The 48,057-nt window shown below is 68.5% G+C and carries 42 protein-coding genes and 3 pseudogenes; 17 read left to right on the forward strand and 28 right to left on the reverse strand.

Annotated elements, in window-relative coordinates:
- Positions 1–386: 386 nt before the first annotated feature.
- Positions 387–725, forward strand: coding sequence for a hypothetical protein (locus ACFYML_RS33990; protein ID WP_387424540.1), 339 nt, complete (start codon positions 387–389; stop codon positions 723–725).
- Positions 726–844: 119 nt separating this feature from the next.
- On the opposite strand, the gene ACFYML_RS33995 is transcribed toward ACFYML_RS33990, so the two are convergent.
- The 10 genes and pseudogenes from ACFYML_RS33995 to ACFYML_RS34040 form a co-directional block, all read right to left on the reverse strand.
- Positions 845–1,108, reverse strand: a complete 264-nt coding sequence (locus tag ACFYML_RS33995) for a hypothetical protein (RefSeq protein WP_387424541.1) — start codon at positions 1,106–1,108, stop codon at positions 845–847.
- Entirely contained in the window at positions 1,012–1,566 is a 555-nt protein-coding gene (locus tag ACFYML_RS34000) for a lantibiotic dehydratase (protein ID WP_387424578.1), read from the reverse strand. Before ACFYML_RS34000 ends, ACFYML_RS33995 begins: the two co-directional genes overlap by 97 nt.
- A gap of 179 nt (positions 1,567–1,745) precedes the next feature.
- Positions 1,746–1,910: an FxLD family lanthipeptide gene (locus ACFYML_RS34005; RefSeq protein WP_387424542.1), complete on the reverse strand. Its 165-nt coding sequence runs from the start codon at positions 1,908–1,910 to the stop codon at positions 1,746–1,748.
- 78 nt (positions 1,911–1,988) lie between these two features.
- Entirely contained in the window at positions 1,989–2,378 is a 390-nt protein-coding gene (locus ACFYML_RS34010; RefSeq protein WP_387424543.1) for a hypothetical protein, read from the reverse strand.
- A 172-nt stretch (positions 2,379–2,550) separates the two neighbouring features.
- A pseudogene (gene fxlM / locus ACFYML_RS34015) lies at positions 2,551–3,195 on the reverse strand (methyltransferase, FxLD system); the annotation flags it as partial.
- 309 nt (positions 3,196–3,504) lie between these two features.
- Complete coding sequence (locus ACFYML_RS34020) at positions 3,505–4,362, reverse strand: hypothetical protein (protein WP_387424544.1); 858 nt, start codon at positions 4,360–4,362, stop codon at positions 3,505–3,507.
- Positions 4,363–4,702: 340 nt separating this feature from the next.
- The gene (locus ACFYML_RS34025; protein WP_387424545.1) at positions 4,703–5,341 is read right to left on the reverse strand and encodes a GNAT family N-acetyltransferase; all 639 of its coding nucleotides are present in this window, start codon (positions 5,339–5,341) and stop codon (positions 4,703–4,705) included.
- 34 nt (positions 5,342–5,375) lie between these two features.
- Entirely contained in the window at positions 5,376–6,050 is a 675-nt protein-coding gene (locus ACFYML_RS34030; protein ID WP_387424546.1) for a GPP34 family phosphoprotein, read from the reverse strand.
- 10 nt (positions 6,051–6,060) lie between these two features.
- Positions 6,061–7,065 carry an acetamidase/formamidase family protein gene (locus tag ACFYML_RS34035; RefSeq protein ID WP_387424579.1) on the reverse strand — a complete coding sequence of 335 codons (1,005 nt, stop codon included), beginning with the start codon at positions 7,063–7,065 and terminating at the stop codon, positions 6,061–6,063.
- Positions 7,066–7,070: 5 nt separating this feature from the next.
- Positions 7,071–8,477: an APC family permease gene (locus tag ACFYML_RS34040; protein ID WP_387424547.1), complete on the reverse strand. Its 1,407-nt coding sequence runs from the start codon at positions 8,475–8,477 to the stop codon at positions 7,071–7,073.
- A gap of 388 nt (positions 8,478–8,865) precedes the next feature.
- Here ACFYML_RS34040 and ACFYML_RS34045 point away from each other — a divergent pair, with 388 nt between their 5' ends.
- A complete protein-coding gene (locus ACFYML_RS34045; RefSeq protein WP_387424548.1) occupies positions 8,866–10,668 on the forward strand; it encodes a S9 family peptidase in 1,803 nt (600 codons plus the stop codon).
- On the opposite strand, the gene ACFYML_RS34050 is transcribed toward ACFYML_RS34045, so the two are convergent.
- Entirely contained in the window at positions 10,648–12,033 is a 1,386-nt protein-coding gene (locus tag ACFYML_RS34050) for a helix-turn-helix domain-containing protein (RefSeq protein WP_387424549.1), read from the reverse strand. The two genes, ACFYML_RS34045 and ACFYML_RS34050, sit on opposite strands and share 21 nt — an antisense overlap.
- A 289-nt stretch (positions 12,034–12,322) precedes the next feature.
- Between ACFYML_RS34050 and ACFYML_RS34055 the strand changes: the two genes are divergently transcribed.
- Both ACFYML_RS34055 and ACFYML_RS34060 read left to right on the forward strand, forming a co-directional pair.
- Positions 12,323–12,811 carry a hypothetical protein gene (locus ACFYML_RS34055; RefSeq protein WP_387424550.1) on the forward strand — a complete coding sequence of 163 codons (489 nt, stop codon included), beginning with the start codon at positions 12,323–12,325 and terminating at the stop codon, positions 12,809–12,811.
- Positions 12,812–12,826: 15 nt separating this feature from the next.
- Positions 12,827–13,621 (forward strand): phosphotransferase family protein, encoded by a 795-nt coding sequence (locus ACFYML_RS34060; RefSeq protein ID WP_387424551.1) that lies wholly within the window; start codon positions 12,827–12,829, stop codon positions 13,619–13,621.
- 591 nt (positions 13,622–14,212) lie between these two features.
- Here ACFYML_RS34060 and ACFYML_RS34065 read toward each other — a convergent pair.
- Positions 14,213–14,893 (reverse strand): DUF998 domain-containing protein, encoded by a 681-nt coding sequence (locus ACFYML_RS34065; protein ID WP_387424552.1) that lies wholly within the window; start codon positions 14,891–14,893, stop codon positions 14,213–14,215.
- Between the two features lie 200 nt (positions 14,894–15,093).
- Between ACFYML_RS34065 and ACFYML_RS34070 the strand changes: the two genes are divergently transcribed.
- Entirely contained in the window at positions 15,094–15,636 is a 543-nt protein-coding gene (locus ACFYML_RS34070) for a GNAT family N-acetyltransferase (protein ID WP_387424553.1), read from the forward strand.
- A 116-nt stretch (positions 15,637–15,752) separates the two neighbouring features.
- Here ACFYML_RS34070 and ACFYML_RS34075 read toward each other — a convergent pair whose 3' ends face one another.
- The 3 genes from ACFYML_RS34075 to ACFYML_RS34085 form a co-directional block, all read right to left on the reverse strand.
- A complete protein-coding gene (locus ACFYML_RS34075; protein WP_387424554.1) occupies positions 15,753–16,379 on the reverse strand; it encodes a GrpB family protein in 627 nt (208 codons plus the stop codon).
- A gap of 297 nt (positions 16,380–16,676) precedes the next feature.
- Positions 16,677–17,045 (reverse strand): hypothetical protein, encoded by a 369-nt coding sequence (locus tag ACFYML_RS34080; protein ID WP_387424555.1) that lies wholly within the window; start codon positions 17,043–17,045, stop codon positions 16,677–16,679.
- Positions 17,046–17,799: 754 nt separating this feature from the next.
- On the reverse strand, positions 17,800–20,157 hold the full coding sequence (locus ACFYML_RS34085; RefSeq protein WP_387424556.1) for an SGNH/GDSL hydrolase family protein: 2,358 nt from the start codon (positions 20,155–20,157) through the stop codon (positions 17,800–17,802).
- Between the two features lie 525 nt (positions 20,158–20,682).
- Here ACFYML_RS34085 and ACFYML_RS34090 point away from each other — a divergent pair.
- Entirely contained in the window at positions 20,683–22,545 is a 1,863-nt protein-coding gene (locus ACFYML_RS34090) for an exo-alpha-sialidase (protein ID WP_387424557.1), read from the forward strand.
- Between the two features lie 384 nt (positions 22,546–22,929).
- The gene (locus ACFYML_RS34095; RefSeq protein WP_387424558.1) at positions 22,930–23,631 is read left to right on the forward strand and encodes a FadR/GntR family transcriptional regulator; all 702 of its coding nucleotides are present in this window, start codon (positions 22,930–22,932) and stop codon (positions 23,629–23,631) included.
- 196 nt (positions 23,632–23,827) lie between these two features.
- On the opposite strand, the gene ACFYML_RS34100 is transcribed toward ACFYML_RS34095, so the two are convergent.
- Both ACFYML_RS34100 and ACFYML_RS34105 read right to left on the reverse strand, forming a co-directional pair.
- The gene (locus tag ACFYML_RS34100; protein WP_387424559.1) at positions 23,828–24,043 is read right to left on the reverse strand and encodes a helix-turn-helix domain-containing protein; all 216 of its coding nucleotides are present in this window, start codon (positions 24,041–24,043) and stop codon (positions 23,828–23,830) included.
- Positions 24,024–24,824: a FadR/GntR family transcriptional regulator gene (locus tag ACFYML_RS34105; protein ID WP_387424560.1), complete on the reverse strand. Its 801-nt coding sequence runs from the start codon at positions 24,822–24,824 to the stop codon at positions 24,024–24,026. The genes ACFYML_RS34100 and ACFYML_RS34105 overlap by 20 nt, the downstream gene beginning before the upstream one ends.
- Positions 24,825–24,967: 143 nt before the next feature.
- Between ACFYML_RS34105 and ACFYML_RS34110 the strand changes: the two genes are divergently transcribed.
- From ACFYML_RS34110 to ACFYML_RS34135, 6 genes are all read left to right on the forward strand, one after another.
- The gene (locus tag ACFYML_RS34110) at positions 24,968–26,587 is read left to right on the forward strand and encodes an ABC transporter substrate-binding protein (RefSeq protein WP_387424561.1); all 1,620 of its coding nucleotides are present in this window, start codon (positions 24,968–24,970) and stop codon (positions 26,585–26,587) included.
- Positions 26,588–26,665: 78 nt separating this feature from the next.
- Positions 26,666–27,625, forward strand: coding sequence for an ABC transporter permease (locus tag ACFYML_RS34115; RefSeq protein WP_387424562.1), 960 nt, complete (start codon positions 26,666–26,668; stop codon positions 27,623–27,625).
- The gene (locus tag ACFYML_RS34120) at positions 27,625–29,616 is read left to right on the forward strand and encodes a dipeptide/oligopeptide/nickel ABC transporter permease/ATP-binding protein (protein ID WP_387424563.1); all 1,992 of its coding nucleotides are present in this window, start codon (positions 27,625–27,627) and stop codon (positions 29,614–29,616) included. The genes ACFYML_RS34115 and ACFYML_RS34120 overlap by 1 nt, the downstream gene beginning before the upstream one ends.
- The gene (locus ACFYML_RS34125) at positions 29,613–30,650 is read left to right on the forward strand and encodes an oligopeptide/dipeptide ABC transporter ATP-binding protein (protein WP_387424564.1); all 1,038 of its coding nucleotides are present in this window, start codon (positions 29,613–29,615) and stop codon (positions 30,648–30,650) included. Before ACFYML_RS34120 ends, ACFYML_RS34125 begins: the two co-directional genes overlap by 4 nt.
- The gene (locus ACFYML_RS34130; protein ID WP_387424565.1) at positions 30,647–31,567 is read left to right on the forward strand and encodes a dihydrodipicolinate synthase family protein; all 921 of its coding nucleotides are present in this window, start codon (positions 30,647–30,649) and stop codon (positions 31,565–31,567) included. Before ACFYML_RS34125 ends, ACFYML_RS34130 begins: the two co-directional genes overlap by 4 nt.
- A gap of 59 nt (positions 31,568–31,626) precedes the next feature.
- Positions 31,627–32,568 (forward strand): dihydrodipicolinate synthase family protein, encoded by a 942-nt coding sequence (locus tag ACFYML_RS34135; protein WP_387424566.1) that lies wholly within the window; start codon positions 31,627–31,629, stop codon positions 32,566–32,568.
- Between the two features lie 2 nt (positions 32,569–32,570).
- On the opposite strand, the gene ACFYML_RS34140 is transcribed toward ACFYML_RS34135, so the two are convergent.
- Entirely contained in the window at positions 32,571–33,557 is a 987-nt protein-coding gene (locus ACFYML_RS34140; protein WP_387424567.1) for an acetylxylan esterase, read from the reverse strand.
- A gap of 134 nt (positions 33,558–33,691) precedes the next feature.
- Entirely contained in the window at positions 33,692–35,623 is a 1,932-nt protein-coding gene (locus ACFYML_RS34145) for an exo-alpha-sialidase (protein ID WP_387424568.1), read from the reverse strand.
- A gap of 261 nt (positions 35,624–35,884) precedes the next feature.
- Here ACFYML_RS34145 and ACFYML_RS34150 point away from each other — a divergent pair, with 261 nt between their 5' ends.
- On the forward strand, positions 35,885–37,876 hold the full coding sequence (locus ACFYML_RS34150; protein WP_387424569.1) for a beta-galactosidase: 1,992 nt from the start codon (positions 35,885–35,887) through the stop codon (positions 37,874–37,876).
- Positions 37,873–38,640: an SDR family NAD(P)-dependent oxidoreductase gene (locus ACFYML_RS34155; RefSeq protein WP_387424570.1), complete on the forward strand. Its 768-nt coding sequence runs from the start codon at positions 37,873–37,875 to the stop codon at positions 38,638–38,640. The genes ACFYML_RS34150 and ACFYML_RS34155 overlap by 4 nt, the downstream gene beginning before the upstream one ends.
- Before the next feature lie 93 nt (positions 38,641–38,733).
- Here ACFYML_RS34155 and ACFYML_RS34160 read toward each other — a convergent pair whose 3' ends face one another.
- A complete protein-coding gene (locus tag ACFYML_RS34160) occupies positions 38,734–39,969 on the reverse strand; it encodes an exo-alpha-sialidase (RefSeq protein ID WP_387424571.1) in 1,236 nt (411 codons plus the stop codon).
- Positions 39,970–40,453: 484 nt separating this feature from the next.
- Here ACFYML_RS34160 and ACFYML_RS34165 point away from each other — a divergent pair.
- Positions 40,454–41,188: pseudogene (locus ACFYML_RS34165) on the forward strand (IS110 family transposase); the annotation flags it as partial.
- Here the strand turns inward: ACFYML_RS34165 and amcB are convergent.
- From amcB to amcA, 3 genes and pseudogenes are all read right to left on the reverse strand, one after another.
- Positions 41,187–42,152 (reverse strand): annotated as a pseudogene (amcB, locus tag ACFYML_RS34170) (cyclophane-forming radical SAM peptide maturase AmcB); the annotation flags it as partial. The pseudogenes ACFYML_RS34165 and amcB overlap by 2 nt on opposite strands.
- Positions 42,149–42,496, reverse strand: a complete 348-nt coding sequence (locus ACFYML_RS34175) for a hypothetical protein (protein WP_387424572.1) — start codon at positions 42,494–42,496, stop codon at positions 42,149–42,151. The pseudogene amcB and the gene ACFYML_RS34175, both read right to left, overlap by 4 nt.
- Positions 42,493–42,657, reverse strand: coding sequence for a multiple cyclophane-containing RiPP AmcA (amcA, locus tag ACFYML_RS34180; RefSeq protein WP_387424573.1), 165 nt, complete (start codon positions 42,655–42,657; stop codon positions 42,493–42,495). The genes ACFYML_RS34175 and amcA overlap by 4 nt, the downstream gene beginning before the upstream one ends.
- A 370-nt stretch (positions 42,658–43,027) precedes the next feature.
- Between amcA and ACFYML_RS34185 the strand changes: the two genes are divergently transcribed.
- A complete protein-coding gene (locus ACFYML_RS34185; protein WP_387424574.1) occupies positions 43,028–44,254 on the forward strand; it encodes a helix-turn-helix domain-containing protein in 1,227 nt (408 codons plus the stop codon).
- A 7-nt stretch (positions 44,255–44,261) separates the two neighbouring features.
- On the opposite strand, the gene ACFYML_RS34190 is transcribed toward ACFYML_RS34185, so the two are convergent.
- The 5 genes from ACFYML_RS34190 to ACFYML_RS34210 form a co-directional block, all read right to left on the reverse strand.
- Complete coding sequence (locus ACFYML_RS34190; RefSeq protein WP_387424580.1) at positions 44,262–44,939, reverse strand: YdcF family protein; 678 nt, start codon at positions 44,937–44,939, stop codon at positions 44,262–44,264.
- Between the two features lie 19 nt (positions 44,940–44,958).
- Entirely contained in the window at positions 44,959–45,165 is a 207-nt protein-coding gene (locus ACFYML_RS34195) for a hypothetical protein (protein WP_387424581.1), read from the reverse strand.
- 376 nt (positions 45,166–45,541) lie between these two features.
- Positions 45,542–45,685, reverse strand: coding sequence for a hypothetical protein (locus ACFYML_RS34200; RefSeq protein WP_387424575.1), 144 nt, complete (start codon positions 45,683–45,685; stop codon positions 45,542–45,544).
- 264 nt (positions 45,686–45,949) lie between these two features.
- A complete protein-coding gene (locus tag ACFYML_RS34205) occupies positions 45,950–47,245 on the reverse strand; it encodes a hypothetical protein (RefSeq protein WP_387424576.1) in 1,296 nt (431 codons plus the stop codon).
- A complete protein-coding gene (locus tag ACFYML_RS34210; RefSeq protein WP_387424577.1) occupies positions 47,242–47,937 on the reverse strand; it encodes a GGDEF domain-containing protein in 696 nt (231 codons plus the stop codon). Before ACFYML_RS34210 ends, ACFYML_RS34205 begins: the two co-directional genes overlap by 4 nt.
- Positions 47,938–48,057: the final 120 nt, after the last annotated feature.

Genomic DNA, 48,057 nt, shown 5'->3' on the forward strand with positions numbered 1-48,057 from the left:
ATCCGAATTCGACACTCAGATGATCACCGATGAGCTGCGAGCCCTTCACGCTCGGGCCGGCTCCAGCAGCGAACCCCGCTCAACTTCGAAGAGCCATCAATCAACCTTGGTATCGGCACATCGGGACGCGCCTCGAGTTCCTTCTGGCCATGTATAGCATCACACGAATGCGGCCGTGCAGTGGACTTTTCGAGCAGATCGCTGGCGGAGTGATTCAGAAGCTCCAGTACGTGGGCACGAGGAATCTGGTTCTGCTTCTTCAGGCTCTTCGATCCGACAAGGTGCCCCAGGAGTGGAGGCCAGCGCGGACCACCTTCGAGGTAGAACTTCTGGAACAGCTATCGCGAGCCGAGGATGTAGCGGACTGGGGACTTCTGAGGTCCGCGATGGACATCATTCCGGTCACTGCTCATTTCGTTGCTGATATGACCGATAATTTTGAGGCCTTCGCATCCGAGTTGATCGATGAACTGGTGTCCCAACTCGAAGGTGATCCGCACGGGGATGAAGAAGGCATCTATGAAGATTTAAGCTCCGTGGCCGATAGGTGGCGGTGCGTCCTCGACACATCCGAGATTGAGGAACTGCTGGAGAGACAGCGGGAGCAAGAGGAGGCGGAGGCAGACTCTGATTTCCCCCGGCCAGTGCTGTGGAGCGCACTGAAGCAGACAGAAGGGGGCAGTTCGACCGCTGCTGATCCTGGGAGGCTGTTCGACCTTCTTTAGAGCGGGCGGAAGCAGGGTCGGCATAGGCGCCGGCTGCGGCGGCGGGGTCGGCAGTGGAGTGGGCACGAGCGCCTCGACGAGCTGCTCGTCGTGCCAGCGAGGAGAGGGCCGCCGACGGCTCACGGCCGCCCCCGCCAGTGCGGCCGCGCCAGCATCAGCGCAGGCGGGCTTGTCCCCCGAGGTTCGTCATGAGTACGGATGCCACCGGTGGTGATCCGATGCGCCGCCGTTACGGGTCGATCGACCCATCGGATCGGCTCAGCAGCCAGCGTCAGAGCCGCGCGGATCATGTCGTTGGCCTTGATGCGCAGATGCGTGGGCGCGCCGCGGGGGTCGCTCGTGGCAGCGCGGTACTCCAGCACCACCTTCTCCGCCCGCTCCACCAGCAGTTGTTCGCGCGCACCGTCACATGCGAGCGCAGCCGCACATCGGATTCCAGTCCATCCAGGACGGCGGCCAACCAGGGTGCCTGGAGGCGAGCCGAAGACCGATGCGCGGTGCCCCAGCGGATGCGTCCGGTGAGGCTCGCGGTGGCGGGGGCAACGCCGGCGAACAACCCGTACGGTGTGGCACGGGTCGTGGCGCGCAGCAGGTAGCGCATGACCGCGAGCACCACCCGGCGGGCGTCGGCTTGCGACAGGCCGCCGCTGATGGCGGCGGTGGCCCGCTCGGCGAGGTCCGGTGACGCGTGGGCCAAGGCTGCCACGAACCCCGGAATCGTCAACGTCTCGGCAAGCCACAGCCGCCAACTGGCCGCCGTGTCGCTGCTGGTCAGGTCAGGCCATGCGCCAAGCTGGCCGGGGCGAAGCAGGGCCGCCCGGAGCATCAAGGCGTCGTTCACGCTGCGGCACACACCAACCTCCCCACGGGCGTGATCATCTGTCTGCGGGTGAGGAGTGCCCGACCTCGAGCCATTTTCCCGAGGTGGGCACTCCTGACCCGATGTCGATGGCCCGCTCTGTGACCTGCCCACTTGGACCGCGCTGGCCATCAGAGCGGGCCACCAGCGGATGCGGTTGGTCAGCAGCTGGTGCAGGCCGACGCGCAGGTGCTGCCGCAGTTGTCCTCGGTCATCTTGATGACGTGCTCGACGGTGCCACCGGCCTCGATGAACTCGATGTCCAGGTCGAAGTCGTCGAGGGTGCCGCCCTCGATGTCGGGCTGGACCGTGGCGAGCTGGACCATGACAACCTCCCTGATTGGGGTGATAGGGGTTCCCCGGCACTCCCCCACCGTGGTCGCTGAGGTGAGCGCCGAAGTCTTCTACGGCCAGGCGACGGCGAGGACGCCGTGCCGCTTGGTGGTGTGCCACCCGGTCAGGTCGCTGGTGTCGGCGGTGTTTGGGTGGTAGGTGATGTGGGCGGCACCGCGCCGGTAGTAGCAGTCTGCCCATTTGCGGATCATGGCGAGCAGCTCGGCGGCGACCTGCTCGGCTGCCGGCCCGTGGGCGATGACACCGGTCTCGTAGCCGCTGACGGTCTGCGGATTCTCCCGCTTGATGCGATAGGCGAAGCTGCCGCCGCGCACGAAGGCCGGGGTGCCGTTGCGTACTGTGGGGTTGACCACGCCCTGGTCGATCGCGGCCTGCGCGGCGTGCAGCATCGGCAGTTCCAGCCCGCTGGTCAGCAGGTACAGTTCCAGCTCGTCGGGCATGTCGAACGGGTCCCCGTCCAGCTCTGCACCGGTTTGGTGTTGAGCGCCTTGCGCAGCGCCGGCACGTCGAAGGTGACAGTGCTGTTCTGGTCGAGGCGCAGTCCGACGTCGGGGTGACCGGGATCAGCTGTTCGCTGGCGGCGCCGTTGCCCTGCATCGGCACGGACGAGCCGAGCCGGTAGTTGCTGGCCTTCAGCACCGACATGCCGGGGGCGCGGTCGAAGGCGATGAGCCGGGTGATCCCGGCGAAGCGCAGCGGCACGACGATCCGGCCGTCCGGGGTGAGCTGATCTAGCCAGGCGGGCGGGATGTCCCACGCCCCGACCGTGACGATGATCCGTTTATACGGCGCGTGCTGCGCGACGCCGTGCTCGGCGTCGGCGAGCACGACGTTGACCTGCTCGTACCCGGCCCGGCGCAGGCCCGCGCGGGCGCGGTCAACGATGTCGGCATCGATGTCCACGGTCGTCACCGAGCCGGTCGGCCCGACCACTTCGGCGATCAGGGCGGCGTTGTATCCGCCTGATCCGATCTCCAGCACGTTCATGCCCGGCCGTACGTCGGCCTGTTCGAGCTGGATGGCCTGAATGTGCGAGGCCGAGACCACGCTGGTCTGACGCCCACTAGCGTCGATCTTGGGAACCAAGGTGGTGTTCGTCTGATACACCTTTTCCAGCGGCTCGCCGGGCGCGAAGTCATGGCGGGGCACAGTGTGCATGGCCGCGGCCACGCTGTCGGTGGTGATCAGACCCTCGTCACGCAGTGTGGCCACCATCGCCTGACGGAGGGTGGCGGCGGCGTCAACTCGCAGTGTCATCGCAGTCCTTGTGGTGGGAATTCGTCGGCTGTACAAGCCCTACTTCACCCATGGGGCGTCGTGTTGGTTTGAATTGATGCGGTATTCGCTCGGCGCAATGGAGTCCCGCGTTGTGCGGCGGCGCCGACATCACTCTCCTTTCGGGTGGGATAGCGGGTTGTTGTCACCTGGTCCGGCGAGCAGGGTTGAGAGCGAAGCTCAGCTGGTCATGGGCCAGGAGATGGTGACGATGCCGTGACGCTGAGGGCACCGGTCTTGCTTGCGTGTGCGGACACGGTCGGGATCTCCTGGAATTGGCGGGGCGGGTAGTCAGGCGTCTTGGTGCTTGTGCCCCTTGGCGGCGCAGTCCTGCCATATGTGTGTCAGGTGTTGTGTCATGCGGGCCGTGGCGGGATGGCCGGGGTGTTCGCGCCGGTGGGTGGCGATGGTGTCGGCGAGCAGGGCGCGCGCCGCCTGGCAGTGGCCGAGGGCGTGTAGGACGAGAGCGGTGGTGGCGTGGGTGGCGAGGGTTCGATGGGCGTGCGGCCCGGCGGTAGCGGCGAAGTGTTCGCCGAGTTGCCGATAGAGGTGGTAGGCGCGTTGGTGGTGTCCGGCGTGCCGATGCACGACGGCCTGGAGGTGGAGGGCGTGAACGCTCCGCGGGTGGCCGGGCCCGTGGAGGTGGATCGTGCTGTGGTGGGCGTAGGTGGCCCAGGCGATGGCGTCGGCGGGGTGGCCGAGGCGGAGTTGCAGTTCGGCCAGAAGGTTGGCGGCTTCGGCGTGTAGGGGGTCGGCGGACGCGGTGGCGGGGTCGACGCCGGTGAGGCTGTCGTGCAGGAGCTGCCGGGCGCGCAGCGGCTCGGTGTGGGCCAGATCGCGGGCAGCGGCGATCCGCTGTCCACGTTCGGCCTCGAACCGGCCGGGTCCGGTAACAGGGGTGGCTCGCCAGGTGAGGGCGATATCGCCGGGAGTGGCGCCGACGGTGATGCGGGCGAGGACCCGGTGGGCGTGGGCGGCGGCCAGCTGCGGGGGTGTCGGCGCCGTGGTCGAGGGGATGACCCGAGCCGCGTGTCGCAGGATGGTCCGACCGACCGTGTGGGCGATGGCCGCGGCATCGACCGGCCGCGGCCGGCAGTCCTGCTGGCACTGGTAGCCCTGTCCAGAGTCGTGCAGTTGCGCGTAGGCCATCGGTTGGTAGCAGAACCTGCAGTGCAGCAGTCCCGACGGCAGGTAGATATCTCGCGAGTCGGCGGCCGGCCTGCTCGGCTGGAGTGGGACTGGGGCGGTGGCTTTGGTCACCCACTTTTGGACCAGGCGTGGGTCGAGGCCCATTTGACGGGCGACCGTGGTGACGGCGCCGTATGCCTTGATAGCGCGGGCATCCGCGACACGCTGGACGACGGCGTCGATGAGTTCCGGAGGGTATCTACGAGGGAAGGCCATGATCCGCGGTATCGGTTGGGGACGAGTGTGGTCAGCCGCCGTTGGTGTCACCGGCTTGGTCCGTTTGGTGACGAGGGCGGTGGGGCTACGCATGAAAGCCCTGCCAGCGGTTGTCGACCGGGCGGCTGGTGTTGATCGGCAGGCTGCTGCTGCGGTGAGCGTTGCGACGTACCGGACGCAAGGTCGGGCCGTTGGGCAGGGTGATCGGTGGTCGCGGTGTGTAGCCGTAGCGCGCGAACAGGTGCTCCCTTTCTGCAAGGACGGCAGCCCAGGACGGTAGGCCAATGCTGTCGAGTCGGCTGCGGTGATGGGTAAGCAGCGCTGTGCCGTAACCGGTCTTCTGAGCATCAGGACGCACGGCGAGGAACGCGAGGTGGTAATGCGGTTCGGTGGGCTGTTTCGTGGACAGCAGGCTGTCCAGCAGGTCGAACCGGTCGGCGTGGCTCCCGGCGGCGTCGGTGAGGCGGATACGGTAGTTGGCTGGTGGTGGGATGGGCCGGTAGCGGTGGAAGCCGACGGTGGCGGCGGTGAGATCGTCGGTGAGGTGGATGTCGCCGAAGAACATCGCGTGCTCCACCCAGATCCCAACCACGTCGGTCAGCACCTGGTGCCGCTGTTGCGGGTCGGGCACCAGCCACGCGGCGAGCGGGCTGGAGTGCAGGGCGTCGGCGATCAGCGCGGCGACCAGGTCCTTGTCTGTCCAGCGGGCGGCGCGGATACGCACGGCAGTCTCCTTCGGATGGGTACCTCGGGTTGGGTCATCGGTAGGTGGCAGTGGCGAGGTCGCCGACCGCGGCGTCGACGGCGGCGGTGATGTCCCGCACCGACCGATGGTGCTGCGCGGCGATTGCCTTCAGCCGTTCTGTGAGGGTGGCCGTGTCGCCGTCGAGGTAGAGGTGGCTGGTCAGGCCGAGGGTGGCGACCAGGCCGGCGAGGGCGGCGGTGTGGTTGTCGGGTTGCTCGCGGCCTTGCGCGAGGTACCGCAGGCGGGACCGGGCGACGATCGCCCACTTGCTGTCAGTCGCCGTGTAGATATCGGTGCGGGCGAGGCCGCCAAGGCGCCGGCGTGTGCTGTGGCGGAGGATCCCCGCGGCGACGAGACCTGCGCGGGTGCGCTCGTACAGGTCGTCGGCGAAGTCACGCAGAAACGCCTTCACCGGCGGGGCGGTGCGCCCGCAGCGGATGGCGGCGATGGCGGTGTCGGCGATCAGGTCGCCGACCGGTCGGTCGGTGTGCAGGCGCAGCCACCGCTCGCCGGCCGGACGGTCGTCGTTTGGGTCGAGGGCGATCCGTCCGACGAGGAAGATGTCGATCAGGACGGCGCCGGCGAGCCCGAGCGCCAATGCTTGCCGGTGGATGTGCGGCTGGCCGGTGTCGTCGTTGTGGCCGAGCAGGAACAGCTCATCCCGCAGCGGCAGTCGAGGAACGGTCATGGCGCCGCCCCTAACCCAGCCCTGGGACGAGCTGCCGCAGCCGGCTGTGCACCCCGCCGTAGGCGGGCTCCGGCGATGGCAGTAGCGCCTTGTCGACCGCGGCGAGGACCGTGTAGTTCGGGTCGCACACGTTGCCGATCGGCGCCCGCCCGGCCTGGGAGACAAGCTGGTACGCGTCGAGCGTCTCCAGCCCGGTCAGGGCCTGCACCCAGCCGACCATGTCGTGCTGCGCGATGCGGTAAGCATCCTCAAGTGGGCGGGCGCACCCGATCGACATGATCGACGTGTCGGTTTCCAGACGTGGCCACATAGTCGGCACGACCTTGATGACCTCGATGGCGAGGATTGTGGTGGTGGCGATCTCGACACCGACGCCGCAGGCTTCGCCGTCGCCTTGGCGGGCGTGGCCGTCTCCGAGGGCGAGCATCGCCCCGTGCACCTTGACGCCGAGGTAGAGGGTGGTGCCGGCGCGCAGTTGTGGGGTGTCGAGGTTCCCGCCGTGGGTGTCCGGGACGATGGTGGAGCGGGCTTCGAACCCGCCGGGGGCGACCCCGATGGTGCCGATCATCGCCTCCAGCGGGAGGTCGACCGTGTGGTCGGTTTCGGTGGCCTGGAACCGCACCGTGCCGGCCTGCCGGTCGACGCCATACACCCATACCCGCTCCTCAAGCGGCGGCTGGAGGCTGGCGGTCTGGGAGGTCGAGGTGAGGGCACCGAAGTGCGGGAACGTCGATGACACAGCCCAGTCCCGGGCCGGGGTGATCGAGATGAGGTGGATGGCGAGGGTGTCGCCGGGCTCGGCGTCCTCGACGAAGAACGGCCCTGACACGGGGTTGAGGTAGGGCATGCGGCACACCTGCGACGGCAGATCCGCCGGCCCGCGCACGAGCCCGCCGAAGCAGTCCTCGGTGAACACCTCAAGTACGTCGCCGGAGCGCAGGTGTGCGACCGGCATCCGGCCGCCGAAGGTGTAAGCGAGCTCGTCTCGCGCCGGACGGTAGGTGACCTTGTCCATGGCGGTCACACCCGCTCCACGTCACGCTGCTGCGGAGCGGCGGGCGCCAGGCCGGAGAGCACCGGGCGGCGTCCCGACAGGTACAGGCCGGCGAGCACGATCACGCCGAGGGCGAGCCAGGCCAGGCCGAGGCGCTGGGCGGCGATGTTCGCGTTCACCACCACGTAGGCGAGGATCACGAACCCGACCACGGGCATCACCAGATGCGCCCACCAGTTCCCGCTACGCCTGCGGATGAGGTGATGTACGACCACGGAGACGTGCAGGACCAGGAAGGCGACCATCGCCCCGAAGTTGATCAACGACGACAACAGGGTGATCCCGTCCGAGCGGGTTGCCATGTACAGGCCGAGGGCGAGGGACACGGCGCCGGTGAGCAGGGTGGCGTTGATCGGCGCGCTGCGGCGGATCGACACCTTCGCCAGGAACGCGGGCAGCTGCCGGTCCCGCGCCATCGCGTACAACAGCCGGGACGTGGCGACCTGAGCGACCATCGAGTTCGGCAACCCCCACGCGATCGCGGTGGCCACCGCACACAGGGTCGCCAGCCAGCCCCCGCCGGCCATCTGGGCGGCGTCGTAGAACGCGGTGCCGTTCGGGTCACCGTCGATCAGCAACGCCCCGGGGTTGGGGACGAGCATCGCGGCCAGCCACGTCTGCGCGACGAACAACACCCCCGCCAGCACCAGGACCGCGGCCATAGCTCGGCCGATCTGCCGAGCCCCACCTTTGGCCTCCTCAGCCAACATCGAGATGCCGTCGAAGCCCAGAAAGCTAAGCACGGCGATCGACACCGCGCCCGCGACCAGGGACCAGGTGAACGTGTCCGGGTTGTAGAACGCCTCCCAACTGAACCGGCCCTTCCCCGAGCTGAGGGCCCAGCCAGCGGCGGCGATGAAGATTGCTAGGACGATCAGCTCGCCGACCAGCATGACCCGGGTGACCACCGCGGTCATGCGGATCCCGACCGAGTTGACGACGGTGTTGACCGCGACAAACCCGAGCAGCCACGCCCACACCGGCACCGCAGGCACGGTCGCGTGCATCGCCACCGACGCCACCAAATACAGCAACCCGGGTACGAGGACATAGTCGAGGAGGATCACCCAGCCGGCGAGAAACCCGACCGGTGGGCTGATGCCGCGGCCGGCGTAGTTGTAGACGCTGCCCGACATGGGAAACGCCTTCACCATCTGCGCGTACGAGAACGCGGTGAACACCAACGCCACCACGCCGATCGCATAGGCCAGGGCGACCATCCCGCCAGAGCCGGCGTACACGCTGCCGAAGATCGCCATCGGCGCGATCGGCACCATGTACACCAGCCCGTAGGCGATCAGGTCCTGGAACCGCAACTGCCGGGCCAGTTCCTGTCGGTAGCCGTAGCGGGCCAAGTCGTCTTGCATTTGCATCGCACCCTCCCAATGGGCTCGCGTTTTTCGCCGCAGACACATCTATTGCTGCGCCACCCCTGAATGGCCTTACGATCCGAAGATTGGCTCGAACTGACGGCCTGGTCGATACCGGAAATGCGGACAAAGGCTGTTGTCCGCATCGACTTTGTCGCTGACGTCGTGGCCGGCCGATCGACGGTCTGAGGTAGGACGGCCAGCAGCAGCGGCAGGAGGCTTCGGGCGTAGAGTCGGCCGTGTCCGAGGAGTACTCGCGCCGGCCCGGAGAAGCGAAACGTTCCCGGCGCGGTATCCGGTGCCTCGGGCTGCTTGACGAGGAGCGTGCCCCTTGGGCTACGGCCAGAGTTGCTCGGGAGGATCCCGTGAGGTTGACGGAAGCTTCGCCGCTGTGTCGGTGGAGGATGCTGTCCGCGCCTCTGTGAGCTATGACCAGCTTCGTGCCGGTGATGGCGCCCTGTATTGGTTGGAGGCTCGGCCCGAAGCTGGCGGGCGCGCAACCGTGACGAGGTGGCGGCCCGGCGAGGGTAGGCATGACATCAGTCCCGACGGTTTTGATGTCACCAGCAGAGTTCACGCGTACGGTGGTGGATCTTTCGCAGTCGCCGAGGGAATCCTCTGGTGCGTCGGCAGCGGTGGCCTTTACCGGATCCGTCGCCACGGCGATCCGCTCGAGTTAATCGACAAAGGACTCTTCGGAGACCTGACGGTCGGCGACGGCGAATTGTTGGCGGTGCGTGAGTCGGAGCAGGGAGACGAACTCGTCTCGGTGTCGTTGACAGGTGCTCCGCAGCTGCGGGCCCTTACCGCATCTCGCGGATTCCTTGGCGCACCTCGGCCGGGTCCCGCGGTGTTGGCGTGGACTGCTTGGGGCGAGCGCGACATGCCCTGGGACGCGTGTGAAGTGTGGGTGGCCTCGTATGCGTCTGGTGGTCGCATCGGGAACCCGAGGAAGATCGCCGGTGGCCCGGATGAGTCGGCGGTGGAGCCGCGGTGGGGGCCCGACGGGGCGTTGTACTTCATGTCGGACCGCAGCGGTTGGTGGAACCTCTATCGGTGGGACGGCTACACGGTCGAGGCGGTAGCACCGATCGCGGGTGAGTGTGCCGCGGAGCCGTGGGAGTTGGGTTACGCGTCGTACGACTTCCTTGCCGACGGCCGGATCGCCGTGGTGGTGCAGGAGGGGCCGCGGCAACGCCTCATCGTTATCGACCGTGATGGCGCCATCCGCGCAGTCGACCTTCCCTACACGTCGATCAAGCCCTACCTGGCCGCGCAGGGGATGACGGTGGGGTTGATCGGGTCGTCACCGACCGCGGCCCCGCAGGTCGCGCTGGCGCATCTGGCAGGTGGCGATCCGCGGGTGGAGGTCCTTGCCACGTCCGAGCACGCCGAGATCTCCGGGGCTCAGGTGTCTACGCCGAGGGAATTGCGGGTCCGCGTATCGGGCGGACGTGAGGTGCTGGCCCTGGTGTATCCGCCGACGGGCTCGACGGCAGACTGGCGTTCACCCGTGATCATTCGGGCTCATCCTGGGCCCACTGCCTCTTGCCTGCTGCGTCTGGACTGGCAGGCGCAGTTTTTCACCAGTCGCGGGTTCGCCGTGGTGGACGTCGACTATCTGGGCAGCACTGGTTATGGCCGGACCTTCCGAGAATCGCTGTACGGCCGGTGGGGTCTGGACGACGTTGATGACTGCGCGGCGGTGGCGGACCACCTGCTGGCGACGGGGCGGGCGATGCCGGGGCAGGTCTTCATCCGGGGCGCCAGTGCTGGCGGATACACGGCGCTACAAGCGGTGGCGAGGGATGGTCCGTTCGCTGCCGCCACCGCTGTATCTGCGATCGTGGATCCGGACAGATGGGCGGAGACTGTGCCTCGGTTCCAGCGGGCGCACGCGATGCGGCTGCGGGGTGGCGCCGGCCGGGTCTGTGCTGCCACTGTTCAGCGGCCTGTGCTGTTCATTCATGGCACCGCGGATGAGGTGGCCGTGGCCGAGGATGTGCGGGAACTCGCCGACCAGTTGCAGGCTCTCGATACGACGCACGAGTTGCTGCTACTTAGCGATGTCGGTCACTACGTAGCGACGTCCAGTCGGGCGGGTGCGGCGCTCGAGGCGGAATTGGCTCATTACCGCTCGGTGATGGCGGCCGCGACGACTGGTCGAGGGTATTCACACGGCCGCGAGTGGTAGCTGCTGGCGCACGTAATCGCCGAACTCGCGAACCTCCGGTTCGCATCGGTAGGGCTCAAGGTCGGCTTGTACCTCGACGATGCGCTGCAAGCAGCGGTGCGATGTCGTCTGCGCGGCATGATCCACCGCCGCCCGGGCGGTGGCGCACGCCTCGTCGATTCGGCCGGCAGCAGCCAGCGATGAAGCCAGGAGCGCGGTGTCGATGGCCAGTCGCCGGACGTGTGTGGGGCTCAGCGCGGTGAGGGCGTCGCCCAGGTGCCGTTGGGTCTGCTGCGGTAAGCCCAGGTCGTGGAAGCAGTGGGCGATCTCGTCGGCAAGATATGCCGGAGTGAAATACCGGATCCACGGCGGCTCGTCCTCGGGCGTGCTGCGGGCCAGTCGTCTCTCTGCAATATCGAGGTGGGTCAGACAATCGCCTTCGCGCCCAAGGCGGGCCTGCGTCCGCGCCACCACGGCGTGCAGCGCGGCTCCCACGGCTGGCGTCGCCTGAGTCTCACTTCCTCGCACCGCCGTGAGCGCCATCCGCAGCGCCGGCTCGGGGTGACCGCAGTGAAGCGCGAGGTGCCCGATGTTCACAGCGAGCAGGTAGCTGCCGTACAGGCGGTCGTCGGCGGCCTGCGTCAGCCGTAAAGCGCGTAGGTAGCGACGCTGCGCGACACCGTGGGCACCGGTGTCGACCGCCTGATAACCGCACAGTTCGAAGAAGCCCGCCGCCAGGGTGTAGAGGCGCCGACCAACCGCCTCCGAGGCCGGGCGGTTTGCCAGCAGCCGATTCAGTTCCCCTTCGACGTACCGCTGTACTTGACCATGGACTCGCCCGGCACCGTGGGTGTGGTCCAACTGCCGGAACATCGCCAGAGCGTATTCAGCGGAGAAAACGTCCTCTTCGCAAACCTGATCGGACGAACCAGGTCGTCCGGCCATGGACAGGCCGGGTCCCGCCGAAGCGTTCAGCCAGTCCAGGGCGGCGCGATCGAGGACGCCTGGCTGGAACGGAACCCGGACGACCATGTCGGCCAGCCCTGACATCTCCACCGAGTGGGCCGGCAGCAGGCTGCTGACGCCGATGGAGCCGTTCGGCGGAGCCGTCAGCTTGCCCGCGCTGGCCCGCTTCTTATCGAGAAGCGGCAGCAGGCGCGTCAAGGCGCCTCCGGCCGCCAACGCCGTGTCGCAGGCCTCGACGAACTCTCGGGAGGGAAACCGGTCAGCTGTCTCGACCCGACGCACCAGGTCGGCGCTGTACCGAATCATGGCGCCCAATCGCGCCTGCGAGAGGTTGGCGCGCTCCCGCAGCCGACGGAGCTCGGCACCAAAGTAGTGCCGCTCGGATAGGGACGGCTGAAGCGCTCGCGGGGTCTGAGCCATGACACCGCCTTTTCAGGCTGCTCGCCTAGCGGCATTGAGCAGCGTGGACATCGGGGCACTTAGGGTCACTCAGTGTTCAGCCCGACGCAAGCAAGAACGACGAAATGGCGTGGCTGCAGGACGAACACCTAGCGCCGCATGCGGACAGCCGCTTCGTCCGCATGCCCGGCGTTCACACGGGCGACCGAAAGGGTGAGTTTGTGAACAGCAGGGCGCAGGCCACTCGTCGATCCGCCCCGGTTCATGACAACCCTGGAGCTCGCTGAGCACACAGGCTGAAGGAGGAGTCTTGAGTATCACCGCAGACAGGTCGGTCACGACGACCGCCGCAGACCCCCGCACCCTCGTGTCGGCCGAGGTGTTCGACAAGATCGCTCGCTACGTCGCTGCCAGGCAGGAGGTGACCCAGACCTACGCCGAGCGCGCGGTGGGGCAGTTCCTCGTCTTCCTGAAGGCGTACGCCGACCAGTTGGACAAGCCGGACTTCGGGATGCTTCTGCCGACCGGCGAGTCCTACCGAGTCGTGCCGACCCGCCCGGTCGACGCCGTATGGCACGCCGCCCTCCAGATCACTGAGGCCTACACCGCCGCCTGCAAAGAGATCGCCGGCCACTACGTACACCACCGACCGATCCTGACCAACGCCATGCAGGACGGCACCGCCATCACCTACACGCTCGCGGCGTTGCACGACACCGGCTACCGGATCGACATGGAATTCTGGGGCGGTGAGGCCGAGTCCTGCTGCCCGCCGAACCCGCCTCAGCCCGGCAAGTAGCAGAGAAGAGAACCGATGCGAAGTGACTGGACCGCTCTGCCTGAGAGTGTCACGGCAGGAATCGCCGAACGGATCGGCGGAGCCTTCGACGTAACCCCGGCTTCCAGTGGCAACCACGCGGAGATCGCCTCGACGGTCACCGGGCCAGCCGGACGGGTCTTCGTCAAGGCGGCCTCTGGAGGGTTGAGCGTCCGGTCACTGTCCTACGAGCTGGCGGCAACCCGGGCCATCGACCGGCACCCGCCCGCAGTCCTGTGGCACTTCGAGTCCGATGGCTGGCTCGTGGTGGGGACCGAGCATCTCGCCGGTCCCCACCCCGACCTGTCACCCGGCAGTGCGGATCTCGATCTGCTAGCAGTCACATTGAAGGAACTCCAGGAGACTCCCGCGTCCGCTCAGCCATGGTTCACCCCGGCAGCCCGGCTCGGGTTCGCACACCCGGCGATGGACGGCGAGACACTAATCCATTCCGACCTCAATCCGGCCAACTTGATCGTGACGAAGCACGGCCTACGGATCGTCGACTGGGCGTGGGCAACCAAGGCGGCTCCGTGGGTCGAACTCGCGTTGCTCGTCCAATGGTTGATTGGCGCCGGCCACAGCGCCGAACAGGCAGAAGAGTGGCTGGCGCAGTTCCCCGCATGGACCGCGACTGCCCGTGAGGTATTGGACGACTTCGCGTCGAGGAACGCATCGAAGTGGTCGGCCAAGTCCAGGCAGAGCACCGACCGCTGGGTACACGACCTCGCGATGTGGACCGGTGAGTGGGCATCCGGCCAGGCGGCTCCCGCTGCCACGGCCGCTCCTTGATCCCCAGGATCGCGGCAATTCCGCTCCCGGCGTTCGTCCGGATCCTCGGCCGTCCGTGCGCATCCCTCCTCGTGTGTGACCTCAGCCCGTCGTCCGTCGTCCGTCGCCGGCCTTGGCCGGCCTCCGGCGGTTGGGCACGTTGCTGTCGCCGTTGCCGTCGAGCGCCACAGGTGGCAACAGGTTGTCCTCAACGAGCAGGTGGTGGCGGGGGAACCGCTGTGCAGGCGGCGATAGGAGCGCCGGGCTCCTGATGGTCGATCTCATACTGGCATTCGCTACATGGCTCCGGCGGCTCGTCTTCGCGCCAGTCATGCCCGCATTCGGGGCAGTCGCCGTACCAGCGCGGTCTCCGTCGCACGGTTCACATTGTCGACCAGCGCTCGGCATCGAGGTTTACCCCCGTCGGGGGAGGCTTGCCACGACTGCCCGGCAAGGGGCAATGGATATCATCCTGTGCGCTCACCTACCGGTGTTCGTGCCGTTCCTCCCTGCTGCCACTCAGCGAGTAGCAATGCATTCGCTGACTTGTGCTGGCTCTGCTGCTCGCCTCCCTCCAATCCGGGAGGTATTACCCCTTTCGGACGAGTGTTGTCAGCCGGCTGGCGGTAGCAACCGAAACGCCAGCGCGGTGGTCCAGGCGAAGGCGAGGCTGACCGCGACGGCGAGTCGGATGCTCAGCCCATCCTGGCCGGGCCAGGCGACAAGCACGAGGGCGCCAATGCCGGTGGCCGCGCTGTAGGTGGCCCAGCCGAGTTGCCGCGCCACGACGGCCCGGCGGACGATCACGAAGCAGGCCAGCACCAGTGAGGCGAAGGCCAGCGGCGGCGCGACGGCGTGCACTATGCCGTGCCAGCTCATCGGGTCTGCGTTCCCCTTCGGGGTGCCGGGTGGGAAGCCGAGTGCCGGGTCCGGCCGGAACGCCCCGCCCACGATCAAGCCTAGCCCGAAGACGCCCATCAGCGGCGGTGCCCAGGCGCCTGCGGGTCCGGGGTGTAGCACCCGCCGCAGCCCGATGGCATACGCGGCGCTGAGCAAGCCGGCGACGATGAACGCGGACATCTGGATCCAGCCCAGGGTGCCGAGGGTGAGCAGGCTGATCGGGTGCCGGCGGAGGTCGAAGCCGTCGCGGGTGAGGGCCTGCGCGGCGACCGCCACGACGAAGACCGGCCCGGCCACAGCGCCGCAGATCAGTAGTGCCCGGCTGGTCCGCGAGGGCGGCGAGGCCAGCGGTTCTGTGCTGGCCGGCGGCGTGGTGGACTCTCTCGTCATCATCGTGCCCCCTGGGTCAGCCGGCCAGCGCCTTGCCCTGCTTGACACTCGCGTCCCACCTGATGCCCGACATGATCCTCAAGGCGTGTCGCGGAGGCCCTCACCGTCCGCGACAGGGACGCGCGCATCGCTGCATGGTCGGACGCGATGGCGGCTGGAAACGTGGTTGCTGCTCCATGACCACGTAAATAGGTTCGTCGTTCATGGATCCGGTGCAACACCACGAAACCACAACCCAGCTTGTGCTCGAGGACGACCGCATCGGCCTGCGCCCTCTGGCCGTTAGCGACGCTGACGCGCACCTGGCAGGCTGCGACGAGGCCATCATCGAGCGGCTCGGCGGCGGCGAACCATCATCACGAAGCCAGATTGAGGCGTGGCTCGAGACGAACGCGCGCGCGTGGGCATCCGGCGGTGATGTCGTCGATCTGGGAATCGAAGATCTCGGCACCGGCCTCCTCTGCGGATGTGTTGGCGTCCAGCGCGGCCTGGACTACCTCAGCACAGGGCAGGTCAACCTGACCTACGCGCTGTACCCGCAGTGGAGAGGGCATGGCTACGCGACCCGTGCAGTTCGGCTCGCCATGCAGGCCGCCCAGGCGCGACGACCCGTCGTCGAGTTCGTCATTCGAGCCGCCCCGGACAACCTGAAGTCGATCGCTGTCGCTGAACGAGCCGGCTTCGAGCGATCTGGCCAGACCAACGACGCCCACGGCGAGCTCATCTGGCTGACTCACCAGGCATAGCCCCCTGGTCATGGAAAGCAGCCTGGCGGCCTCGATTCGAGGCCAACCTCGGCGATCGGTGACGTCCGCACATCGGCATGAGCGGGTCCACACCTCCCAGTTCGATTGCGTTCGCATCACCATGGCCTCAGATCAGCCCCGCCCACCTCGCCGGTTGCAGCGAAGATGCGCGCAAAGATGTCATCGATGACGTCGTTCTTCGCGAGGCTGTAGTCGCCCGGATGATCCGCGGTCTCCCGCGCAAGGCGGCGCTTGGTCGAGGCATACAGCTCCCGGTCTTCGGGATGCGAGCGCAGCCAGTCGCGAAAGAGCCGATGCCGTATCGGTTCGGGCGCGCCCTGCTGCCAGACGTGAAGATGGACGTCCTCCGCGGAGCTGACGAGCATCCGGTGCCCGTACCACCACGGCTCTCGCAGAACGAGCCGGTATCCGAGCCTTTCCAGGGCGGGGATGTAGCGGGACTCATCCGCAGTGTCCGCGATGCTGAGATCGATATCGATGATGGGCTTGGCTGCCAGGCCCGGAACTGATGTGGATCCGACATGTTCGACATCGATGATCAGGCCGTCCAGAACGTCGCGGAGCGGGGAGCTCGCAGCAGCGAATCGGTCCACCCAAGCCGGGTCGTAGTCGTCGACGACAATGGACTCCCACCTCCTTGGCGGTTTGCCTACCAGAGCGGTAGCCATCTGCTCGGGGGTGCCGTGGAAGCGCTGCGTGATTTCCGGCGGATACTCGGGCAACTCAACCTCCGTAAGAAGCAAAGTCGATCAGACTACGACATCGGAGACCCACCTGTCCATCCGCTCATCGGCAGTTCAGGGTGCCCGCTCGACTTAGAGGCCCGCTACCGACCGTGGCCGCTCGCGATCAATCAGCAGGCACCGACGGCGGCATGAGCATGCGCACAGTCCTCTATCGTCCGTGGGCGTCCGGCGTCAGCCGCCTCGATGGTCACCCAGTTCGTCGGCCGGCAGCCGGCTGCCGCGTCCCACCAGAGCTTTACACCCACGGTGGGCTGCTGCTGCGACCGGCGCAGATCATCGTCGGAAGCTGACCGGGTCGGCGAGGTACCGATCGAGGTCCGGATCCTCGTGCTCCTCCTCGAATTGGTCCGCGATCACCCACCGGTCACCGAGTTCAGCGCGCAGCTGGTCGAGCGCCCGTCGAACGGCCGCGTTGAAGGCCCGGCATTCCGGCTCGCGCCAAGGCCCTGGGTCAGGCGGATAGTCCCAGTTCAGTGATGCGTCGTACCACTCGACCAACTGGGTCAGCTCATCCCGAAGGGCCGCGCTGATCGGCAGCGCCTCCACGCGCACCGGATACCCCCAGGCCTCCTGGTCCTGTCGGCCGGTTGGCCACAGGGCACCCCCAGACCCCGCGTCGAAGAAGAAACGGGCGTGCGGCATGGGCAAGAGCCTGACACACGCCACCCCGGCCACCGCCGTTTGTTGTCGCCTCGAGGATCGCTGTGTCTCATCCATCCTTGGCCAGCAGTGCCAACGTCTCAGCCACCATCTCCGACTCGACCTGGTCCCGTCCCGCGGGCCAGTTGTCCCACTCGGAGACCAGGCCGGTCAGACCGGTTGAGCCACTCCGGAACCATGGCCGGAAGCGACCGGACGGCGGGCACCTGCCTCAGGTGACAGCGAGCAACACGGCTTGCCCGCTCACCGCCGCCAGCCGATCGGCACGGTCAGGTGCACCTGATCGCCACAGGCCAAGTCGGCAACATAACGCGATCCAGGGCCCTGCCATGCAGATGCACCAAAATGTCCACCGGTGTCGGTGGATGGTGTAGTTGCCGGGGATGACTTGCTGACGCAGCGGGCGCTCAAGGGCTCCCAAAATCGTCCTAGCCCGCCCCGCGCCGATCCCTGCAGTTGCAGCCCCCGCGCTCCGACCGTCCGGTCGTTGACCTGACCGGCGAACGAATCGAACGCCGGCCCATCCTCGGCGGGCTGATCACTGAGTATGAACGAGCCGAATAGAAGCCCAGCTCAGGACAAGTGGCAGGATTTTGGAACCCGACAACACCACGTCCTCCCCGACGCGGGCGGTAGCCCTCTCGCGACGGCCGTGACGGGCGGCAGTCGCCACGACGCCATCGCCGTCGGCGGGTGGCTGCGTGCCGACCGGGGTGGGGCGGCACGCAGCCGCCGCTCAGCGAAGTGCGCCGAGGTCGATGGCTTCAGCCATCGCGCGATAGCCCACGTCCGACGGGTGCAGGTGGTCGCCCGAGTCGTACGACGGGTTGATCCGTTGCGGGTCGGCCGGGTCACGCACCACCGCGTCGAAGTCGACGACGGCGTCGAAGTCGCCACTCGTGCGGATGAACTCGTTCACGGCCTGCCGCACGTTGTCCCGCTCCTCTGTGTAGGAGCGCCATCCCTTGATGGGCGTGATGGTTCCGACGACGATCCGCAGGCCCTGTGCGTGTGCCTGGGCGGCGATCTGCCGCAGGGCGAGCTTCAGGGTCTCCGGGTTGGGGTGTTCGAGGTTGAGGATGTCGTTGACGCCCTCGAGCACGATGACTGTGCGCGCCCCGGACGTGGTCAGCATGTCCCGGGACAGGCGGGCGAACGCGTTCGGGCCACCGATCCCGGTTCCGGTGCTGCTGTCGAGGATCCGGTTGCCGCTGATGCCGCTGTTGACCACGCCGAGCTTGGTCGGTCCCGACTCGGCGGCGAGCCGGTCGGCGAGGATGTCGGGCCACCGCAGGTTCGCACTGATGGTCGACCTGTCCCCGTCGGTGATCGAGTCGCCGAAGGTCACCACCGTGCCGTGCGCGGTAGTGGACCGGACGTCCACGGCTGTCGCGTAGTACCACGCCGTCGTCGGCTGGGTGAACGCGGTGCCCTGCTCGTCCGCCGCGTGGTCGCCGTCCGCGCTGATGTACGACGTCTGGTACGAGCGCGGGTGCTCGGTCACCGGGCCGGATGGAGCCGGGGTGTAGACGGTCACCAGCAGGTCCCCGTCTGCCGGCACGGCAAGGGATACCGGGTCGCTGAGCACTTCGCCGCCGGCCGGGATGGTCACCGACGGCGCGCCGCCGAAGGTCAGCTCGCGCATCGTGCCGGCGACCGCGTCCGGCGCGTCGGGCCGGGCCGCCACCGCCAGCGTCGCTCGCCCCATCAGGACCGGTGCTGTGCCGAGCGCGTTGGACAGGCGTACGCGAGCCGCGTGGCCACCCACGCTGGTGTGCACCACGTTGCGGATCGAGTGGTTCGGCATGCCCTGGTCGGCACCGGGCGTCGTGCGCGCCATGGCCGTCTGCCAGGTGCCGACCCAGTGGCCGGGCGGGCGGCGGTCGAGCTTCTCCAGGTCAACGACCGCCGCCATCGCCTGGTAACCGGCGTCCTTCGGGTGTAGGTGGTCGCCGGAGTCGTACTCCGCCCGTAGCCGGGTCGGCGCCGCCGGGTCCCGCAGCGCGATGTCGAAGTCGGCCACCGCGTCGAACGCGCCGCCGTCGCGGATGAATTTGTTGACCGCCTGCCGCACGCCTTCCAATTCCTCGGTGTAGTTGCTCGACCCGCCGAATGGGGTGAGCGTGCCACCGGTGACCCGCAGCCCCTTAGCCTGGGCCTGAGCCGCTATCTGGCCCAGCGCCGCGATGATTTGCGACGGCTCGTGGTGCTGCGGCTGGCCGCCGATGTCGTTGATTCCCAACATGACGATCACGGAGCGCGCGCCGGTCGCGGTCAGCACGTCCCGGTCCAGCCTGGACAGCGCGTTGGGGTTCCAGGTGTTGGTCAGCAACCGGTTCGAGCTGATGCCGGCGTTGAGCACACCGAGCCGCGTCGACCCGGGCTCGGCGATCAGCCGGTCGGCCAGGTAGTCCGGCCAGCGGTGGTTCGCGTTCCGGGTCGAGTTGTTCCCGTCGGTGATCGAGTCGCCGAGGGTGACGACTGCGCCCTCGGCCTGTCCCAGGACGTCCACGCCGCTCACGTACGGCCAGAAAGTGATCGGCTGGGTGAACGCCGTGACGGACTCGTCGGCCGCGTGATCACCGTTTTGCGACAGGTACGAAGTCTGGTTGGCCACCTGGTGATAGGTCACCGGCCCGGACGGCACCGGGGTGTACACGCTGACCAGGAGGTCGCCATCTTCCGGCACGGCAAAGGCGAGCGGGTCGCTCAGCGCCTCGCCGCCGGCCGGGATAGTCACCGACGGCGCGCCGCCGAAGGTGAGCGCTCGCATCGTGCCCGTGACCGCGTTCGGCGCGTCGGGCGCCTCGGCGACCGCGACCGTCACCGCGTCCATCCGCACCGCCACTGTGCCGAGGACGTTGGTCAGCGAGACCCGCACACCCGCACCACCGACGCTGGTGTGCACGACGTTGCGGATAGTCCGGTCCGCGTATCCGGTGGGGAGGTTGGGCACGGTGCCGGAAGCCGAGGCCGACCAGGTGCCGACCCAGTCGTTCAGCGGTGCCGTCGACTGGGCGTCCTGGCCGGCCGCGGAGGCCGGGCTGGTCAGGCCGAGCACCAGCGCGAGCACGGTGCCGGCGGTTTGCGTCATTCTCCATATGTAGGACATGGGATCTCCTCCCGATCGCCAACGAGTTTGCTCCCCGCCTTCGTCGCGGTCAACAGTTGCCCGGCTCTCTGTCCGATCGCGACTCGCCTTGCTCATCAGATACCCGCAAGCGCACAGATTGATTGATGGAGGCAGATCAGCATGCTGGACGGCATGCAGAAAATGAAGGGGTTATGGGCCTTCGACACCGCCCCGCAGGCGGTGATGCCGAACCTCCTCGCACCGCGTTGGTTGAAGACCCCGGGAGGGACGTGTCGACCAGGCTGGCCCACAAGCCGCCCGGAGGGCTTGCGGTGCCCGACATAGGACGTAGGATGTCCGGCAGCGTATCGCACGTGTGACGAGAGGTGGGCGGCACGGGCAGAGCTGCGGACGATCCGTGAGCGCAACAGGTGCGGCAACCGGCAGCTCCGGCTTCACTTGCCGTTCGACACGATCCGCCCAGCGGACAGTGGAGGTATCGGATCCATGACGAGACAGAGACACAGCCGCAGACGCCGTCGATGGTTGTCCATTGCGGCAATCGCGGCGATGGCCGGCGCCTTGCTCACCCCCGGCACCGCGCACGCCGCCGAGCCGTACCACGAGGAACAGGCGGTCTACACGGCAAAGACGGACGGGTATTCCTGCTTCCGGATCCCGGCGATCGTGAAGGCCACCAACGGAGACCTGCTGGCGTTCGCCGAAGGCCGGATCAACAACTGTGACGACAGGGGCGACATCGACCTGGTGCTGAAGCGGTCCCACGACGGCGGCCGCACGTGGGGCCCGCTGCAGGTCGTGTCGCGGGGCGACGGTGACACACACGGCAACCCCATGCCGATCGTGGACGAACGGACCGGACGAGTCGTGCTGTTCACCACCCACAACCCGGGCACGGGAAGCGGTGGCCGCGTTCCGTACCTGCAGGTCAGCGACGACCAGGGAGCGACCTGGAGCGCGCCGCGGGAAATGACGCAGCTGATGCAGCCGGCGTGGACCGCCTGGTACGCCACCGGTCCGGTGCATGCCATCCAGCTCAAACGCGGCCCGCATGCCGGGCGGCTGGTGATGAGCGCCAACCATGAGTCCTTCGCACCCGACGGGCGGCGCATCGCCGGCATCCACCTCGGGTACAGCGACGACGGCGGCGACACCTGGCACCTCGGCGCCAGCGCCGGTGGCGCCGCCGACGACATCTTCGTCAACGAGTCGACGCTGGTGGAGCTGACCGACGGACGGGTCTACGTCAACGTGCGGGAAGCCGGCACGGCCGAGGGCACTCGGGCGTACGCGATCTCCAGCGACGGCGGCGACAGCTACGACGCGCCGTTCCAGATGGTGCCCGAGCTGACGATGCCGGTCGTGCAGGGAGCGTTGCTACGCCTCACCGCCACCGACGAAGGTGACGCGCGGGACCGCATCCTGTTCTCTGGACCCGCCAACCCCGGCAAGCGTGAGGCCCTGACGATCCGGTCCTCCTACGACGAGGCCCAGACCTGGGAGCCCTGGCAGGAAGGCAAGGTCATCAGCTGGGGCCCGGGCGGGTACTCCGACCTGGTCAAGATCGAGACTGACCCGGTCGCGGGACCCGTGGCCGGGGTGCTGTACGAGGGCGGTGTGGCCGCCCTGTACGAGGTGATCCAGTTCGTCAGGTTCAACGAGGCGTACCTCGACACCCCGAACGGTTCGCCTCCTGACCTGCCGCCGCCACCGGTGCCGGGGCCGACGACCCCGGACGCGGCACCGCGCTACCACAACACCGCCTACGTGCGCGGCGACGCGACGCTGACCGAGGGGCGGTTCGGCACCGGACTCGCGCTCGACGGTGTCAACGACCACGTGGAGGTGCCGTACAACCCGGACGTCGACCTCGGGGACGACCAGTTCACGATCATGACCTGGTTCCGGTACAGCGAAACCACCGGAAACATCGTGATCTGGTGGTTCCACCAGGTGGGTACGGGAGCCGCGCAGATCTGGCTGCGGGCCGAACCGGCGAGCAACCGCATCCGGGGTGTCGTCGGCACCGGCCAGGGCGACGCGAACATCACCATCGCGGGCGCGTACAACGACGGGCGCTGGCACCACGTCGCCATGCAACGCACGGCGACCCGGGTCACGGTCCTCATCGACGGCGCCACCGTCGCCGACCTGGCCGCCCCCCGCGGCTCGGTGACCACCGGCAAGGAGTTCGGCATCCACAGCATCTACCTCGGCCGGCGGGTCGACGGCCTCAACAACCCGTTCCGCGGCACCCTCGACGAGTTCCGCATCTACGGCCGCGCCCTCACACCCGAGGAGTTGCGGGACATCCGGGAACACAACGTCCCGATCGCCGGCCAGCTCCGGCTCCGCCTCCCGTTTGCGACCATCAACCCGCAGCAGTAGCCGCTGCGTCTGTGCCCCGCCAACGGTCGTCCGGCGGGGCACCACCACCGGCGCGGAAAGATCGCGTCGACGGACCGTGTTCGTCGAGAGCCGCCCGGTACTCGCAGAGACCGGTGTGACCGCCCACCCCAACCACGGCGGGCGGTCACACCGCTCACTGCCTCGGCCGTCCTGGCGCCGTAGGAGCCGGGCGGCTCCATGCCTCGGTCCCCCGCCGATCTGTCCGCCTCAGTGAGCCGTGACATGGGATGTTCGGGAGCGTCTGGAACATGCGCGACACCAGAGGCTAAGCGCTCGGATGCCGCGTGTACATTGCTCCTCAGCGGGGTGCGCTTGCCCGGACGTAGGATGTGCGCCAGCCGCAGAAGAGCCTGGAGGCACGGCATGGCCAGACGCAACGGCGACACGGTTCAGGACCGCATCGTGGCCCTAATCCACGATCGTCAGCTCCAGCCCGGCGCTCCGATGCCGACCGAGCCGCAACTCATGGACTTGCTGGGGGCGAGTCGCAACAGCGTGCGCGAGGCGGTCCGGGCGCTGCAGGCGCTGGGCATCGTCGAGATCCGCCACGGGTTCGGCACCTTCGTCGGCCGAGCTTCACTTGACGTGCTCAGCCCGTCGCTGGAGTTCCGGATCCGCTCCGGCCCGCATAGCGTCCGCGCGCTCCATGATCTCGTGGAGGTGCGGGAGATGCTGGAGACCGCGCTCGTCGCGCGCGTCGCCGGCTCGACCAGTCCGAGCCGCCTGGCGGCGCTCGACGCCCTCGTGACCGCGATGCAGACCGACCTCGAAGCGGACCGGGCCTTCCACGCGCTGCTCTACGAATCCTGCGGCAACGAGCTCGTGCTGCAACTGATCGACCTGTTCTGGCAGGTCTACCACCAGGTTGAGCCGCTGCTGGGAGCGCCGGACGAGCGCATGGACGTGACGGTGGGCAACCACCGGCGGATCGTCGATGCGCTGCGCGCCCGGGACGCGTCCGCCGCCCAGGAGGCGATGCAACGGCATTTCCGCGACGTCAAGGAGCGCGTCGCCCGTGCCGAGGCGGCCCAGGCGGCAAAGCCGCTCAACAGCGAAGCGGCCTGAGCCGGGTCGGGTCAGCGCCGACTGTCCTCGCTTCCACACCGCCCGCCACCGCGGTCGGTCAGCGTTGCCCTACGTCGGGTCGCCCGGGGGATTTCACCCCCGGGCTCCCACAGAACGGCCCCCACCCGGATGCTCGCCATACCCGCCTTGGTTTTGCAGCGCAGTCAGGGCCTGGCCCAAGTCGACGGCCGCTTCCTCACCCACCTGCTGGCACACCTGCGCCCGCCACGACAACCCCGTCGCCCCGACCCTTCACCAGAGCCAGGGACTGGTTGAACACGAACCGAGCCGCCCCCGCAGGACGGGCCAACACCACCACCTGCGACGGTGACGGGCCGACTGTGAACCGGAACGCGGTAAACCTCCCCACAGCCCCACCGCATGCCTGCCACCTACGACACTTCCGAAACACGCGCTAGGCGGGCCAGCCGGGCGCGTACGCCGTCGAAGTGCGCGCGCATCGCCGTCGTGGCCAACGCGCGATCCCCCGTGATGACGGCCGTGTAGATGTCGCGATGCTTGCGAGCCACGTCGGCGGGCGTCTCGTCGGGCGGGCCGAGGTCGTCGCTCAGCTGGTGGTAGACCTCCCAGAATGCGCCGAGCAGCCTGCCCACCAGGGGATTGCCCAGCGGGTGGTAGAGCACGTCGTGGAAGAGGCGGTCGGTGTCGGGGGAGACCGTGCCCACCCGCGCCTCGGTCTCCATCTGCGCTATGACGTCGCGGGCCGGGGCGAGGTCGGGCGTCAAGTTCCGATCGTCGCGCTGGTCGATCAGGCGTTGCACGAGCCCGTTCTCCAGGATCTCGCGAATCTCGATAAGGTGGCCGAGGTGGTTGCGCTCGTCCTGCAGGGTGATGCGGCTGTGGAAGGTCAGTTCGTCGACGAGGCCGTTGAGCGACATGCGCCCGACGAACATCCCGAAGCCGTGGCGGATGTCGACGATGCCGACGGCTTGAAGGACCTTGAGGGCTTCCCTGACCGAGTTGCGGCCAATGCCGAGCTCCTCCATCAGCTCGGACTCGGTCGGTAGCGGATCCCCCGTGGTCAATCCGCGTTGCAGAATGAGGCCCTTGACCGCCTCCTGCACTTCGACGGCGCGGCTGAGCCGACGCCGCTTACCTGCGGGAACGCGGCGTGGCTCGGGGGGGTGGGCCGAGGCGTCGCCCGTGCCTTGGCGATCGGCGTGAAACACCACGGAAATCTCCTGGTCATTTGGTCTTGACCGGGGACGAGCGCGGCCCCTAGCCTCCACTCTACAGGACATGGGACGTAGGACGTCCAATGTGATGGCTCGAAGAGATCATTCAAGCCGAAGCCATAATCCCCACAGGAGGCACCGTGAGCGCTCCGGTTTCTCGGCCAGTTTTCAGCCGCCGCGACTTTCTGCGCTACAGCGGGGCGGTGAGCGCCGCGGCGACCATCTCCGCCACCCTCTCCGCCTGCAGCGGCCCCGCGTCCACCAGCTCGGCGGGGGCCGGCGGTGACAAGGACCTCGTCACCGCCGTCATCGGATACGGCAACAACCAGAGCTGGGACCCGACCATGACCGCGTCGGCCTTCTCCATGGCCGCCATCAACCACATCTACGAGGGACTGGTCGACACCGACCCGATCACCCGCGAGCCCTACCCGGCCCTGGCCACCGCCCTGCCGGCCGACACCTCGGCGACCACGTGGAAGTTCACGCTGCGGCAGGGGGCCAAGTGGCACGACGGGCAGCCGGTCACCGTCGACGACGTGCTCTTCACCTTCCAGCGCATCCTCGACCCGGCCGCCCAGACGCTCACCTATTCCTTCTTCGGAACCTGGCTCAAGGAGGCGCGCAAGGTCGACGACACGAGCGTCGAACTGGTCTTCAACTTCCCGTTCCCCGATGCGCTGCAGCGCCTGACGATCGCCAAGATTCTGCCGAAGCACGTCTTCGGCGCGCCCGGCGGCTGGGACGCGGCCAAGGGCGGCAAGGCGGTCGGCTCCGGCCCCTACAAGATGGTCGCGCACAACCCGAAGTCCAACACCGTGCTCGAGGCTTTCGCCGACTACAGCGGCCCCCGCAAGCCCGTCATCAAGAAGATGAACTGGCTGTCCATCGTCGAGGTGCCAGCCCGGGTCGCGAAGATCTCCGGCGCCAGCGCCGAGGCCCAGATTGCCGACAACATCCCGTACGCCAACATCGACCAGCTGCGCAGCGGTGGGCTGACCGTCGAGGGCGGCAAGGGCATGAACCACATGTTCCTGATGTTCAACACGGCCCAGAAGCCCTTCGACGACGTGCGTGTGCGCCAGGCGCTCCTCTACGCCATCGACACCAAGAAGATGATCGACGTGGCGCTCAAGGGCCACGGCACACCCGCCACGAGTTTTCTCAACGAGCAGAATCCGTCGTACGCCAAGGCGAAGACCGTCTACAGCTACGACCCGGCGAAGGCGAAGGCCCTGCTGGCCGCCGCCGGCGTGACGAACCTGTCCGTCACGCTGATGGCGGTCAACGTCAGCTGGATCACCGACTGCCTGCCCACCATCGCCAACTCCTGGCAGGCGATCGGCATCAAGACCACGCTCGAACCGCAGGACACCGCGGCGCTGTTCACCAAGATGGACCAGTCGCAGTCCTACCAGGTGGTCGCGGCGGCGTCGAACCCGAACCAGTTCGGCCTGGACGCGGACCTGATCCTCCGCTACAACTACACCTCCGGCGGCACCTGGATGAAGTACACCAAGTGGGACACCAGCCCGGCGGCCAAGAACCTGTTCGCGCTGATGGACAAGGCCACCCAGGAGTCCGACCGGACGAAGAAGCTGGAGCTGCTGCACCAGTACCTCGACGTCATCGCGGAGCAGGCGGTGCTCTACCCCGTCCTGCACACGGAGCTGATGACCGCCTGGGATCCGAAGAAGCTCACCGGAGTCCGGCCGCAGGCGTACCCGGGCATCAATCTGCTGCAGGCGCAGCGCGTCTGACCCCTCGTGCGGCGCCGGGCACGCCCCCGGCGCCGCACCCACCGCCCATCAGCCGGGCCGCGTCAGGAGGATTAACCAGTGGCAGTCGTCGCCAGAATGCTGGTCCGCCGGATACTCATCCTGATCCCGCTGTTGCTGGGCGTCATCCTCTTCGTGTTCATCATCATGCGGTTCTCCAACAACAAGCCGGAGTACGCCTACTTCCAGGGCGCCAACCCGACGGCGGAACAGATCCACCAGTTCCAGGTGCAGAACGGCCTGCTCGACCCGCTGCCGCTGCGCTATGTGCGCTTCGTCGGCGACCTGCTCCACGGCGACATGGGCACTAGCGTCCTCACCAAGGCGCCGGTGCTCGACTCCGTCGTCACCGCGCTGCCGCTCACGCTGCAGCTGACCTTCCTCGGCCTGGCGGTCGCCGTGGCCCTGGCCGTGATCTTCGGCGTCACCGCGGCGATCTTCCGGGACCGCTGGCCCGACCAGCTCATCCGGCTGGTGTCGCTGATCGGCGTCGCCGCGCCGGCGTTCTGGCTGGCCCTGCTGATGATCCAGTGGCTGGCCGTGGATCGCGGCTGGTTCCCGACCAGCGGCTACATCAATCCCGGCGACTCGTTCAGCGGCTGGCTGCGGTCGATGACGCTGCCGGCGCTGTCCCTGTCGCTGCCCGTCGCCGCCCAGTTGACCCGGATCATCCGGACGTCGATGGTCGAGGAGTTGGACAAGGACTACGTCCGCACCGCGATCGGCAGCGGCCTGCCGCCGATCGTCGTGATCGGACGCAACGTCCTGCGCAACGCGCTGATCAATCCGCTGACGGTGCTGGGCCTGCGCATCGGCTACCTGCTCGGCGGTGCGGTGGTCATCGAGACCATCTACGCGCTGCCCGGCATGGGGCAGCTCATGATCAACGGCGTACGCGACGGGGACCCGGCCGTGGTGCAGGGCGTGGTGCTCACCATCGCCACCGGCTTTGTCGTGGTGAACCTCGTCGTCGACGTCCTCTACCTGCTGGTCAACCCGAGAATCAGGAGCGCCGCGTGATGCGCAGCGGACTCGCGAGCAGACTCTCCCGGCCCGGAATCCGTTTCCGGCGGCTCGGCCTGCCCTCGTGGATCTCCCTCGCCGTTCTCGCCGTGATCGCCCTCGCCGCGGTCCTCGCCTCCGTGCTCGCCCCGCACTCGCCGTACGTGCAGCAGGCGGCCGGCGGCGGGCCCAGCGCGGCGCACTGGATGGGCCTCGACAGCGCGAACCGCGACATCTTCACCCGGCTGCTCTACGGCGCACGGTGGTCATTGATCATCGGGCTCGGCGCGACCGCCATCGCGCTGGTCTTCGGCGCGGTGATCGGCGCGATCGCGGCCACGTCGCGCAAGGCGGTCGACGAGGCGATCATGCGCAGCCTCGACGTCGTCATGGCGTTCCCGGGCATCGCGCTCGCCGCCGTGCTCGTCGCCGTCTTCGGTGGCAGCATCCCGGTGCTGGTGCTGGCCATCGCATTCCTCTACATGCCATCCATCGCCCGCGTGGTACGCGCGAACGTTCTCGCCCAGTACGGCGAGGACTACGTCGCGGCCGAACGCATCATCGGCGCCCGCACCCCACACATCCTGCTCAAGCACGTGGCGATCAACTGCGCCGCGCCCATCCTGGTCTTCTGCACGGTGATGGTGGCTGATGCGATCGTCTTCGAGGCGTCGCTGTCGTTCATCGGCGCCGGCGTACGCCCACCGGACCCTTCGTGGGGCAGCGTCATCGCCGACGGTCGCAACATGGTCCTGCTCGGCGGCTGGTGGGCCACGGTCTTCCCCGGCCTGCTGATCCTGATCACGGTCCTCGCGCTCAACATCCTCGCCGAGGGCGTCTCCGACGCCTGGGCCGCACCCACCGCCCGGCGCGCCGACCCGGTCAGGAAAGCGTCGGAGGTCGACGCGCTCGAGCAGGCGACCCCCGGATCCGGTGAGATCACCGAGCTGCCGGGACTGGCGAAGGCCGCGCAGCGGCTGGCCGAACGGGCCCGCCCGCTGCCGCAGGGCGAGCCGATCCTGAAGGTCAAGGAACTCACCATCGGCTTCGAGGGCCGGCACGACGGCGTGGACGTCGTCGACGGCATCTCCTTCGACGTGCGCCCCGGCGAGGTCCTCGGCCTCGTCGGCGAGTCCGGCTGCGGCAAGTCGCTGACCGCGCTGACCATCATGGGCCTGCAACCACGCGGCGCCCGCATCGGCGGCCGGATCCTCTTCGACGGCAGGAACCTGCTGACGCTCCCCCGGACCGCCCGCCGCCGGCTGCTCGGCCACGACATGGCGATGATCTACCAGGACGCACTGTCATCGCTGAACCCCGCGATGACCGTCAAGGCGCAGCTCAAGCAGGTGGTCCGCCGAGGCGGCCGGCGCAGCCCGACGGAACTGCTGGAGCTCGTGGGCCTCGATCCCGCGCGTACCCTCTCGGCCTACCCCCACGAACTGTCCGGCGGCCAACGGCAGCGGGTCCTGATCGCGATGGCCCTCTCCCGCGAGCCCAAGCTGATCATCGCGGACGAACCCACCACGGCGCTGGACGTGACCGTGCAGGCGCAGGTGATCCAGCTGCTGCTGCGGCTGCGTGCCGAGCTGGGTTTCGCCCTGATCCTGGTCTCACACGATCTCGCCCTGGTCGCCGACGTGACCGACCGCGTCGTCGTCATGTACGGCGGTCAGATCGTGGAGACCGGCGTGACGGCAGCCCTGGTCGGCGCGCCCGCGCACCACTACGCTCGCGGGCTGCTCGGCTCGGTGCTGTCGCTGGAGTCCGGCGCCGCGCGGCTGACCCAGATCCGCGGCGTCGTACCAGCCCCGGCCGACTTCCCCAACGGCTGCCGCTTCGCCGACCGCTGCCCGATGGCCACCGAGATCTGCCGGACGCAGACGCCACGGCTGGCGGGGCAGCGCCACCACGAGGTGGCCTGCCACCACCCGGCGATCGACATCCCGGCGTCCGCTCTCGCCCCCGGCGCGAACGCCGCACCGGCCAGCCACGCGGAGGCACGATGACTGCGACAAGCACCCAGACGCTCGTCGAACTCGCCGACGTGCACGTGGTGTACACGGCGCGCTCCGGCGGGCTGTTCCGCCGCGATCGCGTCTACGCACTAACCGGCGCGGATCTCACCATCGAGGCCGGCGAGACGGTGGGTGTCGTGGGGGAATCCGGCTGCGGCAAGTCGACGCTCGCCAAGATCCTGGTCGGGCTGGAGAAGCCCACCACGGGCACGGTGCGCTTTCGCGGCCAGGACCTCTGGTCGATGTCCCCTGCGAGGCGCCGGGCGGCGATCGGGTCGAGCACCGGCATGGTGTTCCAGGACCCCTCGACCGCGCTCAACCGGCGGCTGCCCATCCGGCAGGTGCTGCGCGACCCGCTGGACGTGCACCGGGTCGGCAACCCCCGGCAGCGTGAGGAGCGGGTACGCGAACTGCTCGACCTGGTGGGCCTGCCGTCGAGCGTCGCCGACCTGCTGCCGAGCCAGCTGTCCGGCGGCCAGCGCCAGCGGGTCGCGGTCGCCCGCGCGTTGGCGCTACGGCCGCAACTGCTGATCGCCGACGAGCCGACCAGCGCGCTCGACGTCTCGGTACGCGCGCAGATCCTGAACCTGCTGCTCGACCTCAAGGAGCAGCTCAACCTGGCGATGCTCTTCGTCTCCCACGACATCCAGACGGTGCGGCGCATGAGCGACCGGGTCGTGACGATGTATCTCGGCCGGATCGTCGAGCAGACCCCGGCCGGGGCGGTGCCCGGCGGTGCCCACCACCCCTACACCCGCGCGCTCTTCTCGGCCACGCCCGGGCTGCTCTTCCCGATCGACCCGATCCCGCTGGCCGGGCCGGTTCCTTCCGCTACCCGGCCGCCCAGCGGATGCCCCTTCCGTACCCGCTGCTGGAAGGCCGACGACCGGTGCGCCACGGAGATGCCGGGAGTGCAGACCGACACCGTCGTCCGGCCCGACGATCACCTGTTCCGTTGCCACCACCCGATCCGCGACGGCTCGACCGACCTCGAACTGATCAGCCAAGCACAGGAGCCTTCATGACACTGACCGGCGTCATCCCCCCGGTATCCACCCCGCTGACCCCGGATTTCGAGGTCGACACCGGATCGCTGACCCGGTTGGTGGACCATCTGCTGGACGGTGGGGTGGACGGGCTGTTCGTCCTCGGCTCCACCTCCGAGGTGGCCTTCCTCCCAGACGGCCACCGCAAGATCGTGCTGGACACGGTTCGGGGTCACGTCGCCGGCCAGGTTCCCGTGCTCGCCGGCGTGATCGACATGACCGCCCTGCGCGTGCTGGACCATGTGCGGGTGGCCGTCGAGGCGGGCGTGGACGGGCTCGTGGCCACCGCCCCCTTCTACGCCCGCACCCACCCCGCGGAGATCGAGCTGCACTTCCGCACCATCGCGGCGCGGGCGGGGTTGCCGTTGTACGCCTACGACCTGCCGGTTTCGGTGCACAGCAAGCTCGGCGCCGACCTGCTGCTCGACCTCGCGGGCGACGGTGTGCTGGCCGGAGTCAAGGACTCCAGTGGTGACGAAGGTGGCCTACGCGGGCTGATCCTCGGACGACGGGACCGGTCGGACATCGGCTCGTTCAGCGTGCTGACCGGCTCCGAACTCACCGTCGACTCCGCGCTGTGGATGGGCGCGGACGGCGTGGTGCCGGGCTTGGGCAACGTCGACCCGCACGGCTATGCGCGGCTGTTCCGGGCCGCGTCGGACGGCGACTGGGCGGCCGCGCGAGCCGAACAGGAGCGGCTGCTGCACCTGTTCGAACTCGTCACTGTGGGCAGGCCGCGAATGGGTCCGGGTTCGTCCGCGTTGGGAGCGTTCAAGGCCGCACTGTACCTGCGCGGGATCATCGACTACCCGACGACGGCGGTGCCGCAGATCCCGCTGAACGAGGACGAGATCGCCCGGGTCGGGAAGTATCTGAGCGCGGCCGGCCTGCTGTGAGACCCGGCGACGGCGGCCGCGGACAACGGGATACGCCACCACGGACCAGCCACGAGACGATGCACAGGGCGCCGGCACCGAGATCGGCGGACCTACGCGGTACGTGGGGGACGTTGCTCCTGCCGTTGCGTGCCGACGACACGATCAACTGGGACGAGGCGGCGCACGCGCTCGATGTCCTCGTCGCCGCCGGGCTCGATGGCATCTACGCGCACGGCACCGCGGGCGAGTTCCACACGCTCAGTGAGGACGAGTACGACCGGATCAACGAGCTCGTCGCCGACAAGTGTGCGCGCCACCGGATTCCGTTCCAGATCGGCGCCAGCCACATGAGCGCGCAAACCTGCCTGGGCCGGGTCCATCGGGCACGGGCGGCCGCGCCGAGCGCCGTGCAGGTGACGCTGCCGGACTGGCTGCCACTGTCGCGTACCGAGGTGATCCGCTTTCTGGTCAGGATCGCCTCGGCCGCCGACCCGGTCCCGCTTGTCCTGTATAACCCGCCGCACGCGAAGACCCACGTCGCCGCCGTCAGCTATGCCGCGATTCGCCGGGAGGTGCCGAGTCTCATCGGTATCAAGGTCGCCGGCGGCGACGCCGCGTGGTACGCAGCGATGCGGGAGTACGCGGGCGACCTGGCCATCTTCGTCCCGGGGCATGCCCTGGCGACCGGCCTTCGGCATGGCGCCGCCGGCTCGTACTCGAACGTGGCCGCGCTCAATCCGGCCGGCGCCGTCGGATGGCAGCGGATGATGATCGAGGACCTCGGGGGTGCGCTCGATGTGGAGCGCCGGATCCAGCGGTTCCTGGCCGACCACGTCGACCCGCTCGCCCGGCAGGGCTTCGGGAACCCGGCGCTGGACAAGTTCCTCGCTCATCTCGGCAACTGGGCCGGGATCGGCACCCGGGTTCGTTGGCCTTACGCCTCCGTCGACGAATCGGCTGCCGAGCGGCTACGTCCGATCGTGCGCGGCTGCCTGCCGGAGCTCTTCCCAGGCCAGTGAATTCAGCCGGCGATGTCGTCGGCCAGCACGTTCCGCAGCCACCTGATCTGCTTCGCACGCTGCCTGCCTGCGCCGCCTTCGTGCCCGTTGTATGGCCACACCGCGATGTCCTTGCCGCTCGACGCGTAGTGGTTGTAGGCGGCGAAGACGGTCGAGGGTGGGCACACGCTGTCCATGAGGGCGACCGAGAAGAGCGCCGGCGCGCTGGCGCGGGCGGCGAAGTTCATGCCGTCGAAGTAGCTCAGCGTCGCGAAGACCTGGTCGACGTCGCCGTGGTAGGTCTTCAGGTATGACACCAACTCGCCGTACGGGAGGGCGTCGGTGATTTCGGCGGCGCGCCGGTAGTGGGACAGGAATGGCACGTCGGGCATGGCGGCGGCGAGCCCGTCGACCAGGCCGGCGACGGCGACGGTGATCCCTCCGCCCTGGCTGCCGCCGGTGACCACCACCCGGTCCGGGTCGACCCTGGGGTGCGCGCGCGCCGTGTCGACCGCGCGGACGCCGTCGGTGAGGACTCGGCGGTAGTAGTAGTGGTGCGGGTCGGCGATGCCGCGGGTCAGGAAGCCGGGCGCCTGGGGCAGGCCGACCGGGTCGGGGTCCGGGGTGTCGCCCACGAGCTTGCCGTTGCTGCCCTGCCCCCGGGTGTCCATGACGAGGTGGGCGTAGCCGGCGGCACTCCAGGTGAGCCAGTCGTGCGGCAGGCCGCGCCCGCCGCCGTACCCGATGTACTCGACCACGCAGGGCAGTCGGCCGCTCGCGTGCCGGGGCAGCAGGAACCAGCCGTGCACCGGCTGGCCGGCGAATCCGGGGAAGGTGACGTCGTACACCTCGATGGTGGACAGGCCAGCGTCGTAGGGGACGAACCGGGCCGGCCAGTGCGCGGCGCGCGCCTGCTTGAGAGTGATGGCCCAGAAGTCGTCGAAGTCGGTGGGCTCGTCGCGGGCGGGCAGGTAGTCGCGGAGGCGGTCCAGTGGCCAGTCGACGAGCATGAAGTTCTTCCCTTCGCGTGTACGCGTTACTCACCGTGCCGTTCACGGGGTGGCCGTCGGTCGCGGCCGTTGCCGGGCTTCGTCGGAAATGGCACCCACCCGCGGTGGGCGCCATTTCCGACGGCGGCTGCCGGTCAGTCGACGGTCTCCAGCGGCAGCCTGAGGCCGAGTTGGCCGCCGATCGGGAGGTTCCGCTCCTGAATCAGGGCCAGTTCGGTGGCGGACAGGGCGCGGCGGTAGACGCGTACCTCGTCGAGCGTGCCGCGGAAGCGGTCCACGCCGTCCAGGCGCTGTCCGATGTGCAGCCCTTGGATGCCGAACTCCTGGCCGAGGGTCGCCGAGCCGGCCGGCGCGGCCGCCGACGAGACCTGGACGCCGTCCACCAGCAGCCTGAGCTGCCCGTCCGCCCGCTGGAGCACGACAAAGTGCCACTGCCCGTCGTTGTACGCGCTCGGCGACTGCACGGTGACGTTGTACCGGTCGACCGAGAGGATCGCGCGGATGCGACTGCTCGCCGGTTCGGCCCGCAGCCATAGCGCAGGCGGGTTGGTGCCCGAGTTCACCCGGTAGGACCAGAGGATCGAGTGCGCGCCGGTCTTCTCCGAGTACCGGATCCACGTGCTCAGCGTGAAGTCGTCCGCGCCGAGGTCGATCGACCGGTCGAACGGCACCTCCACCCGATCGTCCACTCGGTCGAGTGCCAGCCCGTTGCCGAACCGGCCGTCGGTGACCTGGGCGCCACCGCGGACGTAGGCGTCGTTGCGGTAGGGCGACTCGTCCGGCGTCCGCGGTCCGGGCGCCGGCGGTGTGGGAATGCCGGGCGGAGTGCCGTTCGGGGTGTCGAGGTACGCCTCGTTGAATCGGGCGAACCGGATCGTCTCGTACGGGCTGACTTTGCCGGCCTCGTACATCAGCGCCGCCTCGTCACCGTCGAGGCGCACCATGTCCGAGTAGGCCGAGGGACCCCAGTAGAAGACCTTGCCTTCGTTCCAGGTCTCGAAGCTGCGCCCCTCGTCGTAGGACGAGCGGATGCCCATCGCCTCGCGGGCGCTGGGGTGCAGCGGCGAGGAGAAGAGGATGCGGTCATCGCTGAATCGCAGCAGGGAGCCCTGGACGTCGGTCGTGGCGAGCGCCGGCATGGTGCGGAAGGGTGCATCCCACGTCTCGCCGCCGTCGCTGCTGATCGCGTACGCCCGGCTGCCCGGGTCGGTACCGCGCTCGCGGGCCGACGCGTAGATCCGTCCGTCGGTGAGCTCGATGACGGTGACCTCCTGCGCGATGACGGCACCGTCGTCGCGGAACGTCTCCGCACCGATGTTCCAGGTCACTCCGCTGTCGTCGCTGTAGAGCAGATGCGTGCCGTAGATGTGCTTGCCGACCCGGTCCCAGGTTTCGAAGCTCGCCCCGAGCACCAGCCGGCCCGCGTGCGCTCCCCGTTGAAGCTGGATCCCGTGCATCGGGCCGGTGGCGTACCAGAAGTTCCACTCCGGGCGCTTGCCGTCGGTCATCTCGCGGGCGGCCGACCAGGTTGCTCCGTTGTCGTCGCTGAACTGCACCCACGGGTCGCGGTCACAGCCATTGGGGCACGGCTCGGGACCGTTGTGCGTGCTCACCACCACGACGCGCCCGGTGCTCCGGTCGACGATCGGCACCGGGTTGCCGTGGGTCTCGCCGTTGCCCTCGGAGACCACTTGCAGTGGTCCCCAGGTCCGGCCGCCGTCGGCGGAGCGGCGCAGCACGAGGTCGATGTCCTCGTCGTCGCCGCAGTCCTTCACCCGCCCCTCGGCGAAGGCCAGAATCATCCCGTTCTTCGCTCGCACCACTGCCGGAATGCGGAAACAGGCGTACCCGAAGTCTCCGCGCTGGTAGAGCACCTGCTCGTCGACGTACGGCTCGCTGGTCTGGCTTTCGCCGGCCACCGTGCTCGTGCCCGTCGAAGCGGGCTCCGCGCTCGCGGGACCGGCGAGCATGCTGAGCACGACGCCGGCCAGGGTCAGCGCCACCCCGAAGCCACGGTAGCGGCGGCGTGAGCCGGCCGGGCCTGTTGGCGAATACCCATCGTTCATTCGTCGCACCTCCAGGAGAGTCGTGCGCCCCGTTGTCCACGCGGGATGGCTCGAGGCGATCGGATGCGTCAGCCGAGTCGGATACGTAGGACGTGGGATGTCATGTGGCCGAAACGATACGCGCATTGATGAGTCGAGGACAAGCACCCCTTGACGTCGCCGGCAGGTCGCCATACTGTCCCGGCAACAATGGACATCCCATGTCTTGGTCGTGTTCCCCGCGCGAGCGGCCGACCGAACTCACCGAAAGGAAGTGGCGGCATGACCATGCCGAAGATCATGTTCGGTGGGGACTACAACCCCGAGCAATGGTCCGAGGACATCTGGGTCGAGGACATGAAGCTCATGGTCGATGCCGGGGTGTCGGTGGTATCCGTCGGCATCTTCTCCTGGGCCAGGGTGGAACCACGTCCCGGCACGTACGAGTTCGGCTGGTTCGACCGGGTGATGGACAACCTGGCCGAGGCCGGTATCGGAGCCAGCCTCGCCACCATGACCGCTTCCCCACCACCCTGGCTGTCCCGACACCAGCCGGAGGTGCTGCCGCAACGCATCGACGGGGTCCGGCTGTGGCCCGGTGGGCGGCAGCAGTACTGCCCGTCCAGCCCCGTGTACCGGGAGCACGCCGGGCGGTTGGTCGAGCACCTCGCCCGCCGCTACGCCGGGCACCCGGCGCTGAAGCTGTGGCACATCGGCAACGAATACGGCTGCCACGTGCGGGCCTGCTACTGCGACGTGTCGGCCGAGGACTTCCGGCGCTGGCTACGCGAGCGGTACGGCGACATCGGCGCGCTCAACGAGGCGTGGTCGACGACATTCTGGTCGCAGCGCTACGACGACTGGGCGGAGGTCCTGCCACCGCGCACCGCACCGACCTTCGCCAACCCCGCCCAGAAGCTGGACTTCGCCCGGTTCAGCAACGACGCGATCCTCGCCTGCTATCTCGCCGAGCGGGACATCGTGCGCCGGTTCGCCCCGGACGTACCGGTGACGACGAACTTCATCGGCCTGGTCCACAAGCCGATCGACTCCTACCGGTGGGCCGCCGAGCAGGATGTGGTCAGCCTCGACAGTTATCCCGACCCGTACGATCCGCGGGCTCACGTGGAGGCCGCGTTCGGCTATGACCTGATCCGCTCGGCGCGTCGCGGTCAGCCCTGGCTGCTGATGGAGCAGGCGCCCAGCGCGGTCAACTGGCGCGAGCGCAACGCGCCGAAGCCGCCGGGGCTCATGCGGCTGTGGAGTTGGCAGGCGGTGGCGCAGGGCGCGGACGCGGTGCTCTTTTTCCAGTGGCGCCAGGCGGTCGGCGGTGCTGAGAAGTTCCACTCGGCGATGGTGCCGCACGGTGGTACCGAGACCCGCGCCCATCGCGAGATCCGGGCGCTCGGGCAGGAGATCGCGGGGGTCGCCGAGCTGGCCGGCACGCGGGTGCACGCCGACGTCGCGCTGCTGCACGACTGGAACAACTGGTGGGCGCTGGAGTCAGACGCCCACCCGGCCGTGCTCGACCTGCTGGAAACCCACCGGGCGCATTACGCGCCGCTGTTCGACGCCCACGTCACCTGCGACGTCGTGTCGCCGGCCACGGACCTGTCCGGCTACCGGCTCGTCGTCGTACCGAACCTGTACCTCATGTCTACCGAGGTGGCCGCCCGACTGCGTCGCTACGTCGAGGGCGGCGGGCACCTGGTGGTGTCGTTCTTCTCCGGCATCGTGGACGAGTCCGACCGTGCCTACCTCGGCGGATACCCGGCCCCGTTGCGGGACCTGCTGGGGCTTCGCATCGACGAGTTCCGGCCGCTGCCGGCGGGCGGCACGATCGAACTGGACATCGCGGGAGAGCGGCACACCGGCACCGTGTGGTCGGAATGGATCGAGACCGAGGGAGCGGAGGTGCTGGCCACCTTCGCCGACGGCGAGCTGGCCGGCCGGCCGGCGGTCACCCGCCACTCGTACGGCGCAGGTGTGGCCTGGTACCTGGCCACCCGGCCCGACCCGGCGGCGATGCGCGCGCTGTTCGACCGAATCCGTGGCGTGGCGGGCGTGGAGCCGGTGCTGCCCGACCTGCCCGCAGGGCTGCAGGCGGTGGTCCGGCACGGCCCGGACACCTCGTACCTCCTGCTGCTCAACCACGGCGCCGAGGCGGTCACGGTCGCGTTGCCCGCGCCGGCGGTCGATCTGCTCGGCGACCGGGAGCGTGCGGTCAGCGCCGTGTCGATCGCTCCCCGCGGCGTCGCGGTGCTCCGGAGGTGACGGGGACGGTTCCCGGCCGTTTCGCGGGGCGGGTCGCCGCCGTCACCGGCGCCGCCCGTGGGATCGGCGCCGCGAGCGCGCGCCGGCTGGCGGCCGAGGGAGCGTCCGTACTGCTGCTCGACGTCGCTGACAAGCAGGGTGCCCGCGTCGCCGCGCAGATCCGCGACGCGGGCGGCACCGCCCGCTACGTGCACTGCGACGTGGCCGCCGAGTCGGACTGGGAGGCCGCCCGAGAGGTGGTCCGTACCGAGTTCGGCGGGCTGGACATCCTGCACAGCAACGCCTTCGTGCAGCACGCGGGAGCGGCGCACGAGCTCGACCCGGCGACCTGGGACCGCGTGCTCGCGGTCAACCTCACCGCGCTCTATCTCGGCGTCCGGGCCTTCGTCGGCGACCTGCAGGAACGTTGTGGTTGCATCGTCGTGACGTCGAGCGTGCACGCCCTGTTCGGACTTCCCGGCAGCCCCGCTTACGCCGCCAGCAAGGGCGGGCTGGCGGCACTGACCCGGCAGCTCGCCGCAGAGTACGGACCTCAGGTGCGGGTGAACGCCGTGCTGCCCGGGCCGGTGGACACCGACGCCTGGCGCGAGCTTGATGCGAAGGCGCGGAAGCGAGCTGCGGCGGCGACGATCCTCGGCCGCCTCGGCGACCCGGCGGAGGTGGCCGCCGCGGTGGCCTTCCTGGCCAGCGCGGACGCGTCGTACGTGACCGGGGCGAGTCTTCTGGTGGACGGCGGCTGGAGCGCCACGAAGGACTCGCCCTGACACGGGCGCACCGGTGCCGCCGCGCACGGCGGCGGCACCGGTGCCGAGATCACGGGCTGCCGCGACCCGGTGATGGAGGTTCGCGACCGGCCGTCACGGTCGAAGCTGAGCGACCGGGACCCGCCGGAAGGTGATCGTCTCGTTCGCCCCGAAGTTGCCCGTCTCGTAAAGCACGCCAACTGTGTTGGGGTCGAGCTGGACCAGGTCTGAGTAGGCGGCGGGGAGACCGGACAGCGCCAGGGCCAGCCGCCAGGTCGCGCCGTGGTCGGAACTCACCCGCAGGGTCAGCGCAGCACGGCTGCTCGGGTCCGCGGGGCCGGAGAAGAGCAGCTGGTGACTTGCCCCGGTCAGCTGCAGGACGCTGCCCTGCACGACCGGCGCCACGAGCGTGGCCTGCGGACGGTGCGGCAGTTCCAGGGTCTCGCCGCCGTCGCGGCTGTAGGCATCGGCGCGGTTGCCCGGCGCGCTGCCATTGTGCTCACGGGTGTTGACGTAGAGGCGACCGTCGGGCAGTTCGGCCACCGCCGACTCATTGACGTTGATGTACCCGTTCGGATTGTCGTCGACGGAACCGATCCGCCAACTCTCGCCCGCGTCGTCGCTGTAGAGCAGATGCCCGCCGTAGTACTTCGCCTCCGTACCGAGGTCGGCGGAGCCGGCCGGTGGTGCGATCGAATGGTTGGCCGGAACCACGAGCCGGTCCCGGTGCGTGCCGCCGGCCAGCCGGATCGCGTGGCCCGGGCCCGTGGCGTACCAACGCCAGTTCTCCGCCTTGGCCTGCGCGGTGATCTCGCGCGGCGCGGACCAGCTCGCCCCGTCGTCGTCGCTGTGCTGGACGAAGACCCGGCGGCTCTGCTCGGCTGGCACCTCGCCACGCATGATCGCAGCCTCCGACGCGGACCCGCCGTTGTACGTCGACAGCAGCACGACCCGGCCGGTCGCGGTCACCACCGGGGCGGGGTTGCCCGCGGTGTTGGGGCCGCTGTCGTATACCACCTGCAGGGGCCCCCAGGTGCATCCGCCGTCGGTCGACCGCTTGAGCACGAGATCGATGTTGCCGGCATCGCTGAGTGAGGCGAGCCGCCCTTCAGCGAAGGCCAGCAGCGTGCCGGACCGGGTGGCAACGATCGCGGGGATGCGGAACGCGTTGTAGCCCTCGGTTCCGGCGGTGAAGGGCACCGATCCTTCGCAGCGCAAGCCCTGATCGGTCTCTGCCCGCGCCGCCAGGGCTGATGGGACGCTGGCGCCGGCCAGGCTTGCGACCAGGGCAGCGCAACCGACGACGATGGCCGTCCGGGGCGCGGGGACCTTGCGGGTGGTACTGGACACGATGCCACCTTCTTTCGGGGGATGGGACGTGCGGACAGTGCGGGCTCCCTCCCCGAGTGGGGAACTGAGCTACCGGCAAAGGACGTAGGACGTCCCATCTGACGCTATGATCGGCCTGCCGACTAAGGCCAGGTTCCACGCGACGAACGGTCGATCTGCTGCGGCGAACGGTCGACAGCAACCGAGGGCATCCCATCTCTGCCAGCCCCTACCCTTGCCTATCCGGCGGCCGTCCACGCCGCGGAGCCCTCCATTACCTTCTTGGTGGCCCCGCAATGGGGCGCCCGGCCTCCGGGTCCGGCATGACTGCTCCCCCCTGTTGAACGCATGGCCTGGGGGGTGGTGTCACCGGCCCGGAGGCATCGACAGACCGCTGATTAGGGGCATGACCACCGACTTGTCCGCAAGCCGGGAGGCTCTTCGTAATGTGGATGTGGCGATCGGTGCCGTGGGACGGCCGGGCGGGGACGACCGAAGGACGCACGTGATCGACGTCAGCGACATCGGAGTCTTCCTCGGCCTGGACGTCGGCAAGGGCGAACACCACGCCACCGCCGTCACCCCGGCCGGGAAGAAGGCCTTCGACAAGCGACTACCCAACAGCGAACCCAAGCTCCGCGAGCTCTTCGGCAAGCTCCAGGCCAAGCACGGAACCGTGCTTGTTGTGGTCGACCAGCCGGCCTCCATCGGAGCCCTGCCGCTCGCGGTCGCCCGCGACATGGGCTGCCCGGTTGCCTACCTGCCCGGACTGACCATGCGACGGATCGCCGACCTCTACCCAGGCGAGGCAAAGACCGACGCTCGCGACGCGTTCATCATCGCGGACGCAGCCCGCCTCATGCCCCACACGCTCCGCTCGGTTGAGGTCGAAGACGAGACCATCGCCGAGATGGAGATGCTCGTCGGCTTCGACGACGATCTGGCCGGCGAAGCAACCCGCGTCAGCAACCGGCTCCGTGGCCTGCTCACCCAGATCCACCCGCACCTGGAACGTGTCCTGGGCCCGCGCCTCCAGCACCCAGCCGTCCTCGCGCTGCTGGAGCGTTTCGGCTCCCCAGCCCAGATCCGCAAGGCAGGACGTCGACGCCCGGTCAGTCTGCTACGGCCGAAGGCCCCGCGGATGGCCGAGCGCCTGGTCGAGGACATCTTCACTGCTCTGGACGAGCAGACCGTCGTCGTCCCCGCCACGGATGCGGCCGCGCTCATCGTCCCGAGCCTTCGTTGAGGGCGGTCACGAACTCAGTGACGTAGCGCAAGTCGCCGGCGCCGGCGAGCATGTCGGTGAGCGGCTGATGGAGGATGTTGCCGGCGATGAAGTCGCGGTACCGCTGGTCGGTGATGCCGAGTAGCTCCGGTGACAGCAGCACCACCTGCCCGTCCCAGGAGACGGTCGGGATTGGCTCGCACGGGGCGTGGTCGACGTGTCCGGCACGGGTGGCGGCGAGGTAATCAGCCAGGCGGTCCACGTCGCGGATCCGCAGCGGGCTGCCACCGACGCGGCGCTCAATGAGGCGCTGCCAGAACCGGTAAGCGGCGTCCTCCGACACCGGCGCTCGGTCGGCGCCTTCCTGCTCTTCGATGTTGAAGCCCACCGACTGGCAGCCTGGGAGGCCGGTGAAGAAGTCGACGAGGGCATCGGCGTAGTCGATGGTTTCCGGCGTGACGACGCAGATCACCGAGTACGCCAGACCGGCGTCGACCAGAGTCTGCAAGCCGCGTAGCGTTCGGGAGTCCGTCGGGTTGCCGGCCCGATCAGGGCGGTTACGGTTCAGCGCACCCGGCCCGTCGATGCTTACCCCGATGTCGAAGCCATAGGTGCTGAACAGTTCGCACCATTGCCGATTGATGAGCGTGGCGTTCGTTTGGATCTCGTGGCGCACCATGCCGGCACGCCGCAGCTTCTCGAACGGGGCCACCAGCTCCCGGAACAGCCCGATGGGTGTCGCGGTGGGTTCGCCCCCGTGCCATACGACGCTCACCGGATGGCTGCTGTTCTGCTGGGCGATCGACTCGGCGCACGCCTGCGTAACCGCAGCCTTCATCAGACGGCGGGATCTGCGGTCGGGCAGGTAGCAGTAGGTGCAGTCGAGGTTGCAGAAGCTGGTCGGCTGCACGACCAGTGTGTGGAAGCTACTGGCGATCGCCGGCTGGCCGGTCGCGTTGATGATGCCGATGCCGCTCACGACGAGGTCCCCTCGCCCCAAGTGGCCTCGCCGGCGGTGACACGATAGGAGTCCGTGTGTCGAGCGGGCCAACCGAGGAACCGGTCGAACATGTCGGAGGCACTGCCCGTCACGCTCGGGTTGAGCCGGTGCAGATCGTCGATCGCGTCGTGCAGGCAGCCCGCCAGGTAGAGGAACAGGCTCACCGGACTGTCCCGGTACTCGGCCACGAGAGACAGCTTCGCTGCCCCACAGGGCCACGGCTGCCCGCACCGGCGACACAACCACAGCGGACGCAACGGCAGATGCTCAACCCCAGTCGACACGGTCCGGTACGCCGAGGAACGGCTCTGCTGGCCGGTCACCGCCGATCACCTTCCTTAGCCTGCTGTTCGAACAGCCGACGCCACACGTGCGTGAGCAACGGCGGATCAGCAGGCCGCACCTGCCACTGCTCAGACGCACGCCCGGGCTCGGACCGCCGGGACTGGTCGGCCATCGCATTACGCGAGACGTACACCGTCATGCCGGCACCCCCGTTCGCGACGGTGAGCGGTGGGCTCGCCGGGGGAAAGGCGAGCCCACCGCCGCACCACGGCGGCTGGGAGCAGTCCGCCGGTCACCCACCCACGCAGCCCTCGTGGCAGTACGCAGGCGGGGAAGGCGCCGAGACAGGCTGCTCCAGGACGTTTCGAGCCGGCGGCCCAGGCCGTGCTCCCGTGTGCCGGTCATCGATCCCTCCATCTGCAGCTCCCTGTCAGGTAGCCCCGACACCGGCATCGACATGCGCCGGTGATCTGCGGTGAACTGAACGTAGGGGCAGCCCGTTTGGAGGACCGGGAAAATCCGTACCGGGTCCGTCGGCCATCGAAGGGCAAGGTGATGGTGTGCGAGGCATGACAGAGGACATGACGATCGGGCAGCGCGTCGCCTTCTATCGACGCCGTCGAGGGCTCTCCCAGGAGGTGCTGGCCGGTTTGGTCGGAAAAACACAGGAGTGGTTGCGCAAGGTCGAGACGAGTCGCGCCGACCTGGACCGCCTCTCAGTCATCCGCGCGATCGCCAAGGCCCTCGACGTGTCCCTCGGGGACCTAATCGGCGCACCGACTCTGTTCGAATGGTCCGACGACTCAGGGCGTGAGACCATCCCCGCGCTGCGCGCTGCGCTCCACGACTACCGGCATCTCGCGCCCGCGCTGGCCAGCCCGGCCGCCGTCGAGGCACCCGCCCTGCGCGGGATCGAGAACGACGTCGCCGAGATCTGGACCGCCTACCAGCACTCGCGGTACGGCACCCTCGCCCGCCGGCTGCCCTACCTCATCCACGACTGCCTCACCGCCACCGCGGCCTACGACGGGGACGACGGTCATCGCGCGCACGCCATGACCGCGTACGCCCACCAACTCGCCGCGCTGTTTCTCACCAAGCTCGGCGAAGGCGACCTCGCTTGGACCGCCGCCAGCCGGGGACTGGCCGCCGCCGACGCCAGCCACGACCACGTCGTCATCGGCTCGCTCAGCCGGTCGGCCGCGCACTCCCTCGTCTCCATCGGCGAGTACGCCCAAGCCCGTGGCCTTGCCGCCACGGCGGCGCAGTTCCTCGAACCACGGCTGATCCGGCCAACGCCGCAACTGCTGTCGGTCTACGGCAGTCTGCACCTTGTCTGCGCGCTCGCCGCCGCCCGAGACGACGATCGCGCATCCGCCGACATTCACATCACGGAGGCCGACGCCGCAGCGAGCCGGCTCGGTACGGACGGCAACCACGTCTGGACCGCGTTCGGGCCGACCAACGTTTCGATCCACAAGACGACCGTGGCGATGGAACTCGGTGACGTGCAACGCGCCATCGCCATCGGCGAACCGCTCGACACCACCGCTTTGCCGATCGAACGGCAGGTCCGGCATGCTATCGAGACCGCACGGGCCCTCGCCCGATGGAACCGCATCGACGAGGCCCTCACCGCGCTCCTGGACGCCGAAGCCATCGGTCCCGACCAGGTGCGCTATCACCAGCTCTCCCGGGACCTCGTCCGGGACATCCTCACCCGCCCCCGCCCGCCCCGGTTGGCCGTCGAGCTCAGCGAACGCATGGGCGTCCGGTCGGAAGAGCCTCGCTGGTAGCCCGGCTTCAGACCAGCCGACTCGTGTAACCGGCCTCGACCAGGCGCCCGAAGGCCGCCCGCACCTCGTCCGGTACCTCCTGCGGGATCGCGAACCCGCGCTCCGCGTACACCTCGATCCGCTGCGTGTCGCCGACCAGCATGTCTACCACCCGCCGCGGATCGCCGATGCTACGCACGTAGTCGTCGAGCTCCAACGGATTCGACGCGCACACCACATCGACCTCCGGCCACACCCGCCTGCAAGTGGCGTAGGCCCGACGCTGCTGATACGGCCGCGACATGATCAGCACCGACTCCACCGGGATCTTCCGCTCAGCAAGGAGCCGGCGCGAATACTCCAGGTTTTCTGAAGTGTTTCTGGCTCGGGGCTCCACGAGAATCGACTCCGCCGGCACACCCTGCTCGACCGCGTACTCGCGGTAGTGCACCGCTTCTCCACGCGGGAACCGCTCTATGGTTGTCGGCGCGTTGGCACCGGTGAACACGATCCACGGGAACTGGCCCTCGTGGAACAGGCGCGTCGCGATCACCGCGACGCCGAGGTCATGACTGCCCAGCCCAATCCCCACGTCGCATGGCCGCAGTTGGTGGTGCATGTCGTGGTAGCGCCACAGCGTCTCCACGTCCGCCCGGATTTCATCGGGTATCGCCGGGACGGGTGCCTTCGTATGCCGGTTCACCAGCGCCCGCCAAGCAGGGCGTTCACCGGATCCCCTCGTCGGGCCTTCCCAGGGCGGCCAGGCCAGCCTTCGCCACCTCCAGCGGAACAACCGCGGCGATCGGCTCGTCCCGTTCACTCAGGTAGACGACCTGGCCCTCACGCACACTCCGCAGCAGCTCAGGCAGCACAGCTGACACCGGAAGGTCGTCAGGCGTGGCATATGTCCGGTCGGCGCTGGGTTCCCTCATACCGCCAGCGTAGGGGTAGAGAGGCAACGCGGCGACGCTGACTCCACGCAAGAAGCTTCCCCGCCTGACCGAGACGAGGACCTTGACAACCGCCCAGGGCATCTCGTCTTATCGACGAAAGGCCCCGACCTCGATGAGATGGCACCGGTCAGACTCGCCCGGGGCCTGCCACACCTGCTCATCAGGCCAGTAGCGATGCAGGGACTCTCGGCTGGCCGTGGCAATAGGTGCCCGCAAAGGCTCTCGGACCAGGTCATCCAGCAGCTGCTCTTCCCGCTCGATGTCCTGAACGATGATCAGCACCGCTCCGACCGGCACCGGGGTCCGTACGCCGGTAGCCGGTCAGCAGTCCACCCAGTCCCGACGTCCGCTTCTCTCACTCCGCCATGGCGTCACCTACCGCGCCCCGGTCAACGTGGACCAGAAACCGCAGGCATCGTCCGTCCTCCAGCCACACGCCGTAGCCGTCGGCCCGCAGGTGCGCCAGGTCATGCTGGCGCAGCCACGCCGAGGTTTCCATCGTCGCAAGGCCGGTCAACGCCGTGCCGAGCGCGGCGGCCTCCCGACGTCACACAGGGGCCCTATCCAGGCGGTCATGCCACCCGGCCTTCGTCAATGTTCCTGGCGATGCCGTAGAGCAGGGAGTGTCAGTCATCCATAACTACAAGGGGCCCGAGAAACACCGCGCTGTGTATGAGCGCCGGATCGGGCCGTGACTTCAGCATCTCTCGTCAATATCGGTGGGGCAGGGACTTCTGCCCCTGCCCCACCTGGTCAACAGCTCCTACTCCTGGTCTTCTGGCTTGGGCTTGCGACTGCTGAGCATGCGCACGGTTGTGCTGAGCTTGATCGGGGCGTCGTCGGGGCCTCTGAGGAACGGGTTGATGTAGACGGGGCGGCGCAGTGCTCTGCTTGGTCCGTATGGCTGGTTACGCCAGTGGCCGGACACCCAGAACCGGCTGGTCTGGCAGTGGCCCGCGTCGCCCGGCGCCGATCGCGCGCTGGGAGTTGTGGTGCCGCGGTTCGCTCGGATGCGCACGACCCGCACCTCGGGCGCAGGTCGGTTGGTGCGGGCGTAGATTTTGCGAACGGCTTTGTCGATTTCCGCTGTCGTGACTTCGGCGGCCTGCTGTGCGACCAGCAGCCATGTCGCGAGCAGCGCTGCCGCTGGATGGTCGCCAGGTAGCAGGTGCTGCTCGTGAACCTGGACCGTGCTCATTGGGCCGAGCCAACCTACCTGTTCACGGAGTCGCTGGAGTGGTTTGCCGTCCAGTCCCCCGCCGATCGTGCGGTAGTTGACCAGGTGCCAGCCGTCGCTGGTGATGGTCCAGGATGCGGCGGCGATCTGCCGTCGCGTAACCGGCCGCGACCACACGAGCAGTCCGTCCGTGGATGGCATGAGGTCGCGGCTGATGGTGACGTCGGGGACTTTCTCAGCGGCGTATTCGGCCAGGTCGGTGAAGTCGCTGTCGATCCAGAACAGCCGTGATCGGTCCAGGCCGGCGGCGATCTGTTGACGTGCGCTGGTGTCCGCGAGCGCGGCGGGAAGGTTGTCGGAGCCTCGGTAGAAGCGGGCGAGCCGGTCGCGTACCTTCGGCAGCTCTCGACCAGTGATGGCGGTGGCGGGCCAGGCGGTCGTTGTGATGAGCGTTCGTCCCGGGACCCGGGCGTTCAGGAACGCCAGGTGCAGTTCCTCGATGCGCTCCCGCGCCTCCGGATGGTTGCCGAAGCCGAGGACCTGCACCGCTCGGTCGACGACCTTGTCGCTTCTGCCGTCGTCGATGTGGGTCTGGCACGTTGCGCACGCCGCCCATGCGTGACCGAAGTTCTGCACCAGTCCCCCGGCCGTACCGATGGCGACGGCGGCGACTTCTCCGCCGACGAGCGTCCACGTCGGGTACGGGTCGCCGCAGAAGTCGCAGGTGCGGTGCACGGTGTCGAGCTCGCTGACCGGGACGGGTACCGGTTCGTGTCCGTCGGTGGCGAGTTGAATCGGGTGCACGTAGGTGGGCGGTGTACCGAGGGTGTTCAGTGGGGCCAGGCAGATCTGGCAGGCCATCTCCTGCCGTGTGGCCGTCATGCCATCGCCTCGTGGTTCAGCTCCCGGTTGTCGCGAAGGCGCGGCCCTCGACGGCTGTCGGCGGCCGGCATCGCCATGCCCGGCTCGTAGACGGCGTGCCGGTTCCGGCCGTTATGTTTGGCGTGGTACATCGCGATGTCGGCACGGCGTAGGGCTACCTCTTCGAACGGGTCAGTGGCTTCGGCGAGCGCCAGGCCGACGCTGGCGGTGACCGTGACCGTGACGGGCTCGCCGTCCGCGGCGAGTTCGACGGGCTGGGAGATCAGAGCGACGAAGGTGTCGGCGATGCGGGCCAGGTCGTCGGTGCGGACGGGCAGCAGTGCCGCGTACTCGTCGCCGGCGAGCCGCCCGGCGGTGCCGCCGTGGAGGGCGGCGATGTCGGCGATACGGTCGCCGATCGCGATCAGGAGGTCGTCTCCCCTGTCGTGGCCGTGGGTGTCGTTGACCGGTTTGAAGTCGTCGAGGTCGATCAGGACGACGATGATGGGCCCAGCGTTGTCGGCCTCGGCGAGGGTGGCGTGCGCAGCGATCAGGCCGGCGCGGTTGAGCATTCCGGTGACCGGGTCGTGTTCCAGCTGCCAGATGACGTCCGTGAGGTGGTTGCGGAGTCGGCGGATGAATGGCCACATGGTGAGGCCGCCGAGGGTGAACGCCACCAAGGCGGTGGCGATCATGATCAGTGGTAGGGACACTGGAGTCCTCCATTTCACTGAGCCTTTTCCAAGCTGATCTTGCAGCTCAGGGCGGGTGTGGCGAGCCCGGAGATCGATGAGGGCGAGGCTCCAGGTAAGACAGCAGTCGACCAAGATCCG

The sequence above is a fragment of the Micromonospora sp. NPDC007230 genome (assembly GCF_042869115.1).
Lineage (GTDB): Bacteria > Actinomycetota > Actinomycetes > Mycobacteriales > Micromonosporaceae > Micromonospora.

What these genes read in the sequence shown, in the direction of transcription:
- ACFYML_RS34195 (WP_387424581.1), bottom strand. Translation starts at nt 45,165, where the DNA reads ATGAGGGAACCCAGCGCCGACCGGACATATGCCACGCCTGACGACCTT.
- ACFYML_RS34035 (WP_387424579.1), bottom strand. Translation starts at nt 7,065, where the DNA reads ATGGACAAGGTCACCTACCGTCCGGCGCGAGACGAGCTCGCTTACACC.
- ACFYML_RS34135 (WP_387424566.1), top strand. Translation starts at nt 31,627, where the DNA reads ATGCACAGGGCGCCGGCACCGAGATCGGCGGACCTACGCGGTACGTGG.
- ACFYML_RS34020 (WP_387424544.1), bottom strand. Translation starts at nt 4,362, where the DNA reads ATGGCCTACGCGCAACTGCACGACTCTGGACAGGGCTACCAGTGCCAG.
- ACFYML_RS34010 (WP_387424543.1), bottom strand. Translation starts at nt 2,378, where the DNA reads ATGCCCGACGAGCTGGAACTGTACCTGCTGACCAGCGGGCTGGAACTG.
- amcA (WP_387424573.1), bottom strand. Translation starts at nt 42,657, where the DNA reads ATGACGGTGTACGTCTCGCGTAATGCGATGGCCGACCAGTCCCGGCGG.
- ACFYML_RS34200 (WP_387424575.1), bottom strand. Translation starts at nt 45,685, where the DNA reads ATGGAAACCTCGGCGTGGCTGCGCCAGCATGACCTGGCGCACCTGCGG.
- ACFYML_RS34120 (WP_387424563.1), top strand. Translation starts at nt 27,625, where the DNA reads ATGCGCAGCGGACTCGCGAGCAGACTCTCCCGGCCCGGAATCCGTTTC.
- ACFYML_RS34080 (WP_387424555.1), bottom strand. Translation starts at nt 17,045, where the DNA reads ATGCCGCACGCCCGTTTCTTCTTCGACGCGGGGTCTGGGGGTGCCCTG.
- ACFYML_RS34205 (WP_387424576.1), bottom strand. Translation starts at nt 47,245, where the DNA reads ATGACGGCCACACGGCAGGAGATGGCCTGCCAGATCTGCCTGGCCCCA.
- ACFYML_RS34095 (WP_387424558.1), top strand. Translation starts at nt 22,930, where the DNA reads ATGGCCAGACGCAACGGCGACACGGTTCAGGACCGCATCGTGGCCCTA.
- ACFYML_RS34145 (WP_387424568.1), bottom strand. Translation starts at nt 35,623, where the DNA reads ATGAACGATGGGTATTCGCCAACAGGCCCGGCCGGCTCACGCCGCCGC.
- ACFYML_RS34005 (WP_387424542.1), bottom strand. Translation starts at nt 1,910, where the DNA reads ATGGTCCAGCTCGCCACGGTCCAGCCCGACATCGAGGGCGGCACCCTC.
- ACFYML_RS34150 (WP_387424569.1), top strand. Translation starts at nt 35,885, where the DNA reads ATGACCATGCCGAAGATCATGTTCGGTGGGGACTACAACCCCGAGCAA.
- ACFYML_RS34030 (WP_387424546.1), bottom strand. Translation starts at nt 6,050, where the DNA reads ATGACCGTTCCTCGACTGCCGCTGCGGGATGAGCTGTTCCTGCTCGGC.
- ACFYML_RS33990 (WP_387424540.1), top strand. Translation starts at nt 387, where the DNA reads ATGGACATCATTCCGGTCACTGCTCATTTCGTTGCTGATATGACCGAT.
- ACFYML_RS34085 (WP_387424556.1), bottom strand. Translation starts at nt 20,157, where the DNA reads ATGACGCAAACCGCCGGCACCGTGCTCGCGCTGGTGCTCGGCCTGACC.
- ACFYML_RS34070 (WP_387424553.1), top strand. Translation starts at nt 15,094, where the DNA reads ATGGATCCGGTGCAACACCACGAAACCACAACCCAGCTTGTGCTCGAG.
- ACFYML_RS34065 (WP_387424552.1), bottom strand. Translation starts at nt 14,893, where the DNA reads ATGATGACGAGAGAGTCCACCACGCCGCCGGCCAGCACAGAACCGCTG.
- ACFYML_RS34125 (WP_387424564.1), top strand. Translation starts at nt 29,613, where the DNA reads ATGACTGCGACAAGCACCCAGACGCTCGTCGAACTCGCCGACGTGCAC.
- ACFYML_RS34040 (WP_387424547.1), bottom strand. Translation starts at nt 8,477, where the DNA reads ATGCAAATGCAAGACGACTTGGCCCGCTACGGCTACCGACAGGAACTG.
- ACFYML_RS34060 (WP_387424551.1), top strand. Translation starts at nt 12,827, where the DNA reads ATGCGAAGTGACTGGACCGCTCTGCCTGAGAGTGTCACGGCAGGAATC.
- ACFYML_RS34050 (WP_387424549.1), bottom strand. Translation starts at nt 12,033, where the DNA reads ATGGCTCAGACCCCGCGAGCGCTTCAGCCGTCCCTATCCGAGCGGCAC.
- ACFYML_RS34140 (WP_387424567.1), bottom strand. Translation starts at nt 33,557, where the DNA reads ATGCTCGTCGACTGGCCACTGGACCGCCTCCGCGACTACCTGCCCGCC.
- ACFYML_RS34185 (WP_387424574.1), top strand. Translation starts at nt 43,028, where the DNA reads ATGACAGAGGACATGACGATCGGGCAGCGCGTCGCCTTCTATCGACGC.
- ACFYML_RS34130 (WP_387424565.1), top strand. Translation starts at nt 30,647, where the DNA reads ATGACACTGACCGGCGTCATCCCCCCGGTATCCACCCCGCTGACCCCG.